This is a genomic window from Paenibacillus turicensis (genome assembly GCF_017873435.1).
Lineage (GTDB): Bacteria > Bacillota > Bacilli > Paenibacillales > Paenibacillaceae > Fontibacillus > Fontibacillus turicensis.
In genome coordinates, this window is the sequence record NZ_JAGGKG010000003.1 from 115,343 (window position 1) to 173,013 (window position 57,671).

Consider the following 57,671-nt stretch of genomic DNA (forward strand, 5'->3'; position numbering starts at 1 on the left):
CCTACAGCCAATCACAAGTAAAAAATTGTATGGCAAGGTACTACGTACAAGCGTGTCTCGTATGGAGAAGTTTTCTGCTTGTCCGTTTTCTCATTTTGCTTCATATGGGCTTGCGTTAAGGGAGCGAAAGGTGTTTGCGCTAAAGGCGCCAGATATTGGTCAGCTATTTCATGCTGCGTTAAGTAAAATTGCGCTTACGCTACAGGAGCAAGGAAAAAGCTGGGGTTTGCTCTCTGAGGAGGAATGCTGGCAGCAGGCGGAAGAGGTCGTAGACCACTTAGTGCCTAAGCTACAAGGACAAATTTTGCTTAGCTCTAAACGTTATGGCTATATTTCGCGTAAGCTCAAAAATATTGTGGGCAGAGCTTCTGTTATTTTGGGGGAGCAAGCAAAAAGGGCAAGCTTTGAGCCGATTGGCTTGGAGCTGGATTTTGGACCAGGGCGCCCTCTTCCACCGTTAACCTTCCAATTACCGAATGGCTATGTGATGGAAATTGTCGGGCGTATTGACCGTGTTGATATGGCAGAAAGTGAGCAAGGCTTACTTCTACGTGTCATTGATTATAAATCAAGTCAGACTGATTTGAAGCTACATGAGGTGTATTATGGCTTGTCCTTGCAGATGCTCACATACCTAGACGTATTGCTGACTTCAGCCGAAGCTTGGTTGGGGCAAAGAGCTTTACCTGCGGGTACATTGTATTTCCATGTGCATAATCCTCTTTTACAAAATAGTAATCACATAAGCCAAGAGCAAGCAAAGCTAGATATGCTCAAGGCGTTTAAAATGAAGGGCTTAGTGCTAGCTGACCGAGATGTCATAGCAAAGATGGATGCGCCACTAGACAAGGGGTATTCCGATATTTTGCCTGTTGCGTTAAAAGCGGACGGAGGCTTTTATAGCTCTGCTTCAGTTGCGACTTTAGAGCAGTGGGAGACATTGCTGAGCAATGCAAGACATACGATCGAAACGATAGGTACTCGGATTACAGATGGTGATGTTAAGATTGCTCCTTATCGACTAGGAACAGAAACGGCGTGCACCCATTGTGCCTATCGGTCTGTATGTCAGTTTGACGACAGCATGGAGGGCAATGATTATCATTTATTGCGTAGTAAAAATAAAAATCAAATGTGGGAGCTATTTGAAGGCATAGAGAAGGAGGTGAAGCCACTATGAACATAACCCCAAAACCAGAAGGTGTATTTTGGAGTGATGATCAATGGAAAGCAATTACGTTAGCGGGGGAGGACATGCTTGTTGCGGCAGCAGCAGGCTCTGGTAAAACGGCTGTACTCGTTGAACGAATTATTCGTAAGTTATGTGATACAGAATCCCCTATTGATGTAGATCGCTTATTAGTGGCTACCTTTACCAAAGCGGCTGCGGCTGAAATGCGCCATCGAATTGGTGAAGCACTTGAAACTGCACTTGAAAAAAATCCAAATGACTCACATTTAAAAAGACAGCTTGCGATGCTTGGATCAGCTTCAATTACAACCTTACACTCCTTTTGTATGGAGGTCATTCAGCGACATTATACATTAATTCCACTTGATCCAGGCTTTCGGATTGCGGCTGAAAGTGAAACTTCACTTTTGCGGCAGGAGGTTTTGGAGGAGTTATTTGAGCAAAAATATAGCAATGAAATTGGACAAACTCCTTTTTTATCTCTTGTTGATTGGTATGGTGGGGAAAAAGGAGACGATGCTGTTTTTTGGCTCGTGTTGCGTTTATATGATTTCTCCAGAAGTCATCCATGGCCTGAGGTATGGCTACAGCAAGCTGCAGATATGTTTGTACATGCAGATGAACAAAATCTACAGCATAACGTATGGATAAAAAGCATTATGCAGGATGTGTTGCTGACGCTAGAAGGTGCATTGGGGCGTCTTGAGCAAGGCAAGGCAATCGCGATGTCACCAGGTGGACCTGCCCCTTATGTTGAAACCTTAGCAGCAGATAGTGTCATGGTACAGACGTTAATGGACGGGGTTAAGCAGCAAGCATGGGCTTCATGGTATGAATTGTTCCAGACCGTATCGTTTGGCAAGCTAAAGCCGTGTAAAAAGGATCAAACTGATCCCATGATGCAGGAGCGTGTAAAGGCGTTACGTGATGAGGTTAAGAAAAGCTTATCTGCCTTACAAACGCAGCTATTTGGCAGAACAACTGCTCAGTTTATTGCTGAGCTTCATGCTAGTGCCCCCTTGATGCAAGAGTTAGCTACTTTAGTCTCTCAATTTGCAGAGGCTTATCGCATCGCAAAAGTGAGTCGGGGCTGGTTGGATTTTTCCGATCTGGAGCATTACGCGTTACAAATTTTAAGACATCCAGATGCAACGCCAACACAATTAATTCCTTCGGATGCTGCGCTTGAATATCAACAGCAATATGAAGAAATTTTACTAGATGAATATCAGGATACGAATACCGTACAGGAAGAGATCGTACGTTTAATTTCGCGGACATCCCCAGGGAATCGTTTCATGGTTGGTGATGTGAAGCAAAGTATTTATCGTTTTCGTCTTGCAGACCCTGGCTTATTCCTAGATAAATATCGGCGTTATCAATACGAAGATAACATGGAGGGTGGCTATCGTATTGATTTAGCACGTAACTTTCGCAGTCGCTCTCAAGTGATTGATACCGTTAACTTAATTTTTAGACAAATTATGGATGAGACGGTTGGAGAAATTAATTACGATGAACGAGCTGAATTAGTATATGGCGAGGGGTATACAACTACAGAAGAGGATCATAGTGAAACCTCTATTTACGCTCCCGAATGGTTGTTAATTGACCGTAGTGAAGAGTCTTTAGAGCTAGATTCAGCCCTAGAGGAGCATCGTGAGGCTTATGAGGAGCAACTGACCGATGAAGTAGATAAGGCTGAGCTAGATGCGGTTGTTTTGGAGTCAAGAGCGATCTCGGCACGTATTCATAAACTAATGGGAGCAACTGGAGAATCGGCTTTTCAAGTCTATGATAAAGGGTTAAAGGAAAATCGTCCTGTTCGTTATAGTGACATCGTTATTTTGTTGCGCTCTACAGCCTCATGGGCAAAAGTCATGATGGAAGAATTGTCTCTTCAAGGCATTCCTGTCGTTGGGGAATTAAACCAAGGTTATTTTGATGCCATCGAAGTCGAGACGATGTTGTCCTTTCTTCAAATTATAGATAATCCACTTCAGGATATTCCACTTGCCGCCGTTTTACGCTCCCCTGTTTATGGACTTACAGAGGATGAATTAGCACAAATCGCATTGTATCGTCCCAAGGAGCGAGGAAGTAGCTTTTATCAGGGGCTTGAAGCCATTTGGGCAATAGATGATTGCACAGGATTAGTTGAAGTTGAAACGACTGAATACGCTGAAATGTCTGTAGTTGAGGCGGAAAAGGAAAAGCTATCTCCTTTATTGCTGGGCAAGCTAGATGCGTTTAAACAACATTTAACGGCTTGGCGTAGCTTTGCTAGGGAAGGCCAGCTAAGTATGCTGATCTGGAAAATCTATAGCGATACAGGATATTTAAATTGGGTTGGTGGTTTGCCTGCTGGTGTGCAAAGACAAGCTAATTTACAGGCACTACATGATCGCGCGCGACAATATGAGCAGTCCACCATGTCTAGTGGCTTATTTCCTTTTTTACGATACATTACTCGCTTACGTGAAAATGGGGGCGATCTAGGGGCGGCAGTCACTTCGAGTGATCAAAGTAATGCCGTTCGTATTATGACGATTCATAAAAGTAAAGGGCTTGAATTTCCTGTCGTATTTATCGCGGGGTTAGCTAAACAATTTAATCGTCAAGATTTAAATGGATCTTTTTTAGTGCATAAGGAGCTGGGATTTGGTCCTAAATATGTGGATGAGGCATTGCGAGTTAGCTACCCGATGTTACCTAATCTAGCGATTCGTCGTAGGGCAGAGCTAGAGCTGCTTGCCGAGGAAATGCGTGTGTTGTATGTGGCTTTAACACGTCCAAGAGAGAAGTTAATTATGGTATCGGCAGTAAAAGACTTACTTAAATCGCTTGAGGCATGGGGGAGTGCGATTCATGTTCAGGGGCAGAAACTACCAGATCATTTGCTAGCACGTGCAAAGTGTTACTTAGACTGGATAGGTCCTGCGTTAATTCGGCATCCATCTGCATTGCCATTACGTGAAGCAGCGGATTTAGTGGAACCTTCCACACAAGCATTTGAAGGAATGAAGGATTGGAATATTGTTATTTCCGTTGCAGCTTCGCAATATTTAGCTATGCCTGCCGCGGCAACGCGTGAACAAATGGATATGGAGGCTAACTTGCTAGATACTGATTTACAATTAAGCGCCAAAGTAGATCAGCATATTTACGATGAAATTCATACCAAGCTAGCATGGAAGTATCCATATCAGATTGCAACTAGAATACCTGCTCAAACCTCTGTCACTGAAATGAAAGCAAAAATGAGTTTGCAAAATGAGCCAAGCCTTTCTATTTTTGAGCGAAAGCAGCTTAGAGAGGAACAAGCTAGAAAGAGTGGACAAGCGCCGGAAGAAGAAAAAGAGGTCGTGTATCAATTGCATTTACAGCGTCCGAGGTTTATGGAGCAGGTCAAGCTGTCGCCAACCGAGCGTGGTACTGCTTATCATGTGCTAATGCAGCATGTTCCTTTTGACGTTGAGCCCTCAGTAGGCATTATTCAAGAGACGATAGCTAAACTCATCTTAAATAAAATTTTAACAGCACCACAAGGAGAGGTGATCGACCCACAGCGCATTGTTGACTTTTTACTAAGTCCAGTTGGTGTTTTGCTCCGTCAGGCTCAGTGGGTGAAGCGAGAGGTGCCATTTAGCTTTGGCTTAGCTGTACAGGATACTCATGCTGACTTATTGACAGATTTATTGCCTAAGCTTAATGAAGGAACTAATGGAGAAGGACTCCAAGGCAAGAAGTCTCTATTTAGTGATGAAAATGAGGAGTTAGCTGGTGAAGTCGTACTTTTGCAAGGGGTTATTGATTGTTTATTTAGTGTAGATGACAAGTTGTATTTGTTGGATTACAAAAGTGATAGAGTTAACCCGCACCTTGGTGGAATTGAGGCGTTAGCTGCGCATTATAAATTTCAGCTAGAGTTATATCAGAAAGCAATCCAAGAGATGACAGGACAACCTGTGCATGAAAAGTGGTTGTATTTCTTTGATCAAGGGGAAGCGATTAAAATATAAAATTAGTAGCAATGGTATTAGTAGGATGGGAGAGTGTAAGCAATGAAAATTTTGCATACAGGGGATTGGCATTTGGGGCGAACGTTAGAAGGTAGAAGTAGACAAGAGGAGCAAGAGGCATTTATTGATGAGCTTGTTACTATTGTGAGAGAGCACAAGGTGGATCTCATTTTAATGGCGGGGGATGTATATGATAGTGTAAATCCGCCTGCCATGGCAGAAAAGCTATTTTATGAGGCTTGTGCTAGATTAACCGCAGAGGGGAGTCGGCTTGTTATTATTGCGGGCAATCATGATCAGCCAGAACGTGTAGCCGCATCTTCACCACTTGTTGCAGCCCAAGGCATTTCACTGCTTGGACTTCCTGTGGCTTCACCTATTTATGTCAATGTAGCGCGTACCAATGAGCAAGCGATTATTGCGGCATTACCCTATCCTTCTGAAGCAAGATTAAGTGAGTTGCTCTCCTTAGATGAAAGTGAACAGGCACTTCGGGTTCAATATAGTGCGAAGGTCGGCAAATTAATGGCTCAAATGGGTCAACACTTTAAAGCGGATACTATTAATCTAGCGATGAGCCATATTTATGTGTTAGGTGGGTTAGAAAGTGATTCAGAGCGTCCGATCCAAGTTGGTGGTGCGTATACGGTGAGCCCTTCTGAACTAAATATTGGTGCGCAATATACTGCCCTTGGACACCTTCATCGCCCTCAGCAGGTAAAAGGAGAAGGGGTTATTCGCTATAGTGGTTCTCCTTTAGCCTATAGCTTCTCAGAGGCAGGACAGACTAAATCGGTGATGTTACTTGATATTGCCCCTGGACAGTCACCTGTGCTAGAGGAAATTTATTTGACATGTGGACGTCCATTGCTTAAATGGAGATGTCAAGGCGGCTTGGAGGAGGTACAGCGTTGGTTGGATGAGGGACGTGATCGCCAAGCGTTTATTGATCTTGAGATCAAATTAACGGAAGCGATGTCACTCGGGGACATCCACGCACTTCGCAAAGCGCACCAAGGCATTATTCATATTCGTCCTATCTATCCAGAGCAAGAGCAGGAGTTAAGTGCTTCAGAGCGTGCTAGCTTATCGATTGCCGAAATGTTTACTCATTTTTATACCCGTCAGCACGGGGGAGCTGAGCCAGAACAGGAGCTAGTGGAGCTGTTTATGTCCTTAGTTGAGGAAAATAAAGAAAGCTTGGGCGAAGAGGGGGCGGAATAAATGAAGCCAATCCATTTGAAAATTGCAGGGCTACAGAGCTACCGCCAAATGCAGGAGATTGATTTTTCTGCACTAACTGAGATGGGCTTGTTTGGTATATTTGGTCCTACCGGTAGTGGCAAATCTACAATTTTAGATGCGATAACACTTGCGATGTATGGAAAAGTAGGCAGAGCGTTAGGAGGCACCCAAGGTATTATGAATCAATCTGAGGATGCCTTGTTTGTTTCCTTTACGTTTGAGCTTACCTCTGCTAAGGGTAAAGAGCGATATCGTGTAGAACGTAGATTTAAGCGAACAAATGAGCTTTCAATTAGCAATACAATTAGCCGATTTATTGCGGTTACAGAGCAGGGAGAAACGGTTGTAGCCGATAAGCTCGCTGATGTGACAAAATGTGTCGAGCAAAAAATTGGACTTAAGCTAGATGATTTCACACGGGCGGTCGTGTTGCCACAGGGAAAGTTTGCAGAGTTTCTGTCGCTTAAAGGTGTAGATCGTAGGGCGATGCTTCAACGTCTATTTCACCTGGAGCAATATGGGGATGTGCTTGGGCAAAAGGTGAATCGTTATGTAAAGGAGCATGAGCAGCAATTACGGGAGCTTCAAGCGGAGCAACAAGGCTTAGGGGCCGCCTCCTTTGAGCAAGTGGAAGTGATCGATTCTAGCTGGCAATTGGCTGTCATGTACACCAAGGAGAGACAAAAGGTACTCGAACAGGCTCAGCAGCAGCTACAGCAGCTAACACTAAAAAGACAATGGAGTCGCGATTTAGAGCAAGCTTTAGCGCAGAGAAATAACCTACAGCAAAAACAGGCTGAAGTTGACAATATGCAGATGAAGCTGACAAGGGCAAATGAGGCTACGGCATTAAAATTACCTTTAACTACGCTCAAGCAACTACAGCAGCAAGTATCCACACTTGAGCTAGGGCTACAGCAGGCAACTGCTAGCTTGGAGACTGCAAATAAAGAGCGTGAGACGACATCCGCAGCCTTAAAGGAAGCAAAAGAGCAGTTAGCTCAAAATGAGCCGCAGTTGCTCCAACGTATTGAGCAGTTAGAGCAAGCTCAGCTACTAGAAAAGGAATGCGTAAAGCTTCAAGATGAAAGCTTACATATGAAAGCACAGTTAGCTGATATGGAATCAAAAAGGCAGCAAGCCCAGCACTTGTTAAGCAAGGAAGAGCAGTTATTGGTCAAGGCGCAACATCGAAAGGTAGAGCTTGAGCAGCAGGCATTACTTAATGAAGTAAAGCCTTTGGAACGTAAGCAAGCCCAAGAGGCATTACGGGAAGAGCAAGCTGCAATTCAGCTTAGTACTCAGCTAGAGGCTTTAGCCAAGGAAGAGCAGTTGTGGAGCAACAAGGCGTTAGAAATACAGAAGCAAATGGCAACACTTCAAGCAGAGCAAGTCATGCTTAATGGCCAACTTAAGGAGACATTACAGCAACTACATGATTTGATGGGGCAGCAAATAAAATCAAAGACTGAAGTAAAGGCTTGGCAGATTCAATTACAAACGGTCCAACGCCAGTTACAACAGTTAAGTGAACATGAGCAAAAGCTTAGATGGGCTTCACAGCTTGCATCAGGCTTAATAGTAGGAGAGCCTTGCTTAGTATGTGGTTCGGTGCATCATCCAGCTCTAGCCAATTCTGAACAGCTAGAGGTCGCTCATCACGAGCTACAAGCGCAATTTAATGATATCCAGAGTTGGGCAGCGGAATTTAATAAACTAGAATATCGTTATGAACGTAGCGTTGAGCAGCTGGTTACTTTAATAGAAAGTATAACAGAGTTAGAGCCAATAGAAGGGTTAGAGTTCATAGAGGGGATGGAGCATTTACAATCTAATCGATTACAGGACACTCTGAAGGAAACTGCAGTGAGTGTTTCTAGTGAATTAAATTCACCTCATAGTGAAGAAAGTGAAGCACAGGCTAAGTTTATTCCGTTTTGGACGAAGGAACTTGTGGCTTGTGGTGAGCAGCTACACCAATTTGAACAACAATGTTCAGCACAACAAGCTGTTATAGCACAGTGGATACAGACAACGAAGCAAATTCAAGTCTCTTGGCGAAAGCTAGCTCAAACCTCGTTGACAATCGTAAGTGAACAATCCGCAGTGGAGCAAAAGGGACAAGAACTTGCCGATCAAAAGACGTTATTACAAGAGCAGCTACAACAATATCAACATATATTAGCGCAGCTTCCTTTACAAAGCAGTCAGGATGGTAGTGATAAGGGACCTGCAACGTTACGCTGGGAGGAAATAGAGCGAAGGGATATAGACGCAGAGGACATTAAAGAGCGTTTAGCACGTAGCTTACCTTTTATTGAGGAGACCACAGCTAAAATTGGACAGCTAAAGGATGGACTTATTGAGCTAGACAAGCATCGTGTGCAATTATCGACTCAACTAGAGGGCAAAAGTGAATTGCTGGAAGAAAAGCAAGCTCGCTTGAAGCTATGGAGTCAAGGGCAAGCGGTAGCACCTTTGCTAACAGATGTCCAACAACAGCTTGTAAAATTACGTTTCGCAGCTAAAACTAGCGAAGAAAAATATGAGCTAGCGTTAAAAAATTTCCACGAGCGCTCCACTGGGCATGGGATAGCTGAGCAAGCATTAGCAAGTGTCAAAGATCAGTGGCAAAGACAAGTTTTAGTGTGGGAGAAAGCGTTAGCCGAATCTCCGTTTAAGGACGAAGCCGAGGTGATGGCGACTTGGATGGAATCTGAACAGATTTCGCAGTATACTGCACAAATTGAACAGCATTTAAATTTACAGCGTGAATTAGAGGTTACAATTAAAGATCTTCAGTCAAGGCTTGGTAAAGAACGGGTAGATGAAGCCATGTGGCAGCAAAAACAAGCAGAAGTTGAGCAAGCTAAGAGCGACGCTGAGCTAGCTGTACGTCATGCCGCTAGGCTAGAGCGTGATTTAGAGGATATCAAGCTTAGACATACAAGGTGGCAGCAGCTAGAGGAGCAGAAAATAAAGCTTGAGCACAAGCATAACTTGCTAGTTAAGCTACAAACCTCGTTGCGAGGAAATGCCTTTGTTGAATATATCGCAGAGGAGCAGCTAATGAATGTAAGTCGTTCAGCCTCAGAGCGTCTTAAATTTTTGACGAACCAACGTTATGCGCTAGAAAGTGACTCTGGTGGTGGATTTGTGATTCGAGATGATGCCAATGGAGGGGTAAGAAGACCAGTTGGTACTTTGTCTGGAGGGGAAACCTTTTTGACGTCATTAGCGCTTGCGCTTGCTTTATCAGCACAAATTCAGCTTCGTGGACAATATCCATTACAATTTTTCTTCCTTGATGAAGGTTTTGGTACATTAGATCCAGAATTGCTGGATACCGTGATCACTTCACTAGAGCATTTACATCATGAGCATTTGGCAGTGGGGATCATTAGCCATGTTGCTGATCTTCGTGCTCGTCTCCCGCGTAAATTAGTTGTAGTGCCTGCGGAAAGTGGGGGAGATGGCTCGAAAATTGTGTTGGAGAAGCTATAAATAAAAGAAGAAGGAGATTAGACATATATGTACATTTATTTAATGGAAAATCTAAAACCTCTTACTGAACAAGTCGTGAAGCTTCATGTTGATCATTTAAAGAAATTAAAGGAGCAGGATCAGCTTGTCTTGTGTGGGCCCTTTATTGATTACCCAGGGGGCATGGTGGTAATAAGAGCACAAGATATCGTTGAGGCAACTGAAATTGCACAGAAAGATCCCTTTATACAATCAGGCTATAAATCATTTGAGATAAGAACTATACAAGAGGCTCATGAAGAAAATAATTACTTGTTGTCTTGAAATTTGTATTCCTAATTCTGGATTTATTTCATTGAGTGTGAACTAAATCACAGATACAGCTTCATCCCCCTGTTATACTACAGTTAAGCCGACATCATTTTTGCAAGCACCCCGTCGGACGTATTGGTAACAGAGCTTAGTTGTTGTGTACAATACGTCCGTGCGACCAGCTTTTTTTCCGTTGAGAAAAAGCAGGGTGCTTCTTTTTTTTGTCTTTTTTATGTTCTCGTGAGCTACCATCACGTAAATTTCGGTGCTATACTTAAAAACAATTGAAGTGAATAATGAAATTGATTAAAATTATGGCTCAACACAGAAATCGGTTCTTGACAATCAATGAAGTAATAGGCTACGTAGCAGGGAGTGGCTTCAACCGCTGTTAAGGCCCCATTTTCTTTATAATATGTGTTGAATGGTTGAAATTGTGTCCTTAAAGTGTTTATGCTCTCGAAGTATTTTTCTTGCAGAAAGATTGTCGCGCTCTCGCTTCTCCACCTCCCTGCTCCTTCGCTTCGTTAGCTTTTTGTCAAGAACCGATTTTAAGATTGAGCCAAAAATATTAATGATTTTCCTAGGAGGATAAAAATGGAAAACTGTTTGTTTTGCAAAATTATTGAAGGCTCCATTCCATCTAATAAAGTGTATGAGGACGAAAAGTTTCTAGTCTTTCACGATATTCAGCCAGCCGCACCTGTACATGTGTTAATCATACCGAAAAAGCATATTGCATCAGCAAATGAGCTCCAAGGCGGTGATTTCGCGTTGATCGGTGATTTGCACAAAGTTGCACAGCAGGTTGCTCAGCAATTAGGTGTTGCTGATACAGGTTATCGTTTAATTAACAATTGTGGTGTTGATAGCGGACAAGCCGTACATCATATTCACTACCATCTTCTAGGTGGTGTTAAGCTTGGTGCATTAGTTGGGATTTCAGACTCACATGCATAATCATTTTCTTTTTTTTAATTTAAAATATGGAAATTTTGCGTGATTTTAGGCACTATTAAGGGCTAAATAATGCAAATATTTGTTTTTGAAAATAAATTTGTAAAATTGATGTATAAAAATACGTCTCGTCAGGTTGACACTCTAAATATAATTCCCCTATAATGAAGTGTGATGAACCGTGTTATAGCTCTTGGACGGTCTGGTCGGAGGGAGGGAAAACTGGTGTCTGAAACTAAAGTTCGCAAAAATGAAACTATTGATGCTGCACTTCGTCGCTTTAAGCGCTCCATTGCAAAGGATGGCGTATTGGCTGAGGTGAAGAAACGCAAACATTATGAAAAGCCAAGCGTTAAGCGCAAGAAAAAGTCTGAGGCTGCTCGTAAGAGAAAGTTTTAGGAGGATTAAGCGATGAGTCTTAGCGAGCGATTGAACGAAGATATGAAGCAAGCGATGAAGAGTCAAGACAAGTTCAAACTCTCCACTATTCGATTGATTCGTGCAACGATTAAAAATCTTGAGATAGATTTGAAAAGAACTTTGAACGATAATGAAGTGCTTGATATCCTAAGTCGTGAAATCAAACAGCGCAAAGATGCCCTCCAAGAATTTACAAAAGCGGGTCGAGAAGATTTGGCTGATAAGGTGAAGGCTGAGGCTGAATTTATCGCCGAGTACCTTCCCCAACAACTTACTGAAGAAGAAATAAAAGTCATTGTACAGCAGACCATCCAGGAAACCGGTGCTTCTTCAAAAGCTGATATGGGGAAAATCATGAGTGCATTAATGCCCAAGGTTAAGGGGCGGGCCGATGGCAAGTTGGTAAACCAAGCTGTTCAAGAACTGCTCCAATAACCTACAATGCTTTGGCATTGTATTTATAAAAAGCAACAAGCTCTTAAATTAAGAGACTTGTTGCTTTTTTATTTTAGTTTTGTATACTCATTGTTCTTCTCATAAATCCATGTCTACTAGCATAATTTGTATAGTACACCGTATAAAGTGTAATAGCGAAGTGATTATGGGGAGGAGAATAGGTATAATGAGCCAAATATCCCGCAGATTTCGCAAATGGACGGCGGATAAGCTGGACCTGCCTAATGATTTAGTATTTAATTTGCCGAGGCTCACCTTAATTGGGGGCAAGCAATTATACATAGAGAATCATCGGGGGGTAAAGCACTTCTCCCCTGAGTTGCTACATTTAAAGCTAAGTGAAGGTTATCTAGAGGTAACTGGAAGTGAGCTGGTGATTCAAGCCATAATGCCTGATGAAATCGTCGTAGAAGGTGTTATTTCTGATATAAAATATAGGGGAGCGGGGGAGAAGTAAATGAGATCACCAATGTTATCTTCAATCAAAGGTATTGTCTCTATTGTTGTATCAGGGGACAATCAATCTCAGTTTATTAATGAAATGACAAAGGAAGGAATAGTTGCATGGGATTTAAAGCCATTAGCAGATGGAAGGTTACGGTTAAAAGTCTCAGTTCCTCATTTCTTTCTGCTTCGTCCCGTGTTAAAGCGGACAGGCTGTAGATTAACGATTCAAAAGCGCTCAGGACTCCCCTTTACCCTATCTCGACTTTGGAAACGTAAGGGTTTTATAATTGGTTTTATTTTATTTGCGAGTCTGATTTTTGGACTGACTTCTATTGTATGGGATGTACAGGTACAAGGGAATCATAAAATAGCAGAGGAAGATATTTTACGTGTGGCGAAGGAAGAAGGGTTACACCGTTATCAATGGATATACAATTTAAATGCTCAGGACAAGCTGGCTGCGGCATTAACGCGGAAGCTTCCTAATGCTTCATGGGTAGGTATCTCTAGAGTTGGGACCAAATATGTCATTGAGGTGGTGGAGGCATCACAGCCTAAAGATAAAAATCTGTTAACGCCCCATCATCTTGTCAGTAAGACAGATGCAGTTATCAGTCACATCTATGCTGAAAGAGGACAACCACGCGTTAAAAAAAATGATCGAGTTCGCAAAGGACAAATTTTGATTTCAGGTATACAGGGTGGGCAAACTGTTGTTTCTAAAGGTGTAGTGAAGGGGATTGTCTGGCACGAATATGACATTTCTGTTCCACTTACCTATAAGCAAAAGGTTTATACTGGAAATGTGAAACGTAAAGGTTACTTATATTTTGGACAAACCGCAATTCAATTATCAGGTTATGGTAAAATTGATTATGATAAGTATAGAGTGCTTAGTGATCTAAATCCTGTAAGATGGAGAGATTTAAAGCTCCCATTTGGATATTTGACAGAAAGTATATTTGAAACGACAGAAATGGATTTTACGCGAACGATGAAACAAGCTCAGCTTGAAGGGATCGAGCGTGCCAGAAGTGATGTCTTAGCGAAATATGGCATAGATAGTGTCATTCAGTCGGAAAAAATTTTGCATGAGAAGACAGACAATGGTAAAGTTTATATGAAAGTGCTTTTTGAGGTAGAGCAAGATATTACGGAGGAACTTCCTTTAGTACACAGTCAAGGAGAATGAGGCTACTTGTCAGAAAAAACAACCAATATCAAATTAAGTCTTTTGAATGCATCAGAAGGGTTATCTTTGTTTGGTCCTCAAGATGTATTTCTAAAGCTGATTGAACAAAGTTTTAAAGTAAGCATTGTGTTAAGAGAATCTGAAATCACAATTCGTGGTGATGAAGCTGAGCTTCAAATGGTACAACAGTTATTTGATGTATTACTTGAGTTAGTACGTAATAGCTATATTTTGACAGAAAGAGACGTTATGTATGCGATTAGTTTGGCGAAGGAATTACGTGCCGATCAATTGCTTGATCTATATAAAGGTGAAGTCGCAGTTACATTTCGTGGTAAACCAATACGGGTTAAGACGATTGGACAAAAGCATTATGTCAGTACCGTGAAAAAACGGGATGTCGTGTTTGGTATTGGTCCAGCAGGAACAGGTAAAACCTATTTAGCTGTCGTTTTAGCGATCTCTGCACTTAAAGAAGGTTCAGTGAAACGAATTATTTTAACTCGTCCAGCAGTTGAAGCGGGTGAAAGCTTAGGCTTCTTACCAGGAGACCTACAGGAGAAGGTTGACCCGTATTTACGTCCGCTTTATGACGCGTTATATGATGTTATGGGCCCTGAACAAACAGCTAAAGCATTAGAACGGGGTTTAATTGAAATTGCACCTCTTGCCTATATGCGTGGGCGTACGTTGGATGATTCCTTCATTATTTTAGATGAGGCACAAAATACAACTCCTGAGCAAATGAAAATGTTTTTAACACGTTTGGGTAATGGCTCAAAAATGGTCATCACGGGTGATGTTACACAAATTGATTTGCCTAGAGGTAAAAAATCAGGATTAATTGAAGCACGTAAAATTTTGCAGGATATTGAGGAAATTGGTTTTGTGGATTTCATGGAAAGTGATGTTGTAAGACATTCACTTGTACAAAAAATTATCGTAGCTTATGATGCAGCTGCCGAAAAATATGAAGCTTAATTTAGAGGGAATTAATATCACTAAGTTTTAAAATTCAGGAGGGCTATAACTATGACCCCTAATGAGCAGGCAAAGGGTAAGGAATTGCAATCTAATAATGTGGGCTGGAGAAGTAGTGTTGCAGTTCGATATGCTTTATACGCATTATTAGTACTCATGGTTTATTTCAGTCTGGCGCCAAAGCTGTTGCCAGAACGATATGATATCGAAGTAGGGATGCCAAGTGAAAAGCAAATTCTTGCACCTATGGAAATACCTGACACAAAAGCGACATTAAAGGCACAGGAAGAAGCTGCTGACCGAGTCGGAGAAAGTTATAGTATTATTCCACTACGCAATGAAAATTTAGTGAATAACTTAATGGATCGTATTTTTCGCCTTAATCAAGACGATCTAGTGTCAACAGAAGAAAAAATTAGTATTTATCGTGAAGATCTACAACGGATGCCCAAAGATTATATTTCTACATTTATTCGAAATAATCGTAATTCCGGTACATATTCTACTACTTTGCTGCAAGAAATGGCACAACGTATAGAAGAGCAGGAATATAAAATTTCTGAGGAAACATTTATAAAAATTCCACGTTTGACTGCAGATGATATAAACGAAATGAAGCCAGTTGCTGTAAATATCGTATCTAGATTAACAGCAGATCAAATCAGTGAAGCTCAAACGGCTCGGGCAAAGGTAGCTGAAATGGTAAGTACAAGCTCTTTGTCCAAGCGTGCTGCTCGTGAGGTTGTACAGGAGCTTGCTCGTTTAGCGATTACGCCAAACAAGTTTTATGATGAAGAGGCAACAAAAGCTGCCAAAGTAGACGCACGTGAAAACACTCCTACTGTCTATATTAAACAAGGGGATGTACTAATCCAAAAGGGTGAAAAAATTACCCAGGAAATGTACACACTCCTAGAAAAAAATAGCCTATTAAAGGATGAAGTTAACTATTGGCCTCAATTAGGCTTATTGGTGATGTCGTTATTGTTAGTGCTTGGAATTGTAATGTTTATTAGACAAACTGAGCATAGTGGGAAAGTAAAGTATAATAATTCTCAATACGTAATGCTTGCCTTAATATTTACAATAACAATTTTGTCTATGGTTATTATTAGTGTTTTACAAAATGAGAATCGTGTTTATTTTGGTTATTTAGCACCGATAGCTACAGGGGCAATGTTAATAACGTTATTGATTGATGTTCCTCTAGCGTTCATCTCTTCTATTATATTTAGTATATTAGCTAGCATTATTTTTAATGTAGATCAAGGACATATTTTTGATTATCAATTTGGGTTCTATGCTATTGTAACTTCATTGGCGTCAATTTATTCGATTCATCGTGCTAGTCAACGTTCTTCCCTATTGAAAGCGGGAATTATGAACTGCCTATTTGGTGCTATTTCTGTATTTTCAATGATCGTCGTCGATAATCATAGCTGGAATCAATCAAGTACGTTGTATGCGATTGGTGCTGCAATTATTGGTGGGTTGCTCACTACAATTTTAGTCATTGGATTAATGCCGTTTTTTGAAGTCACATTTGGAATTTTATCTGCACTTAAGCTGGTAGAACTCTCTAACCCTAACCATCCATTACTTCGAAAGTTGTTAATCGAAGCACCTGGCACCTATCACCATAGTGTGATGGTTGGTAATTTATCTGAGGCTGCGGCCGAAGCGATTGGTGCAAATGGACTTTTGTGTAGGGTAGGATCTTATTATCATGATGTAGGGAAAACAAAACGCCCTTCGTATTTTATTGAAAATCAAAACAATATTGAGAACCCTCATGATTTTATTGATCCAAAGCTAAGTAAATCAATTATTATTGCACATGCCCATGATGGGGCACAGATGCAAAAGGAATATAAATTACCTAAACCAATTCGTGATATCGCAGAGCAACACCATGGTACAACGTTTTTACACTATTTTTATCACAAAGCACTTAAGCAAGCGGAGGAGCAAGGGGTTGAGCCGGACTTTACTGAAGACGATTTTAGATATCCTGGTCCCAATGCTCAATCTAAGGAAGCCGCAATTGTAGGAATTGCTGATAGTGTTGAAGCAGCCGTCAGATCACTACGTAAGCCAACTGTTGAACAAGTGGAATCAATGATTGAGAAAATTATTAAAAGTAGACTTGATGATCATCAGTTAAACGAGTGTGACTTAACGTTAAAAGAGCTTGATATTGTAGGTAAAACATTAAAAGAAGCAGTAATGGGGATTTTCCACTCCCGTATTGAATATCCACCAGATGCTAAAAAGCCAGAATCAAGGGAGCAGCAAAACAAGGAGAGTGACCAACAATGAGCCTAGAATTGGCTTGGAGTAATGAACAAGAAAATCATGAAATTTCAGAACAGTTTATTACTTTATTAAATCAAATTTTACAAAAGGCTGGAGAGGCTGAAGGTGTTACAGATGGAGAGGTTGCTCTTACCTTTGTGACCAATGAAAAAATCCATGAGCTTAATTATGCCTACAGAGGTATTGATCGTCCAACAGATGTGCTATCCTTTGCGTTAAATGAATCGATGGACGAGGAACCAGACATTGTATACGAGCTTGAGGATGGAGAAGAATTAGAATTTGGCGATATGCTTGGAGATATTATAATTTCTGTAGAGCGTGCACAGGAGCAAAGTGAAGAATATGGACATTCACTTGAAAGAGAGCTCGGGTTTTTATTTGTCCATGGATTTCTACATTTGTTAGGGTATGACCATCAGGATGCTGAAAGTGAAGCCGAAATGATGGGGAAACAAGAAGCTGTATTGAAGCAAGTTGGACTTGTACGATAATGAAGCCGCCAAAATATAAGCTAATTGATAGCTTCCGTTTTGCATTTCAGGGCATCCAATCGACATTTAAGACAGAACGAAATTTTCGTATTCATCTCGTTGCTGCAATCCTTGTCATTGTGTGGGCATGGATTTTGAAAATACCGACATGGGATTTTGCTTTATTACTAATCGTAATTGCCCTTGTCCTGTGTGCGGAATTACTTAATAGTGCGATTGAAGCGGTTATAGATCTTGTTAGTCCAGAGTGGCATCCACTTGCTAAAGTGGCGAAAGACACCGCAGCGGGGGCTGTGCTCGTTTCTGCGGTGTTTGCTGTCGCTGTAGGTCTGGTTATATTATATAAACCATTAATGATATGGTTAGGCTTAAATTAGGAGGTTATTATGGACTATAATCAATTGCTACAAGCTGCCATTGAAGCTCGCAAAGCAGCATATATCCCGTATTCTCATTTTGGTGTTGGTGCAGCACTTCAGGATGCAACAGGACATGTACATCATGGCTGTAATGTCGAAAATGCTGCCTACGGTCCAACCAATTGTGCAGAGCGTACAGCTTTGTTTAGAGCGATTGCCGATGGCTGTGCCCCACATAGCTTCACTGCACTTGCTGTCGTTGGGGACACAGAAGAACCCATTGCACCTTGTGGTGTATGTAGACAAGTAATTTTGGAATTGTGTGCTCCTGATATGCCAGTTGTGTTAGGAAACATGAAAGGCGATATGAAGGTCGTGACCGTGAGCGAGCTGTTGCCACATGGCTTTTCGCCGGAGCATGTTAATAAGGCTTAATATAAAATCACAGCTGACAGCTAGGTACCAGCCGATAATACCTCTAAACATTACTGCGTGGTGCTGCGTGGCAGAGGGTTCTTTCGATCGTTGTTAAAATCGGATTTATTGGATTACGGAATAGAGGTGAAAATCCGATTTTAAATACGACCGCTCCGCTTCTCCAGAATCCCTCTGCCCCTCCGCAAGTTACGCTAGAGCTTTGTAAGGTAATATGTGGTTGGTGCTAGCGGTCTGAGCTGTTGATTTTAAAGATTAAGCCATAGTTTACACGGGCTATGAAGTATGGTAAACAATACAAAGCACTAACCACGTAAGCGTGGTAGTGTGGTGCTACGTGACAGAGGGTTCTTTCGATCGTTGTTAAAATCGGATTTATTGGATTACGGAATAGAGGTGAAAATCCGATTTTAAATACGATTGCTGACGCTTCTCCAGAATCCCTCTGCCCCTTCGCAAGTTACGCTAGAGCTTTGTAAGGTAACATGTGGTTGGTGCTAGCTGTCTGAGTTGTTGATTTTAAAGATTGAGCCGTAGTTTACACGGGCTATGAAGTATGGTAAACAATACAAAGCACTAACCACGTAAGCGTGGTAGCGTGGTGCTACGTGTCACAGGGTTCTTCGATCGTTGTGCTCTCCAGAATCCTCCTGCTCCCCTTGTTAGTTACTTGTTGTTTTTAAGCTACTTCTAAGTAGCTAACAAGCTGTCGTTTTTTATAGTTTGAAAAGATAGTTTGCTTGGAAAAGCTTCTTAAGTTTAGGCTTCTCGGGTATACTATCAATACTGTAAATGTAGTACCTTACACCAAACGTAACTGGCGGGAGGGTAAAGGGATTCTGGAGAAACAGCGTGGTTGCCTTTAAAGACCAATTTTCCCCTTATATCTTTATAAAAAAATGAAAAATTGGTCTTTAACAGCAATCGGAAGAACCCTTTACCCGCAGCCTTGCACGATGAAGATTTTACCAGTATTTTCGTTGCAAGTACTCACAAGTATTTGTTTCAAACGATTTCTGAATACTTTGCTACTTAAAATTAGCTTTACACAGGAAGGAACTAACTATCTATGTCAAAAAACTCGTCTGCAAAGACTAAATTTCGATCCGGTTTTGTTGCCATTATCGGACGGCCAAACGTAGGTAAATCAACCTTGATGAACCATGTTATTGGTCAAAAGATTGCGATTATGTCTGACAAGCCTCAAACAACCAGAAACAAAATTCATGGTGTGTACACGTCACCAGAAATGCAAATTGTATTTTTGGATACGCCGGGTATCCATAAACGTCAATCAAAGCTTGGCGACTATATGAACACAACAGCATTAAGCACGTTAGATGAAGTAGAGGCTGTTTTGTTTTTAGTGGATGCATCAGAAGGTTTTGGTGGTGGCGATCGCTTTATTATTGAGCGCTTAAAGAGCATTAATACACCAGTTATTTTAGTGATGAACAAAATTGATAAGATTGAACCAGAGGCGTTGCTGCCAATGATCGAAGAATATAATAAGCTTTACAGTTTTGCTGAAATTGTTCCCATCTCTGCAAAGCTAGGGAATAACGTTACGACTTTGATCGAACAGATTGGTAAGTTTCTACCACCAGGACCGCAATATTATCCTGAGGATCAGGTAACTGACCATCCTGAGCAATTTGTGTGCGCTGAGCTTGTACGTGAGAAAATTTTAATGTTAACACGTGAGGAAGTACCACATTCCATTGCGGTTACCATTGAAGATATGAGAGTGCAGGAAAATGGGGTTGTTCATATTTCAGCCTTGATTTTTGTTGAACGTGATTCCCAAAAAGGAATTATTATTGGAAAGCAAGGTGCTTTGCTTAAGGAAGTTGGTAAGCTAGCACGTCAAGATATTGAGCGTTTATTAGGCTCCAAAATATTTTTAGAGTTATGGGTTAAGGTGAAAAAGGATTGGCGCAACCAAGATCGCGTATTGCGTGATTTAGGTTTCCATCGTGATGCATAAGCTACAGATTTATGTATGGCTAAGCTGGTAGTTATTGCAACGTATAGAACCTTTGTCACAGGTCATCCTAATCTTCGAGGGAATGTAAATCGCATTTTCTGAAGAAAGGGTGAATACGTATGCGAGATTTTTCGTGGAAGTATTTTGCAATGACAGGAGATGTTGATGCTTACATGCTGTTTAAGGAAAGCGATACGGCACTGGGGCAGACGGCTGAGGATGGAGCTTTAAATGAACAGCAGCTTGTGGTTGAAAATGAGGAAGAGGCTTAAAAGCGGCTTTTTTTGGGGGAAATAGGGATGTTGCATCGACTTGAAGGCATCGTTATTCGTAGTATGGATTATGGTGAAGGTAATAAAATTATTACAATATGCACTGAAACCCATGGGAAGGTTGCTATTCTCGTTAGAGGTGCAAGAAAAATTAAAAGCCGACATGCGGCTCTAACACAGTTATTTACTTATGGACAATATACATTTTATCGTCAAGGTGATGGACTTGGCACACTAAATCAAGGTGAGATTTTAGAGTCTCACTTTTCTTTGCGTAATGATCTCTATTTAGCGGCTTATGCCTCTTATGTGTGTGAATTACTAGATCGTTCTTTACATGATGAAGAGGTGGGTAGCTTTTGGTTTACACAATTAAAGGCAGCTCTAGAAGCTTTGGCATCGGGAAAAGATCAGCAAATTGTAATGCACCTGTTCGAGGTCAAAATTTTGCAGGCGTCTGGTTATGCTCCTTCCTTTGAAGCTTGTGTGTCATGTGGGAGTATAGAGGAAAGCTATCATGTTAGCCCAAGATTAGGTGGGAGATTATGTCCGCGTTGTCGTCATCATGATCATGGTGCGATGGTCGTATCACCGCAGGTGTTAAAGCTGCTTATATTATTTGAAAAAATAGATATGCGTAGGTTAGGGAATACGAGTGTTAAAGATACAACAAAGACAGAGCTTAAAGCTGTAATGAATGCTTTTATGGAGGTTCAGCTTGGCTTGAAATTAAAGTCTCGAAATTTTTTAGATCAGCTTGATAAATATGAAATTTGACGAAAGCAACGAAATGATGTATTCTATGGTATATTTCTCTTCGTGAGAATCATGTGTTGATAAGGAAAAGTAATAAGCTTGTATACTGTTAAAAGCGAATCAGGGATAGTGCAAGCCTGAGCGGTTACACTTATGAAATGGCAGCCTTGGAGCATGAATGAACGTGAAAAGCGGATTAGCTACTATGAAGCTAATCAAGTAGGGTGGAACCGCGGGATTTGAATTATTCAGCTCTCGTCCCTATGTCTGTGAGCAGGCGTAGGAGGCGAGGGCTTTTTGTTATAGCTTCGAACTCTTATGACCGAATTCAAAACGCCATTCATTTTAGGAGGAGATGACAAATCATGAATTTTCAATCCATGATACTAACACTGCAACAGTTTTGGTCTGAGCAAAATTGTATCGTTGTTCAGCCGTATGACGTAGAAAAAGGGGCAGGAACTTTAAATCCGATGACGTTCCTTCGTTCCATTGGACCCGAGCCTTGGAATGTCGCTTATGTAGAACCTTCTCGTCGTCCTGCGGACGGTCGATACGGAGAAAACCCGAACCGACTTTATCAGCATCACCAATTTCAAGTCATTATGAAACCGTCGCCTGATAACATTCAAGAGATTTATCTTGAAAGCTTAAAAAGACTAGGTATTAATCCACTAGAGCATGATATTCGTTTTGTCGAAGATAACTGGGAGCATCCAGGTCTTGGTGCATGGGGACTTGGTTGGGAAGTATGGTTAGACGGGATGGAAGTCACGCAATTTACGTATTTCCAACAGGTTGGGGGAATCGAAGCTAATCCTGTAGCTGTGGAAATTACTTACGGTATGGAGCGTCTTGCTTCCTATATCCAAGATAAAGAAAATGTATTTGAGCTTGAATGGGTAGAGGGCACAAGCTATGGTGATGTGTTCCACCAGCCTGAGTTTGAGCATTCTAAATATACGTTTGAATTATCCGATGTAAAAATGTTATTCACACTATTTAACATGTATGAGCAGGAAGCACAACGCTTAATGGAGCAGCATTTGGTATTCCCTGCTTATGATTATGTATTAAAATGCTCTCATGCCTTTAACTTGCTGGATGCAAGAGGGGCAATCAGTGTAACAGAACGTACAGGTTACATTACAAGAGTTCGTAATTTATCCCGTCAGGTGGCGGCAACATATTTAGAAGAAAGAGAAAAATTGGGATTCCCAATGCTTCAAAAGGGAGGTGCTGTTCGTGGCTAAAGACCTATTATTTGAAATTGGCTTAGAGGAAATGCCAGCAAGATTTATACGTGCAGCTGTTGGGCAATTGCAGGATAAAATGAGTAAATGGTTAAAGGAAAATGTTATTACCTTTGAAAAAATCGAAGGTTATGCTACTCCTCGTCGACTTGCCATCCTCGTAAAAGGTGTTGCTGAGAAGCAAGAGGATGTGCATGAGGAAGTTAAAGGACCAGCACGAAAAATTGCGTTAGATGACCAACGTGCTTGGAGTAAAGCGGCACTTGGGTTTGCGCGTAGTCAAGGTGTAGATCCAGACCAATTTACATTTAAGGAATTAAACGGAGTAGAATATATTTATGTAAGCAAAAATTTAATTGGCCAACCTACTAGCTCTCTTCTCACTGAAGGCTTGCTAGGTATTTTGCACAGTATGAATTTCCCTAAAAACATGCGTTGGGCTAACTATGACTTTAAATTTGTACGTCCAATCCGCTGGTTAGTTGCTTTGTTTGGCACAGATGTTGTTTCACTTGAAATTGCTGGTGTGACCTCAGGGAATACGACTAGAGGGCATCGCTTCCTAAGTGGTGAGCTTACGATTGACGAGCCTGCTAACTATGTGGAATTGCTACGCTCTGGTCATGTTATTGCAGATATTAAAGAACGTGAAGATATGATTACAGCACAAATTAAGGCGTTGGCATCAGAGAAAAATTGGGTAATCGATGTCAAGGAAGATTTACTTGAAGAAGTATTATTTTTAGTTGAGACACCAACGGTGTTGTTTGGTTCTTTTGATCCTTCTTTCTTAAATATTCCGCAAGAGGTACTGATTACTTCGATGAGAGAGCACCAACGCTATTTCCCTGTACTTGATGAAAAGGGAAGCTTGCTGCCTTATTTCGTAACGGTACGAAACGGAAACAACGTCTCTCTTGATGTCATTGCGAGAGGGAATGAGAAGGTGCTTCGGGCAAGATTATCTGATGCGAAATTTTTCTATGATGAAGATCAGAAGCTCAAAATTGAAGATGCGCTTTCTAAGCTCGAAAGCATTGTCTTCCACGAAGAGTTAGGTACGATTGGGGATAAGGTTCGTAGAATTCGCAGCAACAGTGATAAGCTTGTTGGAATGTTAAATGTGGAGTCATCAGTTGCCCTTTCAGCCATGCGTACAGCTGAAATTTGTAAGTTTGATTTAGTGAGTCAAATGGTGTATGAATTCCCTGAATTACAAGGAGTAATGGGACAGGATTATGCCTTAAAGGCTGGCGAAGCTCCTGAAGTAGCTAAAGGTATTTTTGAGCATTATCAACCACGTTTTGCTGGTGATGCTTCTCCTAGCTCAGTTGTAGGTGCGATTGTTAGTATTGCGGATAAGCTAGATACGATCATTGGTACGTTCTCGATCGGGATTGTGCCAACAGGTTCTCAAGACCCTTATGGCTTACGACGTCAAGCCGCAGGCATTGTTCAAACGATACTTGAGCATAAATGGACCATTTCCTTGGAGGATTTATTCAAAGCAGCGATTGAAACCCATGAGCAATTCCATGAATTAAAACGCAGTAAATTAGAAATTTTAAGAGATTTACATGATTTCTTTGGTTTGCGCGTCAAAAAAATATTGTCTGATGAGCTTCGCTATGATGTTGTGGATGCAGTCATGGCCGCTGATTTTAATACCGTTGTCTCTGTGGTTGCAAGAGGTCAAGCGCTGATGGAGGCTGTGGAGCAGGACGGTTATAAGCAGATCGTAGAATCTTTTGGTCGTGTAAGTAATTTAGCGGCTAAGGCGGAAGCAGTTCAAATTAATAAAGAGCTTCTGACTGAAAAGGAAGAAGTACATTTGTACGAGGCTTGGAGTACCGTTACGATGCATTACAGTGAATTAATGGGACAAAATAAAGCTACAGAGGCGTTAGGCTTCCTTGCTAGCCTTCATGACGATATTACAGCGTTTTTTGATGCGGTTATGGTTATGGCGGAGGACGAGAAGGTGCGTAACAACCGTCTTGCTTTGCTAGCGTTAATTCATAAAGACCTAAGTACCTTTGCTGATTTCAGTAAGCTAGTTTTTGCGTAATATATACTAAAATATGCGATATAATAATGGACAGGAGTGAATTAAAATCATGAGTGCAAATGTCATTGTGGTGGATGGCGACTCCTGTCCCGTTAAAGCGGAGATCATTGAACTTGCCAATACCTTTAAGGTGGAGGTGAAAATGGTCTCTTCTTATGACCATTACATTAAGCCTGCCCAAGGGGTTACGGTGATACAGGTAGATAGAAGTCAGCAAAGTGCTGATCTGTATATTGCTAATCATATCGCCACAGGAGACATTGTTGTTACACAAGATTATGGGCTTGCCGCATTAGTGATCGCTAAATCTTGTAGAGCCTTGTCACCTCGTGGCGAAGTTTATGATTCTGGGAATATTGATTACTTGTTAGAAAGACGACACGTGAGTGCTAAAACAAGGCGAGCAGGCCGTAATTTATTTAAGGGGCCTAAGCCGTTTACTGACAAGGATCGAGAAAATTTTAAACAAATGCTGTTAAAACTTTTGCAAGATATGCAGGAGAATGTACAATTTTAGCGAATTTATTAAAGTACGTGTAGAGAAGATGAAGGTGATATTATGAATACCGGTAGAGGTTCCATTCCTGAGGAAGTCATCGAAGCGGTTTTGCGTCAGCATGATATCGTTGATACGGTGAGCAAGCACGTTCATCTAACTAAGCAAGGTAAATATATGAAGGGCTTATGCCCATTTCATTCCGAGAAGACACCCTCATTTACAGTAACGCCCGATCGGCAAATATTTCATTGTTATGGCTGTGGGATGGGTGGTAATGCAATTAAGTTTAGAATGGAAATGGAAGGCTTATCATTCCCTGAAGCGATTCGAATCATGGCAGATGAGGCTCATATTCCATTTGAAGGTCGGCAAAGCACAGCGGGTATGGTTGTAAATCAAGAGATTGAACAGTTGTTTGAAGCTCATGAATTAACTTCCAAATTGTATCATTATTTTTTGAAAAATACAGAGCATGGCAAACCCGCCATGGAATACCTAAAATCACGAGGTTTTAGTGATAAAAGTATTGATCTCTTTCAGATTGGTTATGCTCCGGCAAGATGGGATACGTTAGTTCAGTTTTTAGAAAAAAGAAACTTCGATATGCAGAACATGGAAAAGGCTGGCCTCCTGATTGCCAAGCAAGATGAATCTGGTTATATTGATCGATTTAGAGATCGAATTATGTTTCCTCTCCATAATCGGAGTGGTAGAATTATTGCTTTTGCTGGCAGAATTTTAGGGGAAGGGCAACCTAAGTATTTAAACTCTCCTGAAAGCCGAATGTTTGTTAAAAGCAGAACAATCTATAATTTACATCAAGCAAAAGCAGAAATAAGAAAATCAAGACAAGCCGTTTTATTTGAGGGTTATGGTGATGTGATTAGTGCATGGGAAGCGGGGATCCATAATGGAATTGCTACTATGGGAACTGCATTAACAGAAGGCCATGCTAACATGCTAAGAAGTTTGGCTGATCATATTATTGTTTGCTATGATGGCGATTCAGCTGGACAAGCGGCTGCACTAAAAAGCATACCTATTTTAGAAAATGTTGGTTTTAATGTTAAAATTGCAATTATTAATGAAGGCTTAGATCCCGATGAGTTTATTCAAAAGTATGGTGCGGACCGATTCCGTCATCAAATTGTGGATGGGGCAGTAGCTGCAATAAAATTCAGACTTATATATCTTAAAAAAAACCATATACTGCTAGAAGAAGGCGGTAAGGTGGCATATATTAAAGAAGCAATTGGTATTATTGCTCCCTTAACCTCGCCAACAGAGCGAGAAATCTACTTAAAGGATTTATCAGCAGAGCTTGAGGTATCCTTTGATAGCTTGAAGCAAGAATGTAATCAATATCGTCAGACCCTGCAAAAAAGAAATAGTGATGGGGATAATATTGACAAAAGGTGGAATAATGTTAGGCATAAAAAGGGTCAGCCTTCCATGCCTACTCTTTTACCGGCTTATCATAGCGCAGAACGAAAATTATTATATTTTATGCTAGAGGATCTCGAAGCTGCGGAATATGTTCAAAATCAGCTTGGAGATAAGTTTAATATTGAAGATCATATCGCAATCGCTGCTTATTTATATGCTTATTATGCGGAAGGCAAGTCTCCTGATGCAAGTCGGTTCATAGCTTCCCTACAAGATGAACGTCTTGAGAAAACTTTAATTTCCATTATGATGATGGAAACTCCTGGAACAGGAAGTAGAGCCGAGCTTGACGATTATATTGCTCAAATACGGAAAGTTCCTTTAATGGAACAAATTAAACGTAAAAGAGAAGAGCAGATCATGGCAGAACGAGCAGGTGATGTTTTGCGTGCTGCACAAATTGCAAGTGAGATTATTACCCTAGAGAGACAATAATTTTTTTGTTTTAGCACGATGTTTCTAGGGAGGAGGGAGTCCGATATGGCGAATAATCAACATACTGAACTAGAAACCGAATTGACATTAGATCAGGTCAAAGAAAAGCTAATTGAAGAGGGCAAAAAGAATTCTTCCTTAACGTATAAGGTTATTATGGAGAAGTTATCCCCTTTTGAACAAGAACCTGATCAAATGGATGAATTTTTTGAGCAACTTGGAGATCTTGGCATAGATATTACAAATGATAGTGATGATGAGCTTACCGTCCGTAGACGTGATGATGATAATCAGTCGGAGCATGACGATTTCAATTTTGAGGACGATTTAGCACTTCCTCCTGGAATTAAAATCAATGATCCTGTTCGTATGTATTTGAAAGAAATCGGACGTGTGCCATTATTATCATCTGATGATGAGATTGAGCTTGCCAAACGTATTGAAGAAGGGGACGAGGAAGCAAAACGTCGCCTAGGTGAAGCTAATTTACGGCTTGTTGTAAGTATAGCTAAGCGTTACGTAGGTCGTGGCATGTTGTTTCTTGATTTGATACAAGAGGGGAACATGGGGCTGTTAAAAGCGGTTGAAAAATTTGATTATAAAAAAGGCTATAAGTTTAGTACGTACGCCACATGGTGGATACGCCAAGCCATCACGAGAGCGATTGCTGATCAAGCGAGAACGATTCGGATTCCTGTTCATATGGTAGAAACCATTAATAAGCTCATTCGAATTTCAAGACAGCTACTACAGGAATTAGGACGAGAACCAACACCAGAGGAAATTGCGGCGGAGATGGAGCTTACAGTGGAAAAGGTACGTGAAATCATGAAAATTGCCCAAGAGCCTGTTTCGTTAGAAACACCTATTGGTGAAGAGGACGATTCTCATTTGGGTGATTTTATTGAAGATCATGATGCGTTAGCGCCTGCTGATGCTGCTGCCTATGAGCTACTCAAAGAGCAACTTGAGGATGTACTTGATACTCTTACTGAACGTGAAGAAAATGTATTGCGATTACGATTTGGACTTGACGATGGTCGTACCCGTACTTTGGAGGAAGTAGGTAAAGTATTTGGTGTAACAAGAGAACGTATTCGTCAAATTGAAGCCAAAGCGCTCCGCAAGCTACGACATCCAAGTAGAAGTAAACGTCTGAAGGATTTCCTTGAATAATGATCCAGGCACATGGACCTTCTGCTCATGCAGTGAGGTCTTTTTTAGTATGATGGTTACAAGCAAGGAATGTAAGTCCATTGTATAAGCTAATTTTATCTCTTTTTGAGATTTTTTTCAAATTTATACAGTGGATATAGATCTTATAATAGGTGGTTTGAAAAAATGAAAATTTCAACAAGATTGAGGGAAATCGCAGAACGTTTGCCAACTGGCTGTAAATTTGCAGATATCGGGTCCGATCATGGGTTACTGCCGATTTATGCCATTAAGCAAGGAATTGCCTTATCTGCTGTTGCAGGTGAAGTTAATGAAGGTCCACTAGAGGCGGCTCGTAGAGGTGTTTTGTCACATGGTGTCCAAGATAAAATTGCAGTGCGCAAAGGAGATGGCTTAGCTGTCATTGAGGCAGGAGAAGTTGATACCATTACGATATCAGGCATGGGTGGTGCATTAATTGCTTCGATTTTGGCTGACGGTGTCACTAAGCTTGCTGGTGTGAAACGTCTTATCCTTCAGCCTAATATGGCGGAGGGAGCGGTACGACGTTGGCTACTGGAACAAAATTGGTTAATTACGGATGAGATTATTTTAGAGGAAGATGGCAAAATCTACGAAATTATTACGGCGGATCGTCAGGAAGAAGCTAAGCAACAAAATGATGTTTTGTATGCGAAACGAAGCTTGGGGATAGAGATTCCACAGGAATGGTTATTGGAGTTAGGCCCTTTGTTAATTAATAAGCCCAATGAAGTGTTTTTTAAAAAATGGAACTCAGAGCTTAGCAAGCTACTTCGTATTTATGAGTCGATTTTGAAATCCGCGGAAAAGGAAATAAGTGATTCAAAAGCGGCACAGGTTAAGCAGAAAGCAAATGAATTGGAGGCGATTTTACAATGTTTGCAAAAGGTCAAACCGTAATTCAATATATGGAAGGACTAGCGCCCAAGCATGTTGCGATGGAAGGGGACAAAATTGGTCTTCAATTAGGTACGCTGCAAAAAGAAATCACAGGTATCTTAGTTGCACTGGATGTAAATGAAGAGGTTGTGGATGAAGCGATTGCGAAAGGTGCCAACCTTATTGTCGCTCATCATGCGATTATTTATCGCCCGTTGGCACAGTTGCAGGTAGATACGCCTATGGGAAAGGTTTATGAGAAGCTCATTAAAAACGACATTGCTGTTTATATAAGTCACACTAATCTCGATATCACCGAAGGTGGTATGAACGATTGGATGGCAGAGGAGCTAGGGATTGAAGTGACAGGTTCGATTGAGGATCTGCATAGTGATCAATTGTATAAGCTTGTTGTATTTGTGCCGAAGGAGCAGGCAGATTCAGTACGTGCGGCTATATTAGATGCTGGGGCAGGTCATATTGGGAACTACAGCCATTGTAGCTTTAATATAGAGGGATCAGGAACATTTAAGCCTGATGAGCTAGCTAATCCTTATATTGGACAAGCAGGCAAGCTAGAGCAGGTTCAAGAGGTACGCATCGAGACGATGGTTCCGCATAGTATTAAAAACAAAGTAGTTGCTGCGATGCTCAAGGCACATCCTTACGAAGAGGTTGCTTATGATTTATATGCAATGGAATTAAAAGGACGTACATTAGGCTTAGGGCGTGTTGGCAAGCTTAGTGATCCTGTTGATCTAGCAACGTTAGTCGAGCGAGTTAAGCATAAGTTTGATGTGCCTACGGTTCGTGTTGTAGGTGATATGAATCGCGTAATTAAAAAAGCTGCAGTGTTGGGCGGCTCTGGTGGAGGTTATTGGAAAAAGGCACTTCGCTGTGGTGCAGATGTATTGGTGACAGGGGATATTGATTATCATACGGCACAGGATGCATATATGGCAGGGATTACACTTATTGATCCTGGACACAACGCAGAGAAGCTTATGAAGCCTAGAGTAGCGGCTTTTTTGGCGCAAAAATTGGAAAAGGACAAATATAGCACCCCAGTTTATGCTTCAACGATTAATACAGAGCCATTTCGATTTGTATAATGAGAAAATATGCTAATCAGAAGCTAGAAAAAACGGTAGATCAGAGGCATATTAGGTATAGAGCAGAATAAGCGAAATGGAAAGATTGAGGTGGAAAGCATAGTGGGGAATAAGATCGTTTTTACGGGTGGAGGTTCCGCAGGACACGTCACGCCTAATATCGCCATTATTAATGAGTTAAATAAAAGAGGTGCTTGGGACATCCATTATATCGGCTCAAAGCAAGGGATCGAGAGGGAACTCATCACCAAGCAAGACATACCTTATTATGGAATTAGTTCGGGAAAATTACGTAGATATATTGATATTGAAAATATAAAAGATATGTTCAGAGTATTAAAGGGCTGTATGGAGGCAAGGAAAATATTAAAGAAAATAAAACCTAAGCTTGTTTTTTCAAAAGGTGGTTTTGTTTCTGTTCCCGTTATTGTCGCAGCAAAATCGCTAGGCATACCCATCTTCATTCATGAAAGTGATATTACACCGGGCTTAGCGAACAAAATTGCTCAGAAATTTGCAACTAAAATTTTCACAACCTTTGAGGAAGCAAAGCAGTTTTTTCCTAAGGATAAAGTGTCAACCACTGGTTCACCGATTCGTGCAGAACTGCTTCAGGGGAGCAAGGAATTTGCATATAAGTTTTTGGGCTTTGATGACAGTCGTCCTATTTTGACCATTATGGGTGGAAGCTTAGGTGCTAAAAAAATTAACGATACCGTTCGCGCCAATTTGCCACAGCTAGCCATGCATTTTCAAATTGTACATTTGTGCGGCAAAAATAACCTTGAGCCTAGTCTTGCCTTTGTCCCTGGTTATAAGCAGTTTGAATATATTCATGAGGAGCTCCCACATATTTTGGCGGCAACAGACCTTGTCATTACAAGAGGTGGATCTAACGCAATTTTTGAATTTTTAGCATTACGAATTCCTATGTTAATTATTCCACTTGGCTTGAACCAAAGTAGAGGCGATCAAATCATGAATGCCGAAGCCTTTCAAAAAAGAGGGTATGGTTTTACTTTGATGGATGAAGAATTAAATGGGGAGAGCTTGGTAAAAGGCGTAGAATTTCTCAAAAATAATTCAGAATTTATTAGAGAAAACATGGCTTTATCTACAAGTACAAATGCAATCCCTATTTTGCTAGATGAAATTTATAAAATTACAGGTGCAAAGTAAACATATTAAATATAATTGATCATACTAAGCGTAGTTCAGTAAATGGTGAGCGTAAACAGCTTCATTAAATTTACTGAGCTAACGCTTTATTTTTTTGTAAAAAGAAAGTATTGACCTTCAAGTTAACCTTAATGTTAGAATTTGATCAGTAAAGGAGGAAGCAAACCATGAAAATTAAAGAGCTTGCTGATTTAGTTGGAGTTAGTACAGCAACCATCCGTTTTTATGAAGAAAAGGAGTTGCTTCATCCAAGTAAGCATCCAAATGGCTACCGTTATTACACGGAGGCGGACATAAAGGATTTAAATTTGATTATTGCATTTAAAAGAGCTGCGTTTTCATTAAATGATATTAAAACGATTGTTACTTTAAGAAGGTTACCACAATCGCTACAATGTAAGATGGATTCTTTAGCTTTTATGCAAAGTCAGATCAAGCATGTGAAGGAGCAGATTACGTTCTTAAACCAGCTTATGAGCATTTTAGAGCAGATTGAAAAACTGGTTGACAAAAATGATCCAGATCATGTTGAAGAAGCACTTAAGCTGATGTCAAAAATTGAGAAGCTGTAACTTTATAAAATATTTTTAAAAATTATTTAAAGGAGATGACAAGGGATGAATATGCGAAATTTATTGAAGTTAGAAAATGTGTTTTTATTATTACTTGGATTGTATGTATATTTTGAGGTGTTTCATTTTTCACTCATAGTTTTATTAATTACTGTCTTATTACCTGACATTTCAATGCTTGGTTATATCATTAATACAAAAATAGGGGCAACGATTTATAATATCGTCCACAACCTAATGACAGTAGTTATTATTTTATTTTTAGGAATAGGCTTAAATCTAAATATTATGATCTATGTAGCTTTGATTTTGTTTATTCACATATTTATGGATCGTATCTGTGGTTTTGGTTTGAAGTATAATGATAATTTTCAGCATACACACTTAACTTAAATACTGTCAAAATAGGAACTACCTGACCTTTTACACATCAAATTTTTTGGCTCAATCTTGAAATCAGTGCTTGACCGCTAACCCAAACTAGCGAAGAGACAGAGAGATTCTGAAGGTTGTCTTTAAAATCAAATTCTACCCATTAATATACTTTAATAAACAGGAATATGATTTTAACAACAATCGCAAGAACTCTCTGGAGCATAGCTACCAGCCTCTAGTCGTTGGCAAGTACTGATTTATAAATAGAGCCATTTATTTCTTATAATCCGTAATGCCTAATCGATTTCCAAATTGATCTTCAAATTCTACCGAGGTTCCTGTTCCAATATGGAACGGCTCACTTAGGAACGTTACCCCATTTGCTTTTAATTTATCGTATTCAACCGTAACATCATCCACCACGAACCAAATCGTTGGCTTCATATTAGGAAATTTGCGTGTGTCTTTTAAAATAATAGCTGGTTCCTCGTCTCCAACATGAAAGGCAACCATTCCTTTATCGGCAAAATTAAACTTCAGCTTTAAACCTAGTGTTTCACCGTAATATTTCATTGCGCCTTCCATGTCATCGACAGGTAGAAAAAAATTGTCATAGCTTTTCATCTCTTTTAAACCTCCTAATTATGTGGGATACGATCACAATAACATATCCAAGAAGACAACATCGTGTCATATTTCACAAAGCCTGATATAAGCTTTCAACCTTTTGTAATACCTTTAAGAATAGCTTAATAATTTTCTTGATAAGCCTCTCGCTCCAACTCATAATCAATGAACGATTGCCATTGTCCGAGTTGGTCTTTGCTTGAAGAATGATGGACTTTAACTTGTTGGAAGCCAAGTTTTTCATATACATGTTGCGCATGAGTGTTTTTTACATTCGTATCTAAAATAATTTTAGTGTATCCCATCTCGTAAAATAATTTGTCAATCAATAGCTTTAAATAGATGCTTCCAAACCCTTTATGCTGTTGGTCAAAATCACAAATTTTAATTCCTATCTGTGCAATGCCAGATTCAATAGTCCTATAATTCATCTCACCTATCGGTACATCTGAGCACTCCAAAATCAAGCGTTGATTCAAATCGCTATCTAGTTTTATAATGTTTAATACTTCATTTTCCGTAGTACCTAAGCCGTTTGGATAACCTGCATGGGACATAATCCTTCCATCATTCCACCAATGACATAACAGTTTGGCATCTTTAGTCGTTGCACTACGAATCGTTAATTGACCATGTGTGATGTACATGATATATTCACCCTCCCTTGAATCTAACTTGCTACAACCAGTCTAATAATTTCACTATAGTGATCTTGAAGTAAGATGACATTGTATTTTTATGTTTTATTTATTTTTTACTGATCTAATTTAAATTGGGATGGGTTATTTTATTAAATACTGATTTTGTGTCTAATGGATAATTTAACTGTTGAGATTCAGCGCAAAAGTAGGTATACTATCAAGTGTTGCTTGAAAGTTTGACAGACAATCGCTGGCGGCTTTATGCCGCGGGAGGAAAGTCCGGGCTCCACATGGCAGGGTGCTGGATAATGTCCAGTCAACGCGAGTTGAAGGATAGTGCCACAGAAACGGACCGCCGATGGCTTTCGCTTTGCGAGAGCACAGGTAAGGATGGAACCGAGGTGTAAGAGACCCCGAGGAACGCTGGTGACTTCGTTCCTGGTAAACCCCACCTGGAGCAAGACCTAATGGAATGCAGTACCCTTGAGGTACAGCCTTAGCCTGAGGTGCATTCAGGTTGGTCGCTTGAGCCATATAGTAATGTATGGCCTAGATAGATGATTGTCACTTATAAAGCGGGAGGGTTGTTCCCGTTATACCGCAAACAGTACAGAACCCGGCTTACGGCAAACTTTCAAACGCTGCAACCTCATATGCTTAATATGCTATCCAGCGTAATTTGCTTTACAATTAATACAGAAAAAGCCTGTCAGTTGAACGTAGTTGCTTTTTCCTTCTACGTCCAACATGACAGGCTTTTTAAATTTATTAACTTTATAAGGGGCATCATTTAAATTAGTGTTTGACAACACCCCACCTAGCGAAGGGACAGAGGGATTCTGGAGAAGTGGAACGTTCATCTTTAAAACCAGATTTCAACCCTCGAGTTATTAAGAAATAATAAGGAATCTGGTTTTAACAATGATCGCAAGAACTCTCTGTCTTGTAGCTTCCATCCCATTATTGGCAAACATAATTTTAATTTAGACCCATTTTAACTGTATTAATTAGCCTCATTAACTTCTTCATTATTTAATTGCTTTGCATATTGCACAAACCACCTAAATGCAGGTTCAGAATAAGGCTTTAACATTTCAGCAACTCTGCGAAATTCCCATTCCTCCCAATCCTGCTCCTTAAAAAGACACCGCTCTACAGCCTGTGGTAAATGATTAATCAGCCATACTTCAGGAATCCGTAAAATAAACTCTTTTGCTAAATCTATATTGGCATGATTTACCAATCATTATAACATGAGGTTCTTATTTTAATAATGATCCCAACAGTTTTTTTAAGGATTCCCCTAAATATTCGGACCAAAATTTAAGTGGTTGTGCGTGAGATTGTGACTGTGTTTGGACTTCGCCACTAGCAGCCTGTAGTGCTGAATATACATCAATTTGACCAAAGCCATAATATTTATCACGGCCTGACTCCCCTAAATCAATGACATTGCCTCGAATAATGTCCATAACCTCTGTATTTTTAAGCTTAGGGTTAACAGAGCGTATCAGACCTGCTAATGCAGCGACATGGGGGCTTGCCATAGAAGTTCCAGACAAAGCCGCATATTGGTTGTTTGGGTACGTACTTGCAATGCTTTCACCTGGAGCCATTACATCGATATAATCACCATAATTAGAAAAGGATGCTCGTTCCATATTATAATTTGTTGCCGAAACGGATAATACCTCTGGATAAGCGGCAGGATATCCAGGTCGTTCCGTGTTATCATTTCCTGTGGCAGCCACAATGACAATATCTTTGTTATACGCATATTTAATTGCTTCATGAAGGAAATTTGCGTCCGCATAGTTGCCTAGACTTAAATTAATTACTTTTGCGCCATGATCGGCCGCCCATATAATTCCTTGTGCTACGGAATAGCTTGTTCCAGCTCCTGATTGATCTAACGCCTTCACTGGCAAAATTTTATTGTTCCAGGTCATACCAGCAATTCCTTCACGATTGTTAACATTAGCGGAAATAATTCCAGCAACGTGTGTACCATGTCCAACGTCATCACTTGGTTTGGAGTCTGGTGAAATCGTATTATAGCCACTCAGTAATCTGCCTTGAAGGTCGGGATGATTAAGATCAACACCTGTATCAACGACACCGATAATGACCTGCTCTGCACCTTTACTGACATTCCATCCACGATTCGTTTCAATCATAGGCAAATTATATTGATAGTCAGAAAATAACACATCGTTAGGAATTTCAATACTGCTTGTGTTTCCATTTGTTAAATACATATAATGTGGCTCAATATATTCAGGCTCCCAATTTTTTTTGAAATACTGAGATAATTCCTCCATACTAAGCTTTTTAGATTTAAAAATATACGTGTTTGCAATGCTGTGGTCATAGGAGCTAAGGCTTGTTGCAGCCTGAATCCTTTCAAGCTCCGATTTGGTAAGCTCTTTCCCAAAAGTTACTACAATTTCATTTTCGTAAAAGTGACTTGCCTTTTCGTTGTCATGCCCCGTTTTAACAGTAATATCACGTAATGTATCTGCATGGACCGATTCTACACTATATTTTCCTTCCTTTGGATAAGGAATTAGTCGAAGATTTTTTTTCTGATGACTTTTTACATGATCTAAAATTCCTGTATCCATAACAATAATAAGTGCCTTGCTTCCATCTTTACTACGCTTGGCAGTTACAATATATTTAGAATCCTCTTTAGGAAAAGGTTCAGATTCGTAGCTTTCTTGTGATCGTAAGGTAGAAGTAGCTAACTTTATATGACTTTCAATTTGTTTTTTTAGGTTCTTATTAGGCTGGAATGTAGCTCGACAAAGGCTGTGGCTCCGATCTTTTGTTAAATCCAACCATTTTATGCATTGAAAATGCTTATGTTCTATTTGTATTTTTTTTACGTATTGCTTTTGTTTTTTAGGGGATTGGGATGACAAATCCGTTGCCCATTCTGATAAGTGTCCTCTTGCATCGATCATAGTCAGCTGCTTAGTTGTATTCATATCTTGCTTTAACATTGCTTGTTTAAGAACATGCTCTTTCGTTGGTGAATATTGTGTAGCCTTCATCTGTTCTGGTTCAGTATGACGAATGGCCACAAATGAAAATAAACACGTTGCAATTAGTCCCGCCGTTGCTCCAATAATCAGCTTGCGCCGTTTCATTATTTCTCCTCCTTATGGTTGCTTGAAAGTAATGTTTAAGGATTAGCTTTTGGAGAAAAAACATTTTTTATGCTGACGAGGGCAATTTGTGATAATCTTAAACCTAAATAGAATCGTATTTAAGAAGTATTTAGAAGGAGGACGGGGGACAATGTCTCAAACTAACGTTCAACAATTATGTCAAAGCACAAGAGAACATTTAAAAACAGCCGCAAGTTATTTAGAGCAATTTCTAAACAACTACAATTTGGTACAGCTTGTAGAGGATGATGAGGAACGAACCTTGATGTTTTATCAGGCATTTTTATCTGATCTGCGTCATTTGTCCGTTTATTGTGAGGACAGCTATGAGCAGCTAGGGATTGTTTTGAGGCGTGGAACCTTTGAGAAAAGTCATGGGGAAAAAGTGTTGTATCGAGTGTATCATGACTGTGTTAATCACTTCTTTTATCCCAAAAATGAGAGCTACTCGGAAGATGGCAGATATGCATACACAGGTCGAGATGCAATAAAATTCCGCAAACGTCCAAATAGAGCTGCACACGATATTGTAGTTGAAATTAACAATATTTTCGAGACGCTACGCGATGATTTGGAGTATTATGAGAGTGAATATTTAAGCAAGGTTAGATTGGAAAGAATTAGAGAGGAAGAGCAAGGACAATTGTAGCTTATTGCTTTGTATTCATTTCATATTTCGCATATTGTGAAGAAAAGTGGGCAAAATATCCCTGAGCTATAAAAAATTCAGGGAGGCTCTAACAATATGGATGATTTTGAAAAAAATAACGGAAAGCAACAGGAGCATCTTGCAGGAAAAAGCAGTGGTGAAAGTAATAACCGTATTGACTTTCCTCGCAAAACAAATCAAGAAGAGTATGCTGCTGAAATTTATCCAACGCAACGTGTAGAGGATCAACGTCAGGTTTATAGTGACAATGATCGTGATAATGTAGATACCGACAGCATGGATGCAGGTAAAACGACGGGATATGTTGGGGTAGGGATCGGAATTGCATCCTTGTTTATGTGGTCACTTGTATTAGGTCCTGTCGCAGCTGTGCTTGGACTTGTTGCATTTAACCAAGGTAGAAAAACATCAGGTGGTTGGGCAATAGGACTCGGCGCATTATCTGTATTAAGCTATTTTCTTCTTCCCATGGGTAGATAAAAAAGTATGGTTCGTAACGGAATAGGCAATCCATTTAATGACCTTTCGTAATTAAGTGGATTGTCTTTATTTTTGGGACTGGTCTAACCTTCATTTAACGTGTAAAATAAAAGCATGTTGCTTATTTACTGAAGGATAAAGAAGAGGAGCAGACACTTATGCAAATCGATCCAAGAACAATGGGACAAGTCATTAAGTCTCAATTTGCTAACAATATTGATCTTCAAGGTACGCCATTTGCATCACAGTCGCAAAGTGGTGGAGACTCTTTATTTGATATTTTGTTGCAGGAACTTAAAAAATCAGAATCTGCTAATGCTGGATTCAGTAGAGCGCAAGATACGTCCAAACAGGGACTAAATATAACTGATCTATTGTCAGAGGAAATGCTATTAAATTTACAAGCTGCTCAAAATTTAAATGGGCTAGATGAGACACAAATTGGTGCTTTACAGCAACTAACTACGTTGATTAACTCTTCGGTTGCTTCTGCATCCTCCCTGCCAAGTGTTCCAAGTGGTGTTGGATATGTTGGTAAAGGCTCCAAGCCTTCTGGAGCAGGTGCCACAATTGATCAATTGGTTTCTTCCGCAAGTCAACAGTTTGGAGTGTCTGAGGATTTAATCAAAGCTGTTATTGAAACAGAATCTCATTTTAATTCTTCGACTGTCTCATCTGCGGGTGCGAAGGGACTTATGCAGCTAATGGATGGGACTGCACGTGGATTAGGAGTTTCAAATTCGTTTGATCCAGAGCAAAATATAAATGGTGGAACTAAATATTTATCTTATCAGCTGAAGCGTTACAATGGTCATGAAAATACAGCTTTAGCAGCTTATAATGCAGGTCCAGGGACATTACGTCGTCTAGGCATTAGCAATGATCAGCAATTAGTAGAGAAGCTACATTTGTTGCCTAAAGAAACTCAACGTTACATTACAAAAGTACAAACGGCAAGACAGAAATATACAGTGTAGTTACCTAAACATATCTTTTTATAATGAGATATGAAATAATATAGCAGGATAAGTTAAACGGGAACTATTCCGGGAAATGCGGATATTCGCGTTTTTTCTTTTGCCTATGAACCAATTTTAGTTTTTGTGTGAAGTGTTAAGTATGAAATGTTAAGCTAAATGTTAACCTGAAATGTTGAGGTGATAGTAATGAATTATTTTGATTATGCAGCTACAACACCTCCATATGAGGAAGTTATTGTAACGATCGCAGAAGTAATGGCACAGCATTATGGCAACCCGTCTTCGTTGCATCGACTTGGTGAGCAAAGTGAAATGTTAGTTAAAAGGGCGCGTGAGGCTTGCAGTTCAATTCTCCAGGTCAAGCGCTCTGAGCTTGTCTTTACCTCTGGTGCTACGGAGAGCAATAATCTTGCAATTAAAGGCGTAGCCTTTCAATATCAGCAACGTGGTCGCCACTTGATTACTACGACGATTGAGCACCCTTCTGTGTATGAGTGTATGAAGCAGCTCCAGTCTTGGGGATGGGAAGTTACTTATTTAACTCCAGATCAGACCGGTTGTATTTCTGTTAGACAGGTTGAGGATGCACTTCGGGATGATACTGTGCTGGTGTCCATAATGCACGTGAATCATGAGGTTGGTAGCATTCAGCCGATCGAAGAAATTGGAGCTATGCTTAAACATAAACGCCATAAACCATTTTTTCATGTTGATGGTGTACAAGGCTTTGGCAAGGTGCCATTGTTGGTCTCTAGTAGTGGGATTGATTTATATAGCTTATCTGCGCATAAATGGCGGGGGCCTAAAGGAATAGGCTTATTATATGTCCGTCAGGGAATTAAACTAACACCACTTTTATCTGGTGGAGGACAGGAGGGAGAACTTCGTTCTGGCACTGAAAATGTTCCGCTTATTGTTGGAATGGCACAAGCGATGCGTCTTACTGTGCAAGACCAAGCACAAAGAGTAAATATTTTGGAAAAATTAAAAGGACAATTAGAAGCGGCTTTAACAGCTATGCCAGAGGTTCGGCTTAATAGTTCCAGTGACGGAGCACCTCATATTGTTCATTTTAGTTGTGAGGGGATAAAGGCGGAAACTTTACTTCATAAGCTGGAAGAGCAAGGGTTTTACGTATCTAGTCAATCCGCGTGTTCTTCCAAACAAATAGAGCCAAGTCGTGTTTTATTACAGATGGGAAAATCCAAAGCACAGGCTGTATCAGGCATTCGTATTAGTCTAAATGAGGCACATACTGCAGAACAGGTTCATGATTTAATAGGGGCCATTTCTAAAAGTATTCAATATTTGATTCCATTTAAACAAAAGTGAAAAGGAGGTGTAATATATTATGCCTAGTTATGATACGATTTTGCTCCGTTTTGGAGAAATTACGACCAAGGGGAAAAACCGTAACCGTTTTGAAAAAGTCGCAATGGCTCACATCAGATCCCTGTTGCTCGTACACCCTAAAGCGGCGATACGTAAGGAATATGGACGTTTTATTATTGATTTAAATGGAGAGCCTGCACAAGATGTTTTACAGGCAGTCAAGCATGTGTTTGGTATTTCGTCCCTTTGCTTAGTGATGAAGGTACAATCACAGCTTGAATCCATTATTGCAGGTGCAGTTGATTTAATGCAGGGCGCTAAATTAAAAGAAGGCGTCACCTTCAAAGTAAATGCCCAGCGGGTGTGGAAGCAATTCCCTCATTCCTCCCTAGAGATGAACAAACTAGTCAGTAAGCCTGTTTTACAAGCTTGCACTGGGCTAAAGGTAGATGTACATCAACCTGAGCTGGAGCTAAAAGTCGAGATTAGACAAAATGAAACGTATTTGTATTATGAAATTATAGAAGGGGCCGGCGGGTATCCGTTAGGGACAAATGGCAAAGCCTTATTGTTATTGTCTGGCGGAATAGACAGCCCTGTAGCAGGCTGGTCTGCCATGAGAAGAGGACTTGAAATTGAATGTGTGCATTTCCATAGCTATCCTTTTACGAGCAAGAGAGCAGAAGAGAAGGTGATTGACTTAGCTAAAGTTTTGTCGAGATATTCTGGGAAAATAAAGCTGCATCTCGTTCCCTTTACAGAAATTCAGACGCTTTTAGCGAGTTCGAATCAAGAGAAGTTAATCATTACTTTTATGCGAAGAGCCATGTTGAGGATTGCAGCGCAAATTGCAGAGGAGTCATCCGCATTAGCTATCGTGACAGGAGATAGCTTAGGACAGGTTGCTAGTCAGACGTTGCCAAGTATGAATGTGATCGGAAAAGCAACGACACTCCCTTTACTTCGTCCCCTTGTAATGACGGATAAAAATGATATTATCGCACAAGCGAAAGCGATTGGCACATATGATTTATCGATTCTTCCTTATGAGGATTGCTGTACATTATTTGTTCCAAAATCACCAACAACGAATCCTAATTTAAAAATAGTTGAAAGAACTGAAGCCTCATTATCTCAATTAGACGAGCTTATTGCACAAGCGGTACAGCAGACAGAAACGATTATTATTGAACCGAATCAGGAAATTAAAAGAGCTGATGAGGGGATGAATGTGATTGAGGAGAGATGGTTTTAGTGGTGGGGGAGCGAGTGGAAATATTTGCGCTTTAAGGCTGGGAATCAGTGTTTGACAACGTGGGAGGTGGAAGCTTCAGGACAGAGGGTTCTTTCGATCGTTGTTAAACCCAGATTTCTTATGATTTGAACAAGCTGAATGGTAGAAATCCGGTTTTAAATACGAACGCTTCCGCTTCTCCAGAATCCCCCTGTCCCTCCGCAGGTTGCAGCTTGTTGTTGTCAAACACTGATTACAAGAGCCTAAAGGTAACCTTCATATTCCCGTCTCGCTATGGGGGGAGTATGAAGGTTGTTTTTACAGGCGCTCCAATCTGCGCCTGTGGGTTAAGAAGGGCTAAGAGCTACCTTCAGTTCTACGACTCCTCAAGGAGCGTAGGTGAAGGTTGTTTGGACCAATATTAATAAAAATAACCTTCATAGCTACGTGATGCTGGACGTAGGCATGAAGGTTATTTTTTAGGTATTCTTTAGGTATAAATGTGAGCTTACTGTGGAAACACGTTGAGCACAAAGATAGAGTTTAGGTTCACAACCTTATTTATTCCCTGCAACGGGTTGGCTTATTTTTTGTGCTTTTTTTTGTTGTGTGTGATGTCCAAGCAACAGTACTCCAACAACTACGATTGCAATAAAACCATATTTCAGCCATAGCTGGTCGACAAACACTGCTTCAAACGCTAGTTCATCTGTAATCATTTTACCAGCGGTATAAGCTAATATGGCTGCTCCTACATAGGCAATCCAAGGGAGCTTGTCCATGATTTTAATAAATAGTGTGCTGCCCCACATTACAATCGGTATGCTAATAAGTAGTCCAATTACGACGAGACCCATATGCTGCTGAGATGCGCCTGCAACAGCGATTACGTTATCAAGTCCCATGGCTGCATCTGCAACTACAATGGTTCCGACAGCAGGCCATAACGAATCCTTGGCAGTGATCGTATCATGGTTACCATCATCTGTTAGTACCTTGTAAGAAATAAAGATAAGTAGTAGGCCACCTATAGCATGCAAATAAGGAATGCTAAGTAATTGAACGACAACAAGTGTTGCAAGTATACGTAAAAGAATTGCCCCGCTTGTCCCAAAAAGAATCGCCTTTTTCTGTAAATGCTGTGGCAGTTTTCTCGCCGCCATCCCGATTACAATGGCGTTGTCACCTGCTAATATTAAGTCAATAAAAATAATATTAATCAGGGCTAAAAAATATGTTGTGCTGAATACTTCCATTAGGGTCACTTCCTCATATGATCGTATACGTTTTAACTTTGAAAAGGATTCAAAAAAAGTTATAAGTCATAGCTTGACCTATTTCCACATACAACTGTAAGGGAGGGATAAGCTATGGAACATATCATGCTGTTAATTGAAATATTAATTATCAATCTAGTGTTAAGTGGCGATAATGCTGTTGTTATCGCAATGGCAAGCAATCACCTACCCAAAAAGCAACAAAAGTATGTCGTATGGTTAGGCTCACTGGGTGCTGTTATTTTACGTTGTTTGTTATGCTTTTTAGCAGTAATTTTATTAAAGATCCCATTTATTCAAGCAGCAGGCGGTATTATGCTTGCAATTATTGCCTTTAAGCTATTGTTGCCAAATCAAGACCATTCACGGATACAGGATAGTAATAGCATGTGGCGTTCCGTCTGGGTTATTTTAGCGGCAGACTTTGTCATGAGTCTAGATAACGTGTTAGCCATCGCCGCGATTGCAGATGGAGATATTGCAGTGCTGATGATTGGAATAGCGATAAGTATACCCATCGTTGTCTGGGGTAGTACTGTCATTTCAGAATGGTTGGCTAGGCTCCCCATATTAAGCTATGCAGGTGCAGGTATTCTCGGTATTACAGCAGGCAAAATGCTACTACATGATGAACGCTTTGGTCAATATTTGTATTCGATAATCCCTTCCTTTGCCTCTATGTTACCTTGGCTGATTGCACTAGTTGTCATAGCATGTGGGTGGCTCAACCAACGTCAACATTAATACAAATTAACGTGAGTTTCAAGCGTTGATATAAATCATTTACCGTGTGATAATGATAGTGTGTTACAAATACCCTTTGGGATACCCTGAAGGGTATTATTGTGTTAGGGGGGAGAACATGAGGGTTAAACGCATTGGTGTATTGTTGACACAAATTGGAACGCCAGATGCACCTACAATTACTGCTGTACGGCGGTATTTACGTCATTTTTTATCTGATCAACGAGTGGTTGATTACCATCCTTGGTTTTGGAAACCATTGCTTTATAGTATGATTTTAACCTTTCGTCCAAAGCGCTCCGCGGCGCTTTACAAGGAAATTTGGACGGAGGCGGGTTCTCCACTTCGTGTACATATGGTTAACCAACAGCAATCTTTGCAGAAAATGCTCGGAGATCATTATAGGGTGGAGTTAGGACTAGCTTATAGTGAGCCAAGCATTAAACAAGCTTTATCCCAATTTAGAGAAGAAGGAATACAAGACATTACTGTGTTGCCGTTATTTCCTCAATATTCCTCATCAACAACCGCTTCCATCTATGATACGGTTTATTTTGAAGCGAGGGGAGGACGAGGGAGCAGAGTTAAAACATTACCTAGATTTATCCCGACGCTTCGGTTTATAGGTGCCTACTATGACCATCCTTTGTATATTCATGCTTTAGCAGACCATTTACGTACACATGTTTCAGGATTAAGCTATGTGCCTGATCAATATATTTTTACATTTCATGGTGTACCACAGCGATATGTAGAGACCGGTGATCCTTATTATGAGCAATGCGAGGTGACTGCTAAGCTGCTAGCTAGCGAATTAGGGTTGGGTCAACAGGATTGGGTAATGAGTTTTCAATCTAAATTTGGACCCGAACGATGGGTAACTCCAGCTACCTTTGATATTATTAACAATTTGCCCGCAAAAGAAATTAAGGCCCCCGTCATTTTTGCACCTGGTTTTGCCGCAGATTGTCTTGAAACCATTCATGAGCTAGGTATAGAAGGTCGTGAGGTGTTCATAAATGCGGGAGGTTCAGTCCATACTTATGCTGTGATCCCTTGTTTAAATGATTCACATCCTTGGATCACCTTGTTGGCTAGCTTGGTAAGACAAGAGGCTATGAGCAATGAATAGGCATGGAAGTAGTATTTAGTAAGGCACTCAATAAGAATTGAATGAGCATGGATTGAGTAAAAGTAGTATTTTTAACGAAATTCAGATAAACTGGAGATAGGAAGGATTTGTCGTAACCAGAAAAGACTTGTCCTATACTGTCAAATGTTATCTGGAAGGTGTGTGGTGAAATGTCTGACAACAATAAGCTGACTACAGGTATATTAATATTGGCTGCTGGGGTCATTATTTTTCTTGGTAAACTTGGCGTTTTTAGCTTTCTCGGAAGAGCATTGTGGCCATTAGTTATACTCATCCCAGGTATTGTCCTCCATTTATTGTATTTCTGGGGCAAGGCACCTGCAGAGTTTTTAATACCAGGTGGAATTTTGACTGTATATAGTATTATCTTTTTTATCGCTAATTTTTGGGGATGGGATACGCTTAGTTACACTTGGCCGTTATTTATTCTTGGTGTTGCTGTTGGTTTATTTGAGTTTGATGGCGCGTCCTCAAGAAGAAATTCGCTCATATTTAGTGGTGCAATATTGTTAGGACTTTTATCGCTTGTGACGCTCTTTTGGTCAATTTTCTCATTATCGGTTATGTACTTAATTGCAGCATGTCTTGTTGTTGCTGGGATTGTGATGATTTTTGGACGAGGAAAGAGAAGACGTTCATGGTGATAGTTGGTAGGTTATTGAATTATTATAAATTTTGCGTATAATATAAGGGATATGTCAAGCGTCGGCATGAATTCGTCGACGCTTCTTTTGGATGGCAGGTTTACAAAGAAAAGACACAGCAATGAAAGGATATGGAGAAAACACCATGCATGAAAGAAATCAAATTCGCAATATAGCAATTATTGCACACGTTGACCACGGCAAAACTACACTAGTAGACAAGTTGTTACAGCAATCAGGTACGTTTCGTGAACACGAAGCGGTACAAGAACGGGCGATGGATTCTAACGATATCGAAAGAGAAAGAGGTATTACAATCCTTGCCAAAAACACTGCAATTACGTATAAAGATTATTTAATTAATATCGTGGATACTCCAGGGCATGCTGACTTTGGTGGCGAAGTTGAACGGATCATGAAAATGGTTGATGGTGTTCTGCTTGTTGTTGATGCTTATGAAGGTTGTATGCCTCAGACGAAGTTTGTACTTCGTAAAGCGTTGGAACAGCAATTAACCCCTATCGTTGTTGTGAACAAGATTGACCGCCCAGCAGCACGTCCTGCTGAAGTAATAGATGAGGTTCTAGATTTATTTATCGAACTAGAAGCCAATGATGAGCAGCTTGAGTTCCCAGTTGTATATGCTTCTGCTCTTAACGGTACATCAAGTCTTGATGCTGAAAAACAAGATGACAACATGCTTGCCCTGTATGAAACAATTGTTGAGCATATCCCATCTCCTACTGAAAAAGTAGACGAGCCACTTCAATTCCTCGTTACCCTTATGGATTATAATGAATATCTTGGTCGTATTGCGATTGGTCGTGTAAACCGCGGCATTATTAAGCAAGGACAATCTGTTGCAGTGATGACGCGTGATGGCGGCAAGAAAACTGCACGTATTGAAAAATTGTTTGGTTTCCAAGGCTTGCGTCGAGTAGAGATTGAAGAAGCAGGCGCTGGCGATATCGTTGCGATTGCAGGGATTAAAGATATTAACATCGGTGAAACTATCGCTGATCCAGCAAATCCTGAGGCCCTTCCTGTACTTAAAATTGATGAGCCTACACTTCAAATGACTTTCCTTGTGAACAACAGTCCTTTTGCTGGTCGTGAAGGTAAATGGGTAACATCACGTAAATTGCGTGAGCGTTTGTTTAAAGAGCTTGAAACGGACGTTTCTTTGCGTGTGGACGAAACAGACAGCCCTGATGCATTTATCGTTTCTGGTCGTGGTGAGCTTCATTTAGGTATTCTGATTGAAAACATGCGTCGTGAAGGCTATGAGCTTCAAGTTTCTAAGCCACAGGTTATCGTTAAAGAAGTAGATGGCGTAAGAAGTGAGCCAATCGAACGTCTTCTTATTGATATTCCTGAGGAAAGCATGGGCGCAGTTATGGAAAGCCTTGGTTCACGTAAGGCCGAGATGGTTAATATGGTGAACACAGGTACAGGACAAGTCCGTCTTGAGTTTTTAATTCCTGCTAGAGGTTTAATTGGTTACACAACTCATTTCTTGACATTAACACGTGGATACGGCGTAATGAACCATGCTTTTGATAGCTATGGTCCATTTGTTGGTGGCCAAGTTGGTGGACGTCATGAAGGGGTACTTGTTTCTAGTGAAAATGGCGTATCTACTTTGTACGGTATTTTGGGTATCGAAGATCGTGGAATTTTATTCCTTGAGCCAGGGCAAGACATTTATGAAGGTATGATTGTTGGTGAACATAATCGTGACAACGATATTGTCGTTAACATTTGTAAAGAAAAACAAGTAACTAACGTGCGTTCTGCAACGAAAGAAGATACAGTGAAGATGAAAACACCACGTATCCTTTCCATGGAGCAAGCACTTGAATATTTGAATGATGATGAATATTGTGAAATTACACCAAAATCAATCCGCTTGCGTAAAAAGATTTTGAATAAGAGTGAACGTGAACGTGCAGAGAAAAACCGTAAAAATGCTGAAGCTGGTTTGTAATATTTCTTTTATTTGTAATAAATGAACCGTAGAATAATGTAACTTTTTGTCCAATCTATGCGTAAAAGTAAAGTAATCTTATTTTCGATTACCAAAATAGAAGGAAAAAAGGTGTTTTGAATTCATGAGTAATCAACGATCAGGCTTGCCGCCAAGACAAGTCCAGAAGCAAGGCTCAAAGGGTTCAAATAAGAAAAGAAAAAAAACAAGTGGCTTTAAACGTTTTATGCAGGTGTTTATCGCTCTTCTTTTTACGGTCATCATTGCAGGTGGCTGCTATATCGGTTATTTGTATGCGACGTTGGATAAAGCTTTGGATGAGGCTGGAAGTGATGGTGTAGTTGCGCCTGAAAATGCAGCTACAGTTAAGCCTATAACGTTTTTGCTGTTAGGTACAGATTATCGTACTGAGACAAAAACACATCTAAGTGATGTCGTTATGGTCATTTCCATGAATCCAAAGACCAACTCGGCTACGATTGTTTCATTGCCAAGGGATACGAAGGTTCAGCTTGATGGATATCGTTCTAACAAGCTGAATGCCTATTATCCGACCTTTTTATCTAAGGAGAAAAAAGGTGGGAACCCTGCAAAGCAGGAAATGAAAACAATGATGAGCAAATATTTAGATGTGCCCATTGATTATACTGTTGTGCTTAACTTTCAAGCCTTTAAGGATATCGTTGATGCACTTAAGGGTGTAGATGTAAATGTGGATGCGAATATGTGTTATCGTGATAATGCAGATGGCACAAACATTAACCTGAAGAAGGGCGCACAGCATCTAGATGGTAAAGAGGCGCTAGATTATGTTCGTTATCGTAAGTCGAATTGTAAGCCAAAAACAGCAGGTTCTGATGACTTTTCAAGAAATCGTAGGCAAAATGAAGTGCTCAATGCGCTTGTTGATCAAGCTAAATCATTAAATGGTGTTTTAGGTGCTGCAGATGTGATCAAAGCGGTGGGTAAAAACTTAAGTACCGATTTTGAAAATCAGCAGATGAAAAATATGATCTCAGCTTATTGGGATATTTCCAAAGAAGATATTCATTTTGTGCCTGTTACTGGTGAATGGCGAAGTCCTTATGTTTATATTAATAAAAAGCAGCTTGGGGCGGCAAAGCAAGCTTTAAAGGATGAGTTGGCTGGAGTGAAACCTCCAGAAAACACAAAGTCTAATAAGGCTAATCAGAAATGACATAATTGAAAGCAAGTTTTACCTCATGATATAATATAATTAAATAAGAGCTTGTTAGGAGGGCTGTAAATGACAGGATGCGTCTCGCAATTATCTCATGCATTGTATAACTCTTTTCAGTCCAGAGCTTATTATTTATTAAACATGCTTGAGGGAAAGTTAGCAAAACAGCTTCATAAACATGATTTTGTTTTCATAAAAAAAGCCTAGCGAATTTCGCTGGGCTTTTTTGTTCTAAATTTATATGAATTTGTTTTGTTTTGTTGATTGTTGCTTATCGTTGCGATCTTGTATTTGAATTTTGTTGGTTTTCTGTTTGATTTCTTTGATTATTATTTCTTTCGTTATGGTTTGTTTCTTCATGTTTTGTATCCTCTGGCAATTGAGGAACGATACGACCAATAATATCTGCGAGTTCAGTCGTAAAACCTGAGATTGGATGACCTTCTCTTATTTTTGTACCAATTTCAGCAATGCGCTGTGCTAAATCAACATCGGCGGTTACGATCGTCCTTGTACCATCGGGGTCTTTACGAATGGCTTCAGCAACGGTGTATTTAATCGTACCAACACGTGCTCTTTCTAGCTTAGCGTCAACATCAATTCCGACAAGGGCAGTATTCCCCATAATAATACAATGTGCGTTATTAACACCTGGTGTTCGTTTTGCGAGCTCCTCTAGGTGACGCTGCTTGCTCATTTGATCATTTTTTGTTTGGTTATCATTTGTAACATTTTGTTGCTCCTGCACATTTTGCACTCTTGGTGCATTTTGGTTCTCATTTCGTTGAGAGGGTGATGCCTGCTTAGTGACCTGATTACAGCCAGCAAGTAAAGAAGCTACAATCAACACACATAATCCGAGACGCATAATATTTCCTGCCTTTCTTTATTTAGTCGGTATTTCATTAATGGAAATCTACTTTAATTAGGCAATGACTGATATGCCTTAGATTTCCCGAGTGGTGAAAAATTATGTATGGGGGGATATCCTTGAAAAAGATATTTGTATTGGACACGAACGTATTGCTGCATGATCCAAGATCCATTTTCGCCTTTAAAGAGCATGAGGTTATTATTCCTGCGGTTGTTTTGGAGGAAATTGACTCTAAAAAGCGAAACCCTGATGAAATAGGACGCAATGCTAGAGGTGTCTCCCGACTACTTGATCAGCTTCGTGAGCGTGATCATTTACACAATGGTGTTCCACTTGATAATGGTGGTATTTTAAAGGTGGAATTAAATCATAAAAGCTTTACTAAAGTGCAGGAAATGTTTGGGGAAATATCTAACGATAATCGTATTATTGCAGTTGCTTCAAATTATTATTTAGAGGAGCAGGAAAAACCAACACCCCGAACCGTGGTCTTAGTTAGTAAAGATGTATTAGTTAGAATTAAGGCAGATGTGTTAGGTATTCCAACGCAGGATTATCAGGAAAATCGTTCGTTTGGTTTTGATGAGTTATATACAGGGTATACAACCGTTAAAGTGCATCCGGCTATCATCGATCAATTTTACTCTTACCGATCCTTGAATGTGACTGATTTGAATCTAGATTTTCAGCCTTACGCTCATGAATTTATTATTTTGAAGGATGAGATGGGAACGGGAAAATCAGCTTTACTTAAGGTTAATGAGGAAGGGAAAAAGCTGGAGCCCTTATATTTAAGTAATGAGCCAGTGTGGGGAATAACTGCAAGAAATACGCAACAACGAATGGCCCTGGAACTTTTGCTTAATGACGACATCCCACTTATTACGATTACAGGGAAGGCAGGAACAGGGAAAACATTATTAGCGCTAGCGGCAGGACTTTTGAAAGTAGAAGATGAGCATAAGTATAAAAAGCTATTGATTGCTCGTCCTGTCGTACCAATGGGAAAAGACATTGGATATTTACCTGGAGAAAAAGAGGAAAAGCTTCGTCCGTGGATGCAACCAATCTATGATAACCTAGAATATTTATTTGATACTAAAAAGTCAGGGGACATCGATAAAATTTTAATGGGACTTGGAAGTATTCATGTTGAGGCACTCACCTATATACGTGGTCGATCTATTCCAGGGCAATTTATTATCGTGGATGAGGCGCAAAACCTATCTAAGCATGAAGTAAAAACGATTGTATCTAGAGTAGGTGAAGGTAGCAAGCTTATTATTATGGGGGACCCTGAACAAATCGATCATCCGTATTTAGATTCGACCAGCAATGGTTTGACCTATTTGGTTGAGCGGTTTAAGGAGCAAGGTATCAGTGGACATATTACGTTAGAAAGAGGAGAACGGTCTAAACTAGCACAACTCGCCGCAGACCTGCTGTAACTTTGCAACTAACAAAAGCTCTCAACATTTGATATGATAGATAGAAAGAAACGTTTATCCTGAACTTAAGTGTGGAGAGGAAGAACGGTGTGAAGCGAAGTAACTATGGTGTGTTGTTTGCAGTCCTTCTATTAGCTCTAATTAATTTATCACCAAGTAATTCTATGAAAAATATAGCTCAAGAAGAAGATCTTGATGACCAAATGATTCTTCCTTCACGTGAACAAGCCAAAGATGAGGGGAAAATTAAGGTCGTGGTGCAAATGAAGCATAGTGAGTTTGTTGCACTACAGCAAATGAATCAACTATTTATGCAAAATCATGACTTTGAAGTTGAATTAATAAATAGCGAAGTCGACCCAACGTACACGAAACTTCAATCACAGCTTGAGCTTAGTGAAGCACCTGATGTTCTGTTAATCAACAATGAATGGGTAAGACATTTTGCATCACAAGGCTTTTTGCTACCTACGGACCGTTATTATTCTGGTTCATTAAATGGGGAGTTACTTACAAGTGCTTTGGCTCAAAATGAATGGAATGGATACATGTGGGGGGTTCCACTAGATGTGGACCCCTATGTCCTTGTATACAATGCAAATGCGTTAAAAAAATTAGGCATGACATTACCACCAACAACACAGCAGGAGTGGGATGAATTATTATATAATTTTCACAACCAAAAACAAATTCCTTATTTGTTAAGCTATGATTATACTGATCCCTATGCTGCTTTAACCTTGCTGTGGCAGCTCACTGCTGAGCGAACTGATGGAAACAAGCTTTTTGAGTTAACGGAGGCAGTAAAGGCAACATTTCAGCAGCTTGAGTCTATGCGATCTATAGTACTAGATAGTGAGGAACAAAGCTCGGATAAGTTATGGAAGTTATGTTATGACGAAAAGCTATTACTTTATTTAACACGAGCATCGGAGGCAAATGGACGAAACGATAAAGTGATTTCAATTTTTTATCCGCAGCAATCAGATAAGCCGAGGTCCCTGTGGCTACATGGACGAAGTTATGTTGTGCCAACGCAATCTGTTAATGCTAAAAAGGCAGGAGAATGGATTGCAGCGATGACGTCTTTACAAGACCAATCTCGCTGGTTCCAAGCGTCTTCCCACCTTCCAGTAAATAAATCACAATATAGTAAACAGTTGCCTTCTTGGGTTCCATCTAGCATAGGAAGTATGAAAGCAAATCTGCTTCCTGTTTATGCGGAACTACCTAATCAGATGCTTCAATATGGAGAACTGACTCGAGATTTTATGAAAAATAAAATGAATGTTAGAGAATATACAAAACGTATGTTGAAAATAATTAAATTTTGATATTTAGCTTAATTGTCATTGTTCCCTTTGTAATGGCTACTTCTGTAGCTTCTATAAAGGGAATGATTTGTTTTGGATAAAAACCAAGATCAAACTCTTGCTCTAATTCTTTATTAGTCGTATCAGGTAAGGTGAGGCCATTAAATGAAATAAGGTCAACGTGAAACACAATCGCATGTTGAGGTTCGTTTTGAATCGTGTAATGCCCTTCAATCCGCAGATTTAGCCCTTCACGACTACCTTGTGCAGTGATTTTAGAGTCATCAAACTTAAAATTCATATTTCGTAGTAGCTCTTTTTTCGCATGAATAAAATCGTTAAGCTCTTCCTCTTTAATGGTTAGCATATAGCCGTCTTTTCCTGAAACAAGGTTATCCTTATGTTGATCTAAAAACTCAGGGAAATCGCCCATTGCGGAAGCTAACGCACCAAAATAACGCTTTACTTCATATAAGCCTACATTATTCCAATACACCGTCATTTCTTCAATCATAGCTTTGAGTCGATCGGGATTAGAAGAAGCACTTAAATCCTGATCCACACTTTGCTGTAAGGCTAAAATTCGATTGCGTTGTGCAATTAACTTTCCCTTGATGTCAGATAGTTCTGCTGAAAGAGTATCTAATTTTTTTTGTGTTTTAGTTAGATTTGCATATTCAGTTTGATAATTACTTAGCTTGTCATTATTTTGTTCTGCAATTAATTCATAATATTCAAGTAGATTTAAAAATTCACCAATGCTTTTGGCTGATAATAAAATCTCAAGTAATGATTCACGTTCTCCCATATAGTAGGCTCTGATCACCTCGGAAGCATGCTGACGATGATATGTAATTTGCTCTTCCTTTTGGGCTAATTGGGTGGATAAAGTCTCTATAGAAGCATGTAGCTCCTTTTCTCTTCCCTCTATACGTGAAATCTCCCGATTAATTTCTACGACAGAAAGGCTTTTCTCTAAAATCTTTTGTTCCTCTTCTGAAATCGAGAGGGGCGCTGCGAGAACTGATGTACATGAAACTCCTAAAAACATAATAACGCAGCATAGCTTAAATACTCGTAGGTACAACGTAATCCTCTCCTTAAAGCACATTTCATCTTCCCTTTAAATATTTAACCATAATCTTATATATATGATAACAGATTAAAAAATATCAACTTGTCTCTTTATTGCAAATTAAATGTATTAAGACAACCTATTTTGGAAATACAAATTAGTATCAATAGATTCTATGAACTCTACAAGAGGCATAGGAATAAAGAAAGACCGTTTATTCAGAAAAAATTTAAGGCGGTTATATGATGTTGTTGGGAGGTTTTTAAAGCATGACGGCAGTGAGACAAGATGCATGGAGTACAGAGGATGATTTAATTTTAGCTGAGGTAACCTTACGCCATATAAGAGAAGGTAGTACACAGTTAACTGCTTTTGAAGAGGTAGGAGAAAAAATAGGAAGAACCGCAGCAGCATGTGGTTTTAGGTGGAACAGTTGTGTCCGCAAGCAATATGACGCTGCAATTAGTATTGCCAAAGCACAAAGGCAAAAAAGAAACTATTTAAAAAAGCAAGGTGCATATTCAAACAATTCTGCTGTGGCTTCACTTGCTTCTATAGAATTGGATGATAGCACGTATAAGCATGAAACTGTAAATGAAGAAACGATTTCTATTGATGCAGTTATTCGCTTTCTGAAAAACTGGAAAAATACGCTTCAGGATAGTAGTCGACATGTAAAGCAATTAGAGAAAGATTTGCGTGAAAAGGTAGAGCAATTAAATGCTTTAAAACAAGAAAATCAACGACTGTATGCTCAGGTGAATGAAGTGCAAAGTGATTATCGTGTTGTGAACGATGATTATAAGGCATTAATTCAAATTATGGATCGTGCAAGACGGCTTGCTTTTTTAAATGAGGAAGATGAGGAATCAAAATCTAAATTTAAAATGGATGCCAATGGTAATTTAGAGCGAATTGAATAGGTTTGGTTAAAAAATCCTGCTTTTAAGAAGGCACTATTTAGAAATTAGTACTTGACAACGACTGGAGGCTAGTAGCTACGATCCAGAGAGTTCTTACGATTGTTGTTAAAATCATATTCCTTTTATTGAAGTATATTTATGGATGGAATTTGATTTTAAGAGACAACCTTCAGAATCTCTCTGTCTCTTCGCTAGTTTGGGTTAGATGTCAAGCACTAATTTCAAGATTGAGCCTTTAAAAAGCAGGATTTTTTTTATTTTTTTAGAAGAGAAAGCAGGGGAGGAAATGACATATAGGAAAGACTTACCTTTTAAATCGTGCTACACTAGCATGAGCACGATTTTTAGCATCGAGGAGGCAATAATGTGGTTTTTCATATAATAGGTGCGGGCGCACTTGGTTTATTATACGGCTCTAAATTATGCCTTGCAGGTCATGAGGTCATGTTTAGTACAAGAACAGAGGAACAAGCAATATGCCTGAACAGTGAAGGGATTACGTTACATTTACATAATCATGATATGAAGACACATATCACTCCCGCCCACTTCCAAGCTTTTTCTATGGCTAACTGTAAGCTTAAGCCTTCTACAGCTGCAACTCGCGCAGTAGATTGGCTTATTATTACTGTAAAACAATGGCAGGTTACTGCTGATTTTATTAAACAGATAGAAAATATGGCCCATAGAAATACAAATATACTATGTCTTCAAAATGGAATCGGATTAGCGGATTTTTTAATTGATAGTAACATTGGACAAGCTGTTTTTTCTGCAGTTACAACAGAAGGTGCAAAGCGCTCTCAATGTAATGAGGTTTTCCATACAGGTAGTGGGAATACAATGATTGGAATTACTAAAAAGGGAACAACGCAAACGATATCCTGCGATGATATTAAGAAAAATGGTGAAAATTTAACAGATATATTCCAAAAAGCAGGATTTCGCTCGTTTTTGTCGAACAAAATCGATATAGAGATTTATAAGAAGCTGCTTATAAATTGTATTATCAATCCTCTAACTGCGATATGGCGTATTCCAAACGGAGAATTAATAGCGAATGCAGACCGTATAAAACTTGTTCAGCAATTATGCCAGGAAGCAGAATTAATATGTCAAGCTAGTGGGATTCACATTGATTTTGATCTGTATGATCAAGTTGTACAAGTATGTAAAGGAACATCTAGTAATACTTCCTCTATGTTAAAAGATGTTTTGCAGGGCAATCAGACCGAAATTGATTATATTAATGGACATCTAGTTAAGCTAGCACTTGCTGCTAATATCGAAGCACCTATGCATTCAACAATCACTCATTTGATTAAAGGCATAAACAGCTTCTAATTTGTACAGGAGGCGAAGTATGAAGGAAATCATCTTAGTACCACTTATTATTTTATCTATTCTGCCAGTTGTTCCATTTCTTGGGGTATATTATTTTTGCTCATATTTAGATTATAGTAAGAAAGCTGCGATCATGCGTGCAATGGACGTAACGACTTTTTTCTTGATCATTTCTGTTTCAGCTTTATTTAATATGCAGTTTGGCTCAAACTTTGGATTTTATCTCATTCTTTTAATTCTTTTGATTACCGGTGGGTTAATTGGTGGCGCACAAAATCGTAAAAAGGGAAAAATCGATATGCGATTGCTACTAAGAGCAGTATGGCGAATTACATTCGCTGGAACAGGTGTAGCTTATATTTTATTATTTTTGATGAGTATGCTTACATATATTACGTCAGCTTAGAGCAAGTTAAATATAACCTTAAAATATAACATTTGGTGTGAATGAATAATCAATATGATGAATAATACAAATAAATATTGAAAAAGTATAAAAGGGCAGAAAAAAATGGCATTAAATGTAGAAAATCAGTGTTTTGGGGGCTTTATTAGCTGGAAATGTTGATTGTCAATCGTATATTTAAGGCTTTTTTGTTAAGAAAAAACGAATTAAATTTTTTAATATGCAATTTTTATAAAATTTTATGTTGGATTTTTTGACCGGTGGTTGTATAATCTAAAAACATATACCACAAAAAAATATTAAGGGGGATACTGCTAGATGAAAAAAAGTAAAAGCATGTTACTTTTGTTAACATTTGTTCTGGCTGTAGGAACATTGTTGTCTGCTTGCGGTAGCAAGGACAATAGCAAGGGTGCATCAAACGGTGGAGAAAAGACAAACAACTCCGGCACACAAGCTGAGGAAACACTTGCTGCAGATCAAACTTTGAGATTTTCATTTACATCTGAAGTACCAACATTTGATCCAGGTCAAGCACAAGACAACGTAGCACATACTATGCTTAACATGATGTATGAAGGCTTAGTAGCAATGGATGAAGACGGTCAAGTCAAACCCGCAAATGCAGAAAAATGGGAAATTGACGGTACTAAGTATACATTTACACTTCGCAAAGATGCTAAATGGAGTAATGGTGATCCTGTAACAGCTAAAGACTATGTATTTGCTTGGGAACGTGTACTAAATCCTGCAACTAGTCCTGCTCCTCCATATGCAAATATGTTGTATGACTATATTCAAGGTGCAAAAGAATACAATGATGGTAAAACAAAAGATTTCGGTACCGTTGGCGTAAAAGCACTTGATGATTACACTTTAGAAGTTAACATCATTAACCCAACTCCTTATTTCCTTGGTTTAACTTCATTCTATACGTACTTCCCAGTTCATCAATCTGTTAAAGATGATGCTAAATGGGCTACTAATAAAGACAAAATGATTACTAATGGACCATTCAAATTGACTGGTTGGGAAATTGGTCAATCTTATGAATTAGCTAAAAATGATAACTATCATAGCAAAGACGATGTTAAATTAACTAAGGTTCAAATTAACGTAGTTGATAGTGCTGCAACACAATTGCAAGCCTACAAAAACGGTGAAACAGATTACACAGGTCAACCAGTTGGTGAAATTCCTTCTGACCAATTACCAAGTGTAAGACAAGAGCTTAAAGATGAATTTAACAACAGAAGTATTGCTAGTATTTATTACTACCAATTTAACGTAACAGCTAAACCATTTGACAATGCAAAAATTCGTAAAGCATTTTCAATGGCAATTGACCGTCAAACTTTGATCGACAAAGTAACATTGGGTGGAGAAACAGCAGCGTTTGGTTTCGTTCCTTATGGTATCGTTGGTGCAGATGGTCAAGAATATCGTAAATCAGTTCCTGACAACTATCTTTCTTACAATGTAGAAGAGGCTAAGAAGTTGTTGGAAGAAGGAATGAAAGAAGCAAATTACACTAAGCTTCCTGAAATCACTTTGCTTTATAACACAAGTGAAAACCACAAGAAAATTGCTTTAGCAATTGGCGACATGTGGAAAAAAGCTTTAGGCGTAGATATTAAATTAGTAAACCAAGAGTTCCAAGTATACATCTCTACAAGACGTAATCTTGACTATCAAGTGTCTCGTGCTGGTTGGGTTTCTGACTACAATGACCCGATGGCATTTATGAGTATGTGGACAACTGGTGATGGTAACAACGATGCTGGTTACTCCAATAAAGAATACG

51 protein-coding genes and 1 other RNA gene (2 of these 52 running past the window's edge) are annotated in these 57,671 nt (G+C 39.7%); 45 read left to right on the forward strand and 7 right to left on the reverse strand.

All coding sequences use genetic code 11. The features are described from left to right. From addB to J2Z32_RS04690, 28 genes are all read left to right on the forward strand, one after another. A protein-coding gene (gene addB, locus J2Z32_RS04555) for a helicase-exonuclease AddAB subunit AddB (protein WP_210087992.1) crosses the window boundary here: on the forward strand, positions 1 to 1,180 show its 3' portion. Its footprint begins 2,354 nt before the window's first position; the window shows 1,180 of its 3,534 coding nt (coding positions 2,355-3,534); its start codon lies beyond the left edge, outside the window; its stop codon occupies positions 1,178 to 1,180. Next, a complete protein-coding gene (addA, locus tag J2Z32_RS04560) occupies positions 1,177 to 5,214 on the forward strand; it encodes a helicase-exonuclease AddAB subunit AddA (protein WP_210087993.1) in 4,038 nt (1,345 codons plus the stop codon). The genes addB and addA overlap by 4 nt, the downstream gene beginning before the upstream one ends. Positions 5,215 to 5,256: 42 nt before the next feature. Further along, complete coding sequence (locus J2Z32_RS04565; protein WP_210087994.1) at positions 5,257 to 6,438, forward strand: exonuclease SbcCD subunit D; 1,182 nt, start codon at positions 5,257 to 5,259, stop codon at positions 6,436 to 6,438. Then, positions 6,439 to 9,963, forward strand: a complete 3,525-nt coding sequence (locus J2Z32_RS04570; RefSeq protein WP_210087995.1) for an AAA family ATPase — start codon at positions 6,439 to 6,441, stop codon at positions 9,961 to 9,963. Positions 9,964 to 9,990: 27 nt separating this feature from the next. Further along, entirely contained in the window at positions 9,991 to 10,266 is a 276-nt protein-coding gene (locus J2Z32_RS04575) for a YciI family protein (RefSeq protein ID WP_210087996.1), read from the forward strand. Between the two features lie 585 nt (positions 10,267 to 10,851). Then, positions 10,852 to 11,214 (forward strand): histidine triad nucleotide-binding protein, encoded by a 363-nt coding sequence (locus J2Z32_RS04580; protein WP_210087997.1) that lies wholly within the window; start codon positions 10,852 to 10,854, stop codon positions 11,212 to 11,214. Between the two features lie 222 nt (positions 11,215 to 11,436). Further along, positions 11,437 to 11,610 (forward strand): 30S ribosomal protein S21, encoded by a 174-nt coding sequence (rpsU, locus tag J2Z32_RS04585; protein WP_005547957.1) that lies wholly within the window; start codon positions 11,437 to 11,439, stop codon positions 11,608 to 11,610. Positions 11,611 to 11,622: 12 nt separating this feature from the next. Further along, complete coding sequence (locus J2Z32_RS04590; RefSeq protein ID WP_210087998.1) at positions 11,623 to 12,066, forward strand: GatB/YqeY domain-containing protein; 444 nt, start codon at positions 11,623 to 11,625, stop codon at positions 12,064 to 12,066. Between the two features lie 187 nt (positions 12,067 to 12,253). Then, the gene (gene yqfC, locus J2Z32_RS04595) at positions 12,254 to 12,544 is read left to right on the forward strand and encodes a sporulation protein YqfC (RefSeq protein WP_210087999.1); all 291 of its coding nucleotides are present in this window, start codon (positions 12,254 to 12,256) and stop codon (positions 12,542 to 12,544) included. Further along, entirely contained in the window at positions 12,545 to 13,726 is a 1,182-nt protein-coding gene (gene yqfD, locus J2Z32_RS04600; RefSeq protein WP_210088000.1) for a sporulation protein YqfD, read from the forward strand. Between the two features lie 6 nt (positions 13,727 to 13,732). Then, positions 13,733 to 14,707: a PhoH family protein gene (locus tag J2Z32_RS04605; protein ID WP_210088001.1), complete on the forward strand. Its 975-nt coding sequence runs from the start codon at positions 13,733 to 13,735 to the stop codon at positions 14,705 to 14,707. 51 nt (positions 14,708 to 14,758) lie between these two features. Then, positions 14,759 to 17,026: an HD family phosphohydrolase gene (locus tag J2Z32_RS04610; protein WP_210088002.1), complete on the forward strand. Its 2,268-nt coding sequence runs from the start codon at positions 14,759 to 14,761 to the stop codon at positions 17,024 to 17,026. After that, positions 17,023 to 17,517, forward strand: coding sequence for an rRNA maturation RNase YbeY (gene ybeY, locus J2Z32_RS04615; RefSeq protein WP_210088003.1), 495 nt, complete (start codon positions 17,023 to 17,025; stop codon positions 17,515 to 17,517). The genes J2Z32_RS04610 and ybeY overlap by 4 nt, the downstream gene beginning before the upstream one ends. Then, positions 17,517 to 17,894, forward strand: coding sequence for a diacylglycerol kinase family protein (locus J2Z32_RS04620; protein WP_210088004.1), 378 nt, complete (start codon positions 17,517 to 17,519; stop codon positions 17,892 to 17,894). The genes ybeY and J2Z32_RS04620 overlap by 1 nt, the downstream gene beginning before the upstream one ends. Before the next feature lie 9 nt (positions 17,895 to 17,903). Beyond that, positions 17,904 to 18,311: a cytidine deaminase gene (cdd, locus tag J2Z32_RS04625; protein ID WP_210088005.1), complete on the forward strand. Its 408-nt coding sequence runs from the start codon at positions 17,904 to 17,906 to the stop codon at positions 18,309 to 18,311. A 1,069-nt stretch (positions 18,312 to 19,380) separates the two neighbouring features. Continuing rightward, on the forward strand, positions 19,381 to 20,298 hold the full coding sequence (gene era / locus J2Z32_RS04630) for a GTPase Era (RefSeq protein WP_210088006.1): 918 nt from the start codon (positions 19,381 to 19,383) through the stop codon (positions 20,296 to 20,298). Positions 20,299 to 20,417: 119 nt separating this feature from the next. After that, positions 20,418 to 20,570, forward strand: a complete 153-nt coding sequence (locus tag J2Z32_RS04635) for a YqzL family protein (protein ID WP_210088007.1) — start codon at positions 20,418 to 20,420, stop codon at positions 20,568 to 20,570. Positions 20,571 to 20,597: 27 nt separating this feature from the next. Further along, positions 20,598 to 21,347, forward strand: coding sequence for a DNA repair protein RecO (gene recO, locus J2Z32_RS04640; protein WP_210088008.1), 750 nt, complete (start codon positions 20,598 to 20,600; stop codon positions 21,345 to 21,347). A 344-nt stretch (positions 21,348 to 21,691) separates the two neighbouring features. Continuing rightward, complete coding sequence (gene glyQ, locus J2Z32_RS04645; protein WP_210088009.1) at positions 21,692 to 22,579, forward strand: glycine--tRNA ligase subunit alpha; 888 nt, start codon at positions 21,692 to 21,694, stop codon at positions 22,577 to 22,579. Further along, positions 22,572 to 24,647: a glycine--tRNA ligase subunit beta gene (gene glyS / locus J2Z32_RS04650; protein WP_210088010.1), complete on the forward strand. Its 2,076-nt coding sequence runs from the start codon at positions 22,572 to 22,574 to the stop codon at positions 24,645 to 24,647. Before glyQ ends, glyS begins: the two co-directional genes overlap by 8 nt. A 49-nt stretch (positions 24,648 to 24,696) precedes the next feature. Continuing rightward, the gene (locus J2Z32_RS04655) at positions 24,697 to 25,164 is read left to right on the forward strand and encodes a YaiI/YqxD family protein (RefSeq protein ID WP_210088011.1); all 468 of its coding nucleotides are present in this window, start codon (positions 24,697 to 24,699) and stop codon (positions 25,162 to 25,164) included. Between the two features lie 42 nt (positions 25,165 to 25,206). Beyond that, entirely contained in the window at positions 25,207 to 27,027 is a 1,821-nt protein-coding gene (gene dnaG, locus J2Z32_RS04660; protein ID WP_210088012.1) for a DNA primase, read from the forward strand. 45 nt (positions 27,028 to 27,072) lie between these two features. Beyond that, the gene (gene rpoD / locus J2Z32_RS04665; protein WP_210088013.1) at positions 27,073 to 28,203 is read left to right on the forward strand and encodes an RNA polymerase sigma factor RpoD; all 1,131 of its coding nucleotides are present in this window, start codon (positions 27,073 to 27,075) and stop codon (positions 28,201 to 28,203) included. A 165-nt stretch (positions 28,204 to 28,368) separates the two neighbouring features. Beyond that, positions 28,369 to 29,124: a tRNA (adenine(22)-N(1))-methyltransferase gene (locus J2Z32_RS04670; RefSeq protein WP_210088014.1), complete on the forward strand. Its 756-nt coding sequence runs from the start codon at positions 28,369 to 28,371 to the stop codon at positions 29,122 to 29,124. Further along, entirely contained in the window at positions 29,100 to 30,215 is a 1,116-nt protein-coding gene (locus tag J2Z32_RS04675; protein WP_210088015.1) for a Nif3-like dinuclear metal center hexameric protein, read from the forward strand. The genes J2Z32_RS04670 and J2Z32_RS04675 overlap by 25 nt, the downstream gene beginning before the upstream one ends. A gap of 99 nt (positions 30,216 to 30,314) precedes the next feature. After that, positions 30,315 to 31,394, forward strand: coding sequence for an undecaprenyldiphospho-muramoylpentapeptide beta-N-acetylglucosaminyltransferase (locus J2Z32_RS04680; RefSeq protein ID WP_210088181.1), 1,080 nt, complete (start codon positions 30,315 to 30,317; stop codon positions 31,392 to 31,394). A 167-nt stretch (positions 31,395 to 31,561) separates the two neighbouring features. Further along, positions 31,562 to 31,966 carry a MerR family transcriptional regulator gene (locus J2Z32_RS04685; protein WP_210088016.1) on the forward strand — a complete coding sequence of 135 codons (405 nt, stop codon included), beginning with the start codon at positions 31,562 to 31,564 and terminating at the stop codon, positions 31,964 to 31,966. Between the two features lie 45 nt (positions 31,967 to 32,011). After that, a complete protein-coding gene (locus tag J2Z32_RS04690; RefSeq protein ID WP_210088017.1) occupies positions 32,012 to 32,359 on the forward strand; it encodes a DUF4260 family protein in 348 nt (115 codons plus the stop codon). Positions 32,360 to 32,614: 255 nt separating this feature from the next. Here J2Z32_RS04690 and J2Z32_RS04695 read toward each other — a convergent pair whose 3' ends face one another. Next, complete coding sequence (locus tag J2Z32_RS04695; RefSeq protein ID WP_210088018.1) at positions 32,615 to 32,965, reverse strand: VOC family protein; 351 nt, start codon at positions 32,963 to 32,965, stop codon at positions 32,615 to 32,617. A gap of 125 nt (positions 32,966 to 33,090) precedes the next feature. Further along, positions 33,091 to 33,615 carry a GNAT family N-acetyltransferase gene (locus J2Z32_RS04700; RefSeq protein ID WP_210088019.1) on the reverse strand — a complete coding sequence of 175 codons (525 nt, stop codon included), beginning with the start codon at positions 33,613 to 33,615 and terminating at the stop codon, positions 33,091 to 33,093. Between the two features lie 225 nt (positions 33,616 to 33,840). On the opposite strand from J2Z32_RS04700, the gene rnpB reads away from it, so the two are divergent. Then, an RNA gene (gene rnpB / locus J2Z32_RS04705) (RNase P RNA component class A) lies at positions 33,841 to 34,248 on the forward strand. A gap of 364 nt (positions 34,249 to 34,612) precedes the next feature. Here rnpB and J2Z32_RS04710 read toward each other — a convergent pair. Both J2Z32_RS04710 and J2Z32_RS04715 read right to left on the reverse strand, forming a co-directional pair. Then, a complete protein-coding gene (locus tag J2Z32_RS04710; RefSeq protein ID WP_210088020.1) occupies positions 34,613 to 34,852 on the reverse strand; it encodes a hypothetical protein in 240 nt (79 codons plus the stop codon). 19 nt (positions 34,853 to 34,871) lie between these two features. Then, a complete protein-coding gene (locus J2Z32_RS04715; RefSeq protein WP_210088021.1) occupies positions 34,872 to 36,761 on the reverse strand; it encodes a S8 family peptidase in 1,890 nt (629 codons plus the stop codon). Positions 36,762 to 36,912: 151 nt separating this feature from the next. On the opposite strand from J2Z32_RS04715, the gene J2Z32_RS04720 reads away from it, so the two are divergent. From J2Z32_RS04720 to thiI, 5 genes are all read left to right on the forward strand, one after another. Further along, positions 36,913 to 37,431, forward strand: a complete 519-nt coding sequence (locus J2Z32_RS04720; RefSeq protein WP_210088022.1) for a DUF3907 family protein — start codon at positions 36,913 to 36,915, stop codon at positions 37,429 to 37,431. 96 nt (positions 37,432 to 37,527) lie between these two features. Next, entirely contained in the window at positions 37,528 to 37,932 is a 405-nt protein-coding gene (locus J2Z32_RS04725; RefSeq protein ID WP_210088023.1) for an MFS transporter, read from the forward strand. A 158-nt stretch (positions 37,933 to 38,090) separates the two neighbouring features. Then, positions 38,091 to 38,909: a lytic transglycosylase domain-containing protein gene (locus J2Z32_RS04730; RefSeq protein WP_210088024.1), complete on the forward strand. Its 819-nt coding sequence runs from the start codon at positions 38,091 to 38,093 to the stop codon at positions 38,907 to 38,909. Positions 38,910 to 39,098: 189 nt separating this feature from the next. Continuing rightward, positions 39,099 to 40,244 carry a cysteine desulfurase family protein gene (locus tag J2Z32_RS04735; RefSeq protein WP_210088025.1) on the forward strand — a complete coding sequence of 382 codons (1,146 nt, stop codon included), beginning with the start codon at positions 39,099 to 39,101 and terminating at the stop codon, positions 40,242 to 40,244. 19 nt (positions 40,245 to 40,263) lie between these two features. Then, entirely contained in the window at positions 40,264 to 41,499 is a 1,236-nt protein-coding gene (gene thiI, locus J2Z32_RS04740) for a tRNA uracil 4-sulfurtransferase ThiI (RefSeq protein WP_210088026.1), read from the forward strand. A 536-nt stretch (positions 41,500 to 42,035) separates the two neighbouring features. On the opposite strand, the gene J2Z32_RS04745 is transcribed toward thiI, so the two are convergent. Further along, complete coding sequence (locus tag J2Z32_RS04745) at positions 42,036 to 42,734, reverse strand: TerC family protein (RefSeq protein WP_210088027.1); 699 nt, start codon at positions 42,732 to 42,734, stop codon at positions 42,036 to 42,038. 114 nt (positions 42,735 to 42,848) lie between these two features. On the opposite strand from J2Z32_RS04745, the gene J2Z32_RS04750 reads away from it, so the two are divergent. From J2Z32_RS04750 to J2Z32_RS04770, 5 genes are all read left to right on the forward strand, one after another. After that, complete coding sequence (locus tag J2Z32_RS04750) at positions 42,849 to 43,499, forward strand: TerC family protein (protein ID WP_210088028.1); 651 nt, start codon at positions 42,849 to 42,851, stop codon at positions 43,497 to 43,499. Between the two features lie 118 nt (positions 43,500 to 43,617). After that, positions 43,618 to 44,631 (forward strand): ferrochelatase, encoded by a 1,014-nt coding sequence (gene hemH / locus J2Z32_RS04755; protein ID WP_210088029.1) that lies wholly within the window; start codon positions 43,618 to 43,620, stop codon positions 44,629 to 44,631. Between the two features lie 170 nt (positions 44,632 to 44,801). After that, positions 44,802 to 45,296, forward strand: coding sequence for a hypothetical protein (locus J2Z32_RS04760; RefSeq protein WP_210088030.1), 495 nt, complete (start codon positions 44,802 to 44,804; stop codon positions 45,294 to 45,296). Positions 45,297 to 45,441: 145 nt separating this feature from the next. Further along, the gene (gene typA / locus J2Z32_RS04765; RefSeq protein ID WP_210088182.1) at positions 45,442 to 47,283 is read left to right on the forward strand and encodes a translational GTPase TypA; all 1,842 of its coding nucleotides are present in this window, start codon (positions 45,442 to 45,444) and stop codon (positions 47,281 to 47,283) included. 124 nt (positions 47,284 to 47,407) lie between these two features. After that, positions 47,408 to 48,481, forward strand: a complete 1,074-nt coding sequence (locus J2Z32_RS04770; protein WP_210088031.1) for an LCP family protein — start codon at positions 47,408 to 47,410, stop codon at positions 48,479 to 48,481. 274 nt (positions 48,482 to 48,755) lie between these two features. On the opposite strand, the gene J2Z32_RS04775 is transcribed toward J2Z32_RS04770, so the two are convergent. Further along, positions 48,756 to 49,352 carry a YhcN/YlaJ family sporulation lipoprotein gene (locus tag J2Z32_RS04775; protein ID WP_210088032.1) on the reverse strand — a complete coding sequence of 199 codons (597 nt, stop codon included), beginning with the start codon at positions 49,350 to 49,352 and terminating at the stop codon, positions 48,756 to 48,758. A 122-nt stretch (positions 49,353 to 49,474) separates the two neighbouring features. Here J2Z32_RS04775 and J2Z32_RS04780 point away from each other — a divergent pair, with 122 nt between their 5' ends. Both J2Z32_RS04780 and J2Z32_RS04785 read left to right on the forward strand, forming a co-directional pair. Beyond that, positions 49,475 to 50,806, forward strand: coding sequence for a PhoH family protein (locus J2Z32_RS04780; RefSeq protein ID WP_210088033.1), 1,332 nt, complete (start codon positions 49,475 to 49,477; stop codon positions 50,804 to 50,806). A gap of 89 nt (positions 50,807 to 50,895) precedes the next feature. Next, complete coding sequence (locus J2Z32_RS04785; RefSeq protein WP_210088034.1) at positions 50,896 to 52,140, forward strand: ABC transporter substrate-binding protein; 1,245 nt, start codon at positions 50,896 to 50,898, stop codon at positions 52,138 to 52,140. Here J2Z32_RS04785 and J2Z32_RS04790 read toward each other — a convergent pair. Further along, positions 52,130 to 53,206 carry a coiled-coil domain-containing protein gene (locus J2Z32_RS04790; protein ID WP_210088035.1) on the reverse strand — a complete coding sequence of 359 codons (1,077 nt, stop codon included), beginning with the start codon at positions 53,204 to 53,206 and terminating at the stop codon, positions 52,130 to 52,132. The two genes, J2Z32_RS04785 and J2Z32_RS04790, sit on opposite strands and share 11 nt — an antisense overlap. A 257-nt stretch (positions 53,207 to 53,463) precedes the next feature. Between J2Z32_RS04790 and J2Z32_RS04795 the strand changes: the two genes are divergently transcribed. From J2Z32_RS04795 to J2Z32_RS04810, 4 genes are all read left to right on the forward strand, one after another. Further along, the gene (locus J2Z32_RS04795) at positions 53,464 to 54,117 is read left to right on the forward strand and encodes an RsfA family transcriptional regulator (RefSeq protein ID WP_210088036.1); all 654 of its coding nucleotides are present in this window, start codon (positions 53,464 to 53,466) and stop codon (positions 54,115 to 54,117) included. A gap of 366 nt (positions 54,118 to 54,483) precedes the next feature. Continuing rightward, positions 54,484 to 55,461: a ketopantoate reductase family protein gene (locus J2Z32_RS04800; RefSeq protein WP_210088037.1), complete on the forward strand. Its 978-nt coding sequence runs from the start codon at positions 54,484 to 54,486 to the stop codon at positions 55,459 to 55,461. Between the two features lie 19 nt (positions 55,462 to 55,480). Further along, complete coding sequence (locus tag J2Z32_RS04805) at positions 55,481 to 55,867, forward strand: DUF3397 domain-containing protein (RefSeq protein ID WP_210088038.1); 387 nt, start codon at positions 55,481 to 55,483, stop codon at positions 55,865 to 55,867. Between the two features lie 318 nt (positions 55,868 to 56,185). Next, positions 56,186 to 57,671, forward strand: the 5' portion of a protein-coding gene (locus J2Z32_RS04810; RefSeq protein WP_210088039.1) for a peptide ABC transporter substrate-binding protein. 215 nt of this gene lie beyond the right edge of the window; only the first 1,486 of its 1,701 coding nucleotides appear in the window; its start codon is at positions 56,186 to 56,188; its stop codon lies off the right edge, out of view.

What these genes read in the sequence shown, in the direction of transcription:
- J2Z32_RS04750 (WP_210088028.1), top strand. Translation starts at nt 42,849, where the DNA reads ATGGAACATATCATGCTGTTAATTGAAATATTAATTATCAATCTAGTG.
- J2Z32_RS04770 (WP_210088031.1), top strand. Translation starts at nt 47,408, where the DNA reads ATGAGTAATCAACGATCAGGCTTGCCGCCAAGACAAGTCCAGAAGCAA.
- yqfD (WP_210088000.1), top strand. Translation starts at nt 12,545, where the DNA reads ATGAGATCACCAATGTTATCTTCAATCAAAGGTATTGTCTCTATTGTT.
- J2Z32_RS04565 (WP_210087994.1), top strand. Translation starts at nt 5,257, where the DNA reads ATGAAAATTTTGCATACAGGGGATTGGCATTTGGGGCGAACGTTAGAA.
- cdd (WP_210088005.1), top strand. Translation starts at nt 17,904, where the DNA reads ATGGACTATAATCAATTGCTACAAGCTGCCATTGAAGCTCGCAAAGCA.
- J2Z32_RS04795 (WP_210088036.1), top strand. Translation starts at nt 53,464, where the DNA reads ATGACGGCAGTGAGACAAGATGCATGGAGTACAGAGGATGATTTAATT.
- J2Z32_RS04610 (WP_210088002.1), top strand. Translation starts at nt 14,759, where the DNA reads ATGACCCCTAATGAGCAGGCAAAGGGTAAGGAATTGCAATCTAATAAT.
- J2Z32_RS04580 (WP_210087997.1), top strand. Translation starts at nt 10,852, where the DNA reads ATGGAAAACTGTTTGTTTTGCAAAATTATTGAAGGCTCCATTCCATCT.
- J2Z32_RS04620 (WP_210088004.1), top strand. Translation starts at nt 17,517, where the DNA reads ATGAAGCCGCCAAAATATAAGCTAATTGATAGCTTCCGTTTTGCATTT.
- rpoD (WP_210088013.1), top strand. Translation starts at nt 27,073, where the DNA reads ATGGCGAATAATCAACATACTGAACTAGAAACCGAATTGACATTAGAT.
- J2Z32_RS04590 (WP_210087998.1), top strand. Translation starts at nt 11,623, where the DNA reads ATGAGTCTTAGCGAGCGATTGAACGAAGATATGAAGCAAGCGATGAAG.
- J2Z32_RS04775 (WP_210088032.1), bottom strand. Translation starts at nt 49,352, where the DNA reads ATGCGTCTCGGATTATGTGTGTTGATTGTAGCTTCTTTACTTGCTGGC.
- typA (WP_210088182.1), top strand. Translation starts at nt 45,442, where the DNA reads ATGCATGAAAGAAATCAAATTCGCAATATAGCAATTATTGCACACGTT.
- J2Z32_RS04730 (WP_210088024.1), top strand. Translation starts at nt 38,091, where the DNA reads ATGCAAATCGATCCAAGAACAATGGGACAAGTCATTAAGTCTCAATTT.
- J2Z32_RS04575 (WP_210087996.1), top strand. Translation starts at nt 9,991, where the DNA reads ATGTACATTTATTTAATGGAAAATCTAAAACCTCTTACTGAACAAGTC.
- glyQ (WP_210088009.1), top strand. Translation starts at nt 21,692, where the DNA reads ATGAATTTTCAATCCATGATACTAACACTGCAACAGTTTTGGTCTGAG.
- J2Z32_RS04720 (WP_210088022.1), top strand. Translation starts at nt 36,913, where the DNA reads ATGTCTCAAACTAACGTTCAACAATTATGTCAAAGCACAAGAGAACAT.
- J2Z32_RS04675 (WP_210088015.1), top strand. Translation starts at nt 29,100, where the DNA reads ATGTTTGCAAAAGGTCAAACCGTAATTCAATATATGGAAGGACTAGCG.
- J2Z32_RS04725 (WP_210088023.1), top strand. Translation starts at nt 37,528, where the DNA reads ATGGATGATTTTGAAAAAAATAACGGAAAGCAACAGGAGCATCTTGCA.
- ybeY (WP_210088003.1), top strand. Translation starts at nt 17,023, where the DNA reads ATGAGCCTAGAATTGGCTTGGAGTAATGAACAAGAAAATCATGAAATT.
- yqfC (WP_210087999.1), top strand. Translation starts at nt 12,254, where the DNA reads ATGAGCCAAATATCCCGCAGATTTCGCAAATGGACGGCGGATAAGCTG.
- J2Z32_RS04735 (WP_210088025.1), top strand. Translation starts at nt 39,099, where the DNA reads ATGAATTATTTTGATTATGCAGCTACAACACCTCCATATGAGGAAGTT.
- J2Z32_RS04695 (WP_210088018.1), bottom strand. Translation starts at nt 32,965, where the DNA reads ATGAAAAGCTATGACAATTTTTTTCTACCTGTCGATGACATGGAAGGC.
- J2Z32_RS04760 (WP_210088030.1), top strand. Translation starts at nt 44,802, where the DNA reads ATGTCTGACAACAATAAGCTGACTACAGGTATATTAATATTGGCTGCT.
- J2Z32_RS04655 (WP_210088011.1), top strand. Translation starts at nt 24,697, where the DNA reads ATGAGTGCAAATGTCATTGTGGTGGATGGCGACTCCTGTCCCGTTAAA.
- addA (WP_210087993.1), top strand. Translation starts at nt 1,177, where the DNA reads ATGAACATAACCCCAAAACCAGAAGGTGTATTTTGGAGTGATGATCAA.
- recO (WP_210088008.1), top strand. Translation starts at nt 20,598, where the DNA reads ATGTTGCATCGACTTGAAGGCATCGTTATTCGTAGTATGGATTATGGT.
- J2Z32_RS04805 (WP_210088038.1), top strand. Translation starts at nt 55,481, where the DNA reads ATGAAGGAAATCATCTTAGTACCACTTATTATTTTATCTATTCTGCCA.
- thiI (WP_210088026.1), top strand. Translation starts at nt 40,264, where the DNA reads ATGCCTAGTTATGATACGATTTTGCTCCGTTTTGGAGAAATTACGACC.
- J2Z32_RS04685 (WP_210088016.1), top strand. Translation starts at nt 31,562, where the DNA reads ATGAAAATTAAAGAGCTTGCTGATTTAGTTGGAGTTAGTACAGCAACC.
- era (WP_210088006.1), top strand. Translation starts at nt 19,381, where the DNA reads ATGTCAAAAAACTCGTCTGCAAAGACTAAATTTCGATCCGGTTTTGTT.
- J2Z32_RS04700 (WP_210088019.1), bottom strand. Translation starts at nt 33,615, where the DNA reads ATGTACATCACACATGGTCAATTAACGATTCGTAGTGCAACGACTAAA.
- J2Z32_RS04635 (WP_210088007.1), top strand. Translation starts at nt 20,418, where the DNA reads ATGCGAGATTTTTCGTGGAAGTATTTTGCAATGACAGGAGATGTTGAT.
- hemH (WP_210088029.1), top strand. Translation starts at nt 43,618, where the DNA reads ATGAGGGTTAAACGCATTGGTGTATTGTTGACACAAATTGGAACGCCA.
- J2Z32_RS04670 (WP_210088014.1), top strand. Translation starts at nt 28,369, where the DNA reads ATGAAAATTTCAACAAGATTGAGGGAAATCGCAGAACGTTTGCCAACT.
- J2Z32_RS04715 (WP_210088021.1), bottom strand. Translation starts at nt 36,761, where the DNA reads ATGAAACGGCGCAAGCTGATTATTGGAGCAACGGCGGGACTAATTGCA.
- dnaG (WP_210088012.1), top strand. Translation starts at nt 25,207, where the DNA reads ATGAATACCGGTAGAGGTTCCATTCCTGAGGAAGTCATCGAAGCGGTT.
- J2Z32_RS04570 (WP_210087995.1), top strand. Translation starts at nt 6,439, where the DNA reads ATGAAGCCAATCCATTTGAAAATTGCAGGGCTACAGAGCTACCGCCAA.
- J2Z32_RS04745 (WP_210088027.1), bottom strand. Translation starts at nt 42,734, where the DNA reads ATGGAAGTATTCAGCACAACATATTTTTTAGCCCTGATTAATATTATT.
- J2Z32_RS04690 (WP_210088017.1), top strand. Translation starts at nt 32,012, where the DNA reads ATGAATATGCGAAATTTATTGAAGTTAGAAAATGTGTTTTTATTATTA.